This window comes from Kitasatospora sp. NPDC001664 (assembly GCF_053596675.1).
On the sequence record NZ_JBSFGS010000002.1, the window covers coordinates 57,672 to 112,932 of the forward strand.

At 73.5% G+C, this 55,261-nt stretch carries 50 protein-coding genes, 10 tRNA genes and 1 pseudogene (2 of these 61 only partly in view); 36 read left to right on the forward strand and 25 right to left on the reverse strand.

What is annotated here, in order from left to right; translation table 11 throughout:
• Window positions 1-451: the 5' portion of an alpha/beta fold hydrolase gene (locus ACWCYY_RS02605; protein WP_380150354.1), read on the reverse strand. Its footprint begins 392 nt before the window's first position; 451 of the gene's 843 nt are visible here — the first part of the coding sequence; it begins with the start codon at window positions 449-451; its stop codon lies off the left edge, out of view.
• A gap of 89 nt (window positions 452-540) precedes the next feature.
• On the opposite strand from ACWCYY_RS02605, the gene ACWCYY_RS02610 reads away from it, so the two are divergent.
• Complete coding sequence (locus tag ACWCYY_RS02610; protein WP_449794872.1) at window positions 541-1,017, forward strand: MarR family winged helix-turn-helix transcriptional regulator; 477 nt, start codon at window positions 541-543, stop codon at window positions 1,015-1,017.
• Window positions 1,018-1,024: 7 nt separating this feature from the next.
• On the opposite strand, the gene ACWCYY_RS02615 is transcribed toward ACWCYY_RS02610, so the two are convergent.
• The 5 genes from ACWCYY_RS02615 to ACWCYY_RS02635 form a co-directional block, all read right to left on the reverse strand.
• The gene (locus tag ACWCYY_RS02615) at window positions 1,025-1,327 is read right to left on the reverse strand and encodes a hypothetical protein (RefSeq protein WP_380150352.1); all 303 of its coding nucleotides are present in this window, start codon (window positions 1,325-1,327) and stop codon (window positions 1,025-1,027) included.
• 16 nt (window positions 1,328-1,343) lie between these two features.
• Window positions 1,344-2,258 (reverse strand): ATP-grasp domain-containing protein, encoded by a 915-nt coding sequence (locus ACWCYY_RS02620; RefSeq protein ID WP_449794873.1) that lies wholly within the window; start codon window positions 2,256-2,258, stop codon window positions 1,344-1,346.
• Window positions 2,255-3,343: a hypothetical protein gene (locus ACWCYY_RS02625; protein ID WP_449794874.1), complete on the reverse strand. Its 1,089-nt coding sequence runs from the start codon at window positions 3,341-3,343 to the stop codon at window positions 2,255-2,257. Before ACWCYY_RS02625 ends, ACWCYY_RS02620 begins: the two co-directional genes overlap by 4 nt.
• Window positions 3,340-5,289 (reverse strand): M6 family metalloprotease domain-containing protein, encoded by a 1,950-nt coding sequence (locus ACWCYY_RS02630; RefSeq protein WP_449794875.1) that lies wholly within the window; start codon window positions 5,287-5,289, stop codon window positions 3,340-3,342. Before ACWCYY_RS02630 ends, ACWCYY_RS02625 begins: the two co-directional genes overlap by 4 nt.
• A gap of 196 nt (window positions 5,290-5,485) precedes the next feature.
• Window positions 5,486-6,982: an alpha/beta hydrolase gene (locus ACWCYY_RS02635; protein WP_449794876.1), complete on the reverse strand. Its 1,497-nt coding sequence runs from the start codon at window positions 6,980-6,982 to the stop codon at window positions 5,486-5,488.
• Window positions 6,983-7,279: 297 nt separating this feature from the next.
• On the opposite strand from ACWCYY_RS02635, the gene argG reads away from it, so the two are divergent.
• The 19 genes from argG (at window position 7,280) to ACWCYY_RS02730 (ending at window position 28,753) form a co-directional block, all read left to right on the forward strand.
• Window positions 7,280-8,734 carry an argininosuccinate synthase gene (gene argG, locus ACWCYY_RS02640; protein ID WP_449794877.1) on the forward strand — a complete coding sequence of 485 codons (1,455 nt, stop codon included), beginning with the start codon at window positions 7,280-7,282 and terminating at the stop codon, window positions 8,732-8,734.
• Window positions 8,735-8,839: 105 nt separating this feature from the next.
• The gene (locus ACWCYY_RS02645; RefSeq protein ID WP_345283408.1) at window positions 8,840-9,160 is read left to right on the forward strand and encodes a hypothetical protein; all 321 of its coding nucleotides are present in this window, start codon (window positions 8,840-8,842) and stop codon (window positions 9,158-9,160) included.
• Between the two features lie 48 nt (window positions 9,161-9,208).
• On the forward strand, window positions 9,209-10,237 hold the full coding sequence (argC, locus tag ACWCYY_RS02650) for an N-acetyl-gamma-glutamyl-phosphate reductase (protein ID WP_345283409.1): 1,029 nt from the start codon (window positions 9,209-9,211) through the stop codon (window positions 10,235-10,237).
• Window positions 10,234-11,403 carry a bifunctional glutamate N-acetyltransferase/amino-acid acetyltransferase ArgJ gene (gene argJ / locus ACWCYY_RS02655; protein ID WP_449794878.1) on the forward strand — a complete coding sequence of 390 codons (1,170 nt, stop codon included), beginning with the start codon at window positions 10,234-10,236 and terminating at the stop codon, window positions 11,401-11,403. Before argC ends, argJ begins: the two co-directional genes overlap by 4 nt.
• A 76-nt stretch (window positions 11,404-11,479) precedes the next feature.
• Window positions 11,480-12,355, forward strand: coding sequence for an acetylglutamate kinase (gene argB, locus ACWCYY_RS02660; protein WP_345283449.1), 876 nt, complete (start codon window positions 11,480-11,482; stop codon window positions 12,353-12,355).
• Window positions 12,352-13,542 (forward strand): acetylornithine transaminase, encoded by a 1,191-nt coding sequence (locus tag ACWCYY_RS02665; RefSeq protein WP_345283412.1) that lies wholly within the window; start codon window positions 12,352-12,354, stop codon window positions 13,540-13,542. Before argB ends, ACWCYY_RS02665 begins: the two co-directional genes overlap by 4 nt.
• A 24-nt stretch (window positions 13,543-13,566) precedes the next feature.
• The gene (locus ACWCYY_RS02670; protein ID WP_345283413.1) at window positions 13,567-14,115 is read left to right on the forward strand and encodes an arginine repressor; all 549 of its coding nucleotides are present in this window, start codon (window positions 13,567-13,569) and stop codon (window positions 14,113-14,115) included.
• Window positions 14,116-14,170: 55 nt separating this feature from the next.
• Window positions 14,171-14,581 (forward strand): hypothetical protein, encoded by a 411-nt coding sequence (locus ACWCYY_RS02675; protein ID WP_449794879.1) that lies wholly within the window; start codon window positions 14,171-14,173, stop codon window positions 14,579-14,581.
• A gap of 223 nt (window positions 14,582-14,804) precedes the next feature.
• Window positions 14,805-16,229 carry an argininosuccinate lyase gene (argH, locus tag ACWCYY_RS02680; RefSeq protein ID WP_345283416.1) on the forward strand — a complete coding sequence of 475 codons (1,425 nt, stop codon included), beginning with the start codon at window positions 14,805-14,807 and terminating at the stop codon, window positions 16,227-16,229.
• Between the two features lie 29 nt (window positions 16,230-16,258).
• Window positions 16,259-16,579, forward strand: a complete 321-nt coding sequence (locus tag ACWCYY_RS02685; protein WP_345283418.1) for an RNA polymerase sigma factor — start codon at window positions 16,259-16,261, stop codon at window positions 16,577-16,579.
• 256 nt (window positions 16,580-16,835) lie between these two features.
• Window positions 16,836-17,330 (forward strand): GNAT family N-acetyltransferase, encoded by a 495-nt coding sequence (locus ACWCYY_RS02690; RefSeq protein WP_345283419.1) that lies wholly within the window; start codon window positions 16,836-16,838, stop codon window positions 17,328-17,330.
• Between the two features lie 403 nt (window positions 17,331-17,733).
• Window positions 17,734-18,759 (forward strand): methionine ABC transporter ATP-binding protein, encoded by a 1,026-nt coding sequence (locus ACWCYY_RS02695; protein WP_345283420.1) that lies wholly within the window; start codon window positions 17,734-17,736, stop codon window positions 18,757-18,759.
• Window positions 18,756-19,493 (forward strand): methionine ABC transporter permease, encoded by a 738-nt coding sequence (locus ACWCYY_RS02700; protein WP_345283422.1) that lies wholly within the window; start codon window positions 18,756-18,758, stop codon window positions 19,491-19,493. The genes ACWCYY_RS02695 and ACWCYY_RS02700 overlap by 4 nt, the downstream gene beginning before the upstream one ends.
• 46 nt (window positions 19,494-19,539) lie before the next feature.
• On the forward strand, window positions 19,540-20,367 hold the full coding sequence (locus ACWCYY_RS02705; RefSeq protein ID WP_345283423.1) for a MetQ/NlpA family ABC transporter substrate-binding protein: 828 nt from the start codon (window positions 19,540-19,542) through the stop codon (window positions 20,365-20,367).
• Window positions 20,368-20,516: 149 nt separating this feature from the next.
• A complete protein-coding gene (locus ACWCYY_RS02710; protein WP_345283424.1) occupies window positions 20,517-21,137 on the forward strand; it encodes a GNAT family N-acetyltransferase in 621 nt (206 codons plus the stop codon).
• A gap of 156 nt (window positions 21,138-21,293) precedes the next feature.
• Window positions 21,294-22,553 (forward strand): precorrin-6y C5,15-methyltransferase (decarboxylating) subunit CbiE, encoded by a 1,260-nt coding sequence (cbiE, locus tag ACWCYY_RS02715; protein ID WP_449794880.1) that lies wholly within the window; start codon window positions 21,294-21,296, stop codon window positions 22,551-22,553.
• 511 nt (window positions 22,554-23,064) lie between these two features.
• Window positions 23,065-26,886 (forward strand): nicotinate-nucleotide--dimethylbenzimidazole phosphoribosyltransferase, encoded by a 3,822-nt coding sequence (cobT, locus tag ACWCYY_RS02720; protein WP_449794881.1) that lies wholly within the window; start codon window positions 23,065-23,067, stop codon window positions 26,884-26,886.
• 106 nt (window positions 26,887-26,992) lie between these two features.
• Window positions 26,993-28,234: a uroporphyrinogen-III C-methyltransferase gene (cobA, locus tag ACWCYY_RS02725; protein ID WP_449794882.1), complete on the forward strand. Its 1,242-nt coding sequence runs from the start codon at window positions 26,993-26,995 to the stop codon at window positions 28,232-28,234.
• 162 nt (window positions 28,235-28,396) lie between these two features.
• On the forward strand, window positions 28,397-28,753 hold the full coding sequence (locus tag ACWCYY_RS02730) for a hypothetical protein (protein ID WP_345283430.1): 357 nt from the start codon (window positions 28,397-28,399) through the stop codon (window positions 28,751-28,753).
• A gap of 14 nt (window positions 28,754-28,767) precedes the next feature.
• Here the strand turns inward: ACWCYY_RS02730 and ACWCYY_RS02735 are convergent, their stop codons facing one another.
• Together ACWCYY_RS02735 and ACWCYY_RS02740 are read right to left on the reverse strand one after the other, a co-directional pair.
• Window positions 28,768-29,337: a Uma2 family endonuclease gene (locus ACWCYY_RS02735; RefSeq protein ID WP_345283431.1), complete on the reverse strand. Its 570-nt coding sequence runs from the start codon at window positions 29,335-29,337 to the stop codon at window positions 28,768-28,770.
• 30 nt (window positions 29,338-29,367) lie between these two features.
• A complete protein-coding gene (locus ACWCYY_RS02740) occupies window positions 29,368-29,841 on the reverse strand; it encodes a hypothetical protein (RefSeq protein ID WP_345283432.1) in 474 nt (157 codons plus the stop codon).
• Window positions 29,842-30,027: 186 nt separating this feature from the next.
• Between ACWCYY_RS02740 and ACWCYY_RS02745 the strand changes: the two genes are divergently transcribed.
• Window positions 30,028-30,765 (forward strand): VOC family protein, encoded by a 738-nt coding sequence (locus ACWCYY_RS02745; protein ID WP_449794883.1) that lies wholly within the window; start codon window positions 30,028-30,030, stop codon window positions 30,763-30,765.
• 89 nt (window positions 30,766-30,854) lie between these two features.
• Window positions 30,855-31,838, forward strand: coding sequence for an NAD-dependent epimerase/dehydratase family protein (locus ACWCYY_RS02750; RefSeq protein WP_449794884.1), 984 nt, complete (start codon window positions 30,855-30,857; stop codon window positions 31,836-31,838).
• A gap of 7 nt (window positions 31,839-31,845) precedes the next feature.
• Here ACWCYY_RS02750 and ACWCYY_RS02755 read toward each other — a convergent pair whose 3' ends face one another.
• Together ACWCYY_RS02755 and ACWCYY_RS02760 are read right to left on the reverse strand one after the other, a co-directional pair.
• Window positions 31,846-33,183, reverse strand: coding sequence for an LPXTG cell wall anchor domain-containing protein (locus ACWCYY_RS02755; RefSeq protein ID WP_449794885.1), 1,338 nt, complete (start codon window positions 33,181-33,183; stop codon window positions 31,846-31,848).
• Between the two features lie 219 nt (window positions 33,184-33,402).
• The gene (locus ACWCYY_RS02760) at window positions 33,403-33,774 is read right to left on the reverse strand and encodes a hypothetical protein (protein ID WP_449794886.1); all 372 of its coding nucleotides are present in this window, start codon (window positions 33,772-33,774) and stop codon (window positions 33,403-33,405) included.
• Window positions 33,775-33,850: 76 nt separating this feature from the next.
• On the opposite strand from ACWCYY_RS02760, the gene ACWCYY_RS02765 reads away from it, so the two are divergent.
• A complete protein-coding gene (locus tag ACWCYY_RS02765; protein ID WP_449794887.1) occupies window positions 33,851-34,657 on the forward strand; it encodes a TrmH family RNA methyltransferase in 807 nt (268 codons plus the stop codon).
• 18 nt (window positions 34,658-34,675) lie between these two features.
• Here the strand turns inward: ACWCYY_RS02765 and ACWCYY_RS02770 are convergent.
• From ACWCYY_RS02770 to ACWCYY_RS02780, 3 genes are all read right to left on the reverse strand, one after another.
• Window positions 34,676-34,749 (reverse strand) — tRNA-Trp (locus ACWCYY_RS02770).
• A tRNA-Ile gene (locus tag ACWCYY_RS02775) sits at window positions 34,750-34,823 on the reverse strand.
• Complete coding sequence (locus tag ACWCYY_RS02780) at window positions 34,814-35,365, reverse strand: HAD domain-containing protein (protein ID WP_449794888.1); 552 nt, start codon at window positions 35,363-35,365, stop codon at window positions 34,814-34,816. The genes ACWCYY_RS02775 and ACWCYY_RS02780 overlap by 10 nt, the downstream gene beginning before the upstream one ends.
• 285 nt (window positions 35,366-35,650) lie before the next feature.
• On the opposite strand from ACWCYY_RS02780, the gene ACWCYY_RS02785 reads away from it, so the two are divergent.
• The 4 genes from ACWCYY_RS02785 (at window position 35,651) to ACWCYY_RS02800 (ending at window position 41,225) form a co-directional block, all read left to right on the forward strand.
• Window positions 35,651-36,583, forward strand: coding sequence for an ABC transporter permease (locus ACWCYY_RS02785; protein ID WP_449794889.1), 933 nt, complete (start codon window positions 35,651-35,653; stop codon window positions 36,581-36,583).
• A gap of 63 nt (window positions 36,584-36,646) precedes the next feature.
• On the forward strand, window positions 36,647-38,398 hold the full coding sequence (locus tag ACWCYY_RS02790; protein ID WP_449794890.1) for an ABC transporter substrate-binding protein: 1,752 nt from the start codon (window positions 36,647-36,649) through the stop codon (window positions 38,396-38,398).
• A 138-nt stretch (window positions 38,399-38,536) separates the two neighbouring features.
• On the forward strand, window positions 38,537-39,529 hold the full coding sequence (locus ACWCYY_RS02795; RefSeq protein ID WP_449794891.1) for an ABC transporter permease: 993 nt from the start codon (window positions 38,537-38,539) through the stop codon (window positions 39,527-39,529).
• Between the two features lie 22 nt (window positions 39,530-39,551).
• Window positions 39,552-41,225, forward strand: a complete 1,674-nt coding sequence (locus ACWCYY_RS02800; RefSeq protein WP_449794892.1) for a dipeptide ABC transporter ATP-binding protein — start codon at window positions 39,552-39,554, stop codon at window positions 41,223-41,225.
• A gap of 778 nt (window positions 41,226-42,003) precedes the next feature.
• Here ACWCYY_RS02800 and ACWCYY_RS02805 read toward each other — a convergent pair.
• Window positions 42,004-43,278 (reverse strand): annotated as a pseudogene (locus ACWCYY_RS02805) (serine/threonine-protein kinase); the annotation flags it as partial.
• A gap of 410 nt (window positions 43,279-43,688) precedes the next feature.
• On the opposite strand from ACWCYY_RS02805, the gene ACWCYY_RS02810 reads away from it, so the two are divergent.
• Complete coding sequence (locus tag ACWCYY_RS02810; RefSeq protein ID WP_345278959.1) at window positions 43,689-43,892, forward strand: hypothetical protein; 204 nt, start codon at window positions 43,689-43,691, stop codon at window positions 43,890-43,892.
• A 266-nt stretch (window positions 43,893-44,158) separates the two neighbouring features.
• Here ACWCYY_RS02810 and ACWCYY_RS02815 read toward each other — a convergent pair.
• From ACWCYY_RS02815 to ACWCYY_RS02840, 6 genes are all read right to left on the reverse strand, one after another.
• Window positions 44,159-44,233 (reverse strand) — tRNA-Val (locus ACWCYY_RS02815).
• 21 nt (window positions 44,234-44,254) lie between these two features.
• Window positions 44,255-44,326 (reverse strand) — tRNA-Val (locus tag ACWCYY_RS02820).
• Between the two features lie 21 nt (window positions 44,327-44,347).
• Window positions 44,348-44,419: transfer RNA gene (locus ACWCYY_RS02825), tRNA-Val, on the reverse strand.
• Between the two features lie 41 nt (window positions 44,420-44,460).
• Window positions 44,461-44,532 (reverse strand) — tRNA-Val (locus tag ACWCYY_RS02830).
• A gap of 33 nt (window positions 44,533-44,565) precedes the next feature.
• Window positions 44,566-44,639 (reverse strand) — tRNA-Cys (locus ACWCYY_RS02835).
• A gap of 39 nt (window positions 44,640-44,678) precedes the next feature.
• A tRNA-Gly gene (locus ACWCYY_RS02840) sits at window positions 44,679-44,751 on the reverse strand.
• A gap of 291 nt (window positions 44,752-45,042) precedes the next feature.
• Here ACWCYY_RS02840 and ACWCYY_RS02845 point away from each other — a divergent pair.
• From ACWCYY_RS02845 to ACWCYY_RS02855, 3 genes are read left to right on the forward strand one after another with little or no spacing between them, the layout of a single operon-like run.
• Entirely contained in the window at window positions 45,043-46,056 is a 1,014-nt protein-coding gene (locus ACWCYY_RS02845; RefSeq protein WP_345278960.1) for a chorismate-binding protein, read from the forward strand.
• A 28-nt stretch (window positions 46,057-46,084) separates the two neighbouring features.
• A complete protein-coding gene (locus ACWCYY_RS02850; protein ID WP_345278962.1) occupies window positions 46,085-46,900 on the forward strand; it encodes an aminotransferase class IV in 816 nt (271 codons plus the stop codon).
• Between the two features lie 46 nt (window positions 46,901-46,946).
• The gene (locus ACWCYY_RS02855; protein WP_345278964.1) at window positions 46,947-47,789 is read left to right on the forward strand and encodes a GNAT family N-acetyltransferase; all 843 of its coding nucleotides are present in this window, start codon (window positions 46,947-46,949) and stop codon (window positions 47,787-47,789) included.
• Window positions 47,790-47,796: 7 nt separating this feature from the next.
• Here ACWCYY_RS02855 and ACWCYY_RS02860 read toward each other — a convergent pair whose 3' ends face one another.
• From ACWCYY_RS02860 to ACWCYY_RS02870, 3 genes are all read right to left on the reverse strand, one after another.
• Entirely contained in the window at window positions 47,797-48,303 is a 507-nt protein-coding gene (locus ACWCYY_RS02860; RefSeq protein ID WP_345278966.1) for a DsbA family protein, read from the reverse strand.
• A 101-nt stretch (window positions 48,304-48,404) separates the two neighbouring features.
• Window positions 48,405-48,974: a CGNR zinc finger domain-containing protein gene (locus ACWCYY_RS02865; RefSeq protein WP_345278968.1), complete on the reverse strand. Its 570-nt coding sequence runs from the start codon at window positions 48,972-48,974 to the stop codon at window positions 48,405-48,407.
• Between the two features lie 258 nt (window positions 48,975-49,232).
• Window positions 49,233-49,646: an SsgA family sporulation/cell division regulator gene (locus tag ACWCYY_RS02870; protein ID WP_030056266.1), complete on the reverse strand. Its 414-nt coding sequence runs from the start codon at window positions 49,644-49,646 to the stop codon at window positions 49,233-49,235.
• A gap of 195 nt (window positions 49,647-49,841) precedes the next feature.
• On the opposite strand from ACWCYY_RS02870, the gene ACWCYY_RS02875 reads away from it, so the two are divergent.
• The 3 genes from ACWCYY_RS02875 to ACWCYY_RS02885 all read left to right on the forward strand — a co-directional run bounded on the left by ACWCYY_RS02875 (window position 49,842) and on the right by ACWCYY_RS02885 (window position 50,705).
• Entirely contained in the window at window positions 49,842-50,273 is a 432-nt protein-coding gene (locus tag ACWCYY_RS02875; RefSeq protein WP_345278970.1) for a TIGR02611 family protein, read from the forward strand.
• Between the two features lie 96 nt (window positions 50,274-50,369).
• Window positions 50,370-50,441, forward strand: a tRNA-Val gene (locus tag ACWCYY_RS02880).
• Window positions 50,442-50,633: 192 nt separating this feature from the next.
• A tRNA-Val gene (locus ACWCYY_RS02885) sits at window positions 50,634-50,705 on the forward strand.
• A 75-nt stretch (window positions 50,706-50,780) separates the two neighbouring features.
• On the opposite strand, the gene ACWCYY_RS02890 is transcribed toward ACWCYY_RS02885, so the two are convergent.
• Window positions 50,781-51,554 (reverse strand): exonuclease domain-containing protein, encoded by a 774-nt coding sequence (locus tag ACWCYY_RS02890; RefSeq protein ID WP_345278972.1) that lies wholly within the window; start codon window positions 51,552-51,554, stop codon window positions 50,781-50,783.
• A gap of 232 nt (window positions 51,555-51,786) precedes the next feature.
• Between ACWCYY_RS02890 and thrS the strand changes: the two genes are divergently transcribed.
• Both thrS and ACWCYY_RS02900 read left to right on the forward strand, forming a co-directional pair.
• Entirely contained in the window at window positions 51,787-53,766 is a 1,980-nt protein-coding gene (gene thrS / locus ACWCYY_RS02895; RefSeq protein ID WP_345278974.1) for a threonine--tRNA ligase, read from the forward strand.
• Between the two features lie 76 nt (window positions 53,767-53,842).
• The gene (locus ACWCYY_RS02900; protein ID WP_345278976.1) at window positions 53,843-54,403 is read left to right on the forward strand and encodes an HIT family protein; all 561 of its coding nucleotides are present in this window, start codon (window positions 53,843-53,845) and stop codon (window positions 54,401-54,403) included.
• 61 nt (window positions 54,404-54,464) lie between these two features.
• On the opposite strand, the gene ACWCYY_RS02905 is transcribed toward ACWCYY_RS02900, so the two are convergent.
• On the reverse strand, window positions 54,465-55,261 hold the 3' end of the coding sequence (locus tag ACWCYY_RS02905; protein ID WP_345278978.1) for a hypothetical protein. 847 nt of this gene lie beyond the right edge of the window; 797 of the gene's 1,644 nt are visible here — the last part of the coding sequence; the start codon falls outside the window, past its right edge; it ends in the stop codon at window positions 54,465-54,467.

The window sequence follows — 55,261 nt, forward strand, 5'->3', positions numbered from 1 at the left end:
TCAGGGCGGTGCTGTTCACCACGTGGCCCGCCTCGTTCCACGGGTCGGTGACGGTGGGCTCGTGGGTGCCGCCACCGCTGATCAGGATCCCGGCGACCAGCTCGGGGTGCTCCAGCACCGTCTCCACCGCGATCGCCCCGCCCATCGAGAGGCCGACCAGCACGGCGGGGCCCAGGTCGAGGTGGCGCAGCAGGGCGGCCAGGTCGTCGCACTGGCGGAACGGGCCGCCGGCGTTGGCCGAGGCGCCGTGGCCCCGGGCGTCCGGGGCGATCACCCGGTAGCGGGCGGAGAGGGCGTCGACCTGGGCGTCCCACATGGTGAAGTCCATGAATCCGCCGTGCAGCAGCACGACGGGGCGGCCGGAGCCCGCGTCGCGGTAGGCGAGGGGGCCGTCCCCGGACTCGAAGGTGCGGACGGTGTCGGCGTAGGACTGCTCGGTGGCGTTCGTCATGACAACCAAGGTGCCATGTCTGCAGGGGAATGACAACCGGGTTGTCATTCTTCTCGGAAAATTGGCACCTCGGGTGTCATGATGGACGGGTGACCGACACCGACGCTCCCCGTGAACCCGAATCCGATCTCGCCCCCCGGTTGATGGAGGTCTTCGCCCTGGTCGGCCCGCTCTACCGGCGGGTCCAGCGCAAGGTCGAGACGGACGTCCCCGAGCAGGGCCTGTCCGTCGGCGTCCGGGCCGTCCTCGACCTGCTCCGCGAGCACGGGCCGATGACCGTCCCCCAGATGGGCCGGGCCCAGGCGCTCAGCCGTCAGTTCGTCCAGCGGATGGTCAACGACGCGCTCGCGGACGGGTTGGTGGAGGCCATCCCCAACCCGGCCCACCAGCGCTCCTCGCTGATCCGGCTGACCGACGGCGGCCGCGCCGCCATCACCGCCGTGCTGGACCGCGAGCACGGGCTGCTGCGCCAGATCGGCGGGGACGTCACGGCGGCCGACGTCGAGACCACCGTCCGGGTGCTCGGCCGGATGCTGGAACTCTTCGAGGACGTGGACGTGAACTGACGGGCGCTCAGAGCGTCGGCGCGGCCTCCTCGACGAGGAAGTCCCCCGGGCCCGGCTCCTGCTCGGCGAACACCTCGCCGGCCGCCAGCCGGGCCCGCAGCCGCAGCACCGCACCGGGCGCCACCCCCGCCAGCTGCGCCGGGCGGACGGCGATCCCGAAGGCCTGGCCCACCCGGGGCGAGAGCAGGTCGGCGAAGCCCGGCACCGGGGTGGCCGAGAGCAGCTCCACCTGGGCGAGCCGCCAGTCCGGCAGCCGGGGGTGCGGGCCCGCGCTCACCAGGCGGGCCCGCAGCGCGGTCAGGTTCTCCATCGACGCGACCATCGGCTCATGCCTCCACGGTGGTGCGGGCCCCGGCCAGCAGCGCGGCCAGGGCGGCGGCGATCGGCAGGCCGGTGTGCGATTCGTAGTAGCTGTAGGCGGGCATCGGATTCACCTCGAAGCACACCCAAGCACCGTCCGGCCGCCGCCGCAGGTCGATCCCGGCCAGCGGCAGACCCAGTGCGGCGGCCAGTGCCACCGACCGCTCCGCCACCGCCTCCGGCAGCTCGTACGCCGTCAGCTCGGCCCGCCGGCCGTCCCGGTGGGCGTAGCGGTAGTCGACGGCGGTGCTCTCCACCTCGGCGGCGAACACCTCCCGGCCGACCACGTGCACCCGGACGTCCCGGCCCGGCACGTGGGCCTGGAACTGGGTCGGCAGGCCGCGCACCAGGTGCAGGCGTGACTCGTCGTCAGGGGTCAGCTCCCGCACGATCGAGCGGATGCCGCTGACCGACTTGTAGACCACCCGGCCGTGCTCGGCGCGGAACTCCCGCACCTCCTCCGGGTCGTCCGTCACCAGCGTCTCCGGCACCGGGAAGCCGGCGCGGGCGATCAGCTGGGCCTGGTACGGCTTGGACCCGTTGGACTCCATCGCGAGCGGACGGTTCACCACCAGGGCGTCGGCCCAGTCCAGCCAGTCCGTGAACCAGCGGTGGAAGGCCGCCGCCCGGGCCCGCGCCGCAAGGTCGTCTCCCGGGGCGGCCGGCAGCTCCAACGGGCGGGCGTAGACGGCCGAGACCTCGGCCAACGGCACCCGCCGCCCGTCCACGGCCACCAGCCCGGCCAGGCCGGTCCCGCAGACCAAGTCGTACCGGGCCAGCCGGGCCTGATCGATCACCAGGTGCTCGTACCCGGCCGCCCGGGCCGCCTCCACGGCCCGGGTCAGCGGCGGATCGTCGAGCAGCCCGTAGAAGAGGATCACCGCGCCACCTCCCGGGCCGGGCCCAGCAGGCCGGCTGCGCCGGGCGGGGGCTGGGGCAGGGGGCGACGGTCGGCTTTCGGTGCGCCTGCGCCTGCACCTGCGGTTGGGACGGCGACGGCGTCGTGTCCTGGCACCGGGTCGGCGGGAGGGTGGTCCGCAGGCCGGTCGGCCGGCGCCCGCTCCGCGCGCGGCCCTGTCGGGTCCGGTCCGAACGGACCACGGAGCCGCCGGCCCGACGCCACGGCGTCCTCCTGTCGTGTCGTCGGCCCGTCGCAGGCGGTGGCGGCGTCGTGGAGCCAGTCGGCGACGGCGGTGCGGTGGGACCCGGCGGTCAGGGGTGGGTGGAGGTCGACCTCGGTGAGGTGGCCGGTGGGGGTGAAGCGGAGTTCCAGGAGGGTGGTGCCGAGGCGGTCGGCGAGGAGTCTGGCGCGGGGGCCGTAGCGGGCGGCGGCGGGGCCGAGGAGGCGGGGGCCGCAGAGGAGGAGACCGGGCCCGGTGGCCCGGGCGGGGTGGAGCTCGGCCGGGACGGGGGCGCCGGGGCCGCCGGGCCAGTCCAGTTCGCGGACCAGCCGCTCGCCGGGCCCGGCGGCGAGCAGGCCGCCCCGGGTGGCCCGGCCGGTGCGGGCCACCGGCAGGCCGAGGTGCCCGGCCAGCGCGAGGGCGGTGGCGGGGGAGAGCGCGCCCGGGGAGGTGCCGCAGGAGTGGTGCGGGCCGAGCACCCGGGGCCCGAGGCCGAGCAGCCAGCTGGCGAGCAGCGCGTACCGCTCGGCCCGGGCGTAGTCGTGGTCCTTGGCCGAGACGCCGGCCGCCCGGGTCAGCGGAAGGTGCGTCAGGCGGTGCAGCACCGCGCCCACCCCGTCGTCGGCGAGCCGCTCGCCGTCGGGCAGGGTGAGCACGGTGCGGGCGGCCCCGGCGGCGTCCACCCGGTGCGACCACCGGGCCCGGAGCAGCTCTCCGGGCCCGAGCAGCAGCACCCGTCCGCAGCCGGGCCGGCCGGCCAGGGCGCGGGCCACCGAGGCCGCACCCAGGTCGGTCCGGTCGGCCAGCACGAGGACCGTGCGGGGCGCCGCGGGGGCCGGGGTCACTGCGGAGGCAGGTTGTCGAAGGCCCGCTTGGCGGCCGGGTCACCGCCGGCCATGGCCTGCCGGAGACCCTCGGTCTCCGGGTCGTAGACCGGGCCGCCCTGCAGGTCGGGGCGGAGCGAGGACCCGATGAACGGCTCGCCGCCGCCCGCGTCCTGACCGCCGCCCTGGCCACCCTGGCCGTACTGGCCGTACTGCTCGTCCTCGCCGCCCTGACCGCCCGTCAGGGCCTGCTCCACGGCGGCCAGCCGGGCCTGGAGGTCGAGCACCGCCTCGGTCAGCGGGTCGGTGTCCCCGCTGCTGCGCTCGAAGGGGAGCTTGGGCCGCTCGGGCCGCTTGTTCTCGACCCGGTCCTTGATGTCCTTGCGCTCCTTGAAGGGCTCCTTGACCTCCTTCCGGGCGTCCTTGCGCTCCTTGAACGGCTCCTTGAGGTCCTTGAGCCCGTCCTTCAGCTCCTTGCGGGCGTCCTTGAGCTCCTTGCCGCCGTCCTTGAGCTCCTTGACCAGCGGCTTGCCGCAGGAGACGGAGACGGTGGCGGTCATGCTGACCGCCGGGGCGGGGATGCCGGTGACGGAGACGCAGGTGTCGGCGCCCGCGTAGGACTTGGAGCTTGGCGTGCTGCCGGAGCTGAACTCCGTCCGCCCCGCGCTGCCCGGGTACGGGTCGCCGCCGTCGCCGCGGTTGCGGGCCAGCTCCAGGTCGCGGCGGTCGTCGGCCTGGACGAGGCCGACCTTGTAGTGGTTCTCGTCGGTGTTGCCCGGCTTGCTCTCGTCCACGTGCCAGATCAGCAGGCCGGCGCCGGGCAGCGAGACGTCGTAGCCGCTCTGCTGCCGGTTCTCCACCAGGAAGTACTCGTTGCCCCCGGCGCCGTCCTTCCAGAGCCGGTGGACGGTGTGGCTGGACTTGACGTCCTCGAAGGTGACCGGGCCGCCGGAGGTGACCACGGTGGCGCTGGCCCAGCCCTGGTTGACCTTGCACCAGGCGGACGGGTGGGTCGGCACGTCGCCCCCGCCGCCCCAGGAACCGCCGCCCATCAGGCACCAGTTGCCCACGCCCTCGGAGGTGCCGTCGGTGTCGTAGAGGTCGGGGAAACCGAACAGCAGGTGGCCCAGCTCGTGCGCGCAGACGCCGATCTTGGCGTCCTCGGGGATGGTGAGGTAGGCGAACACCTTGGTGCCGTCCACGTTCTGCACGTCGGGCAGGGTCCACTTGTGGGACCAGATGTCGCCAGGGGCGCCGGTGGCCTCCCCGCCGGAGCCGGCGTGCACCACGATGAAGGCGTCCACGAAGCCGTTGCCGTCGTTGTCGTACGGGGTGAAGTCCACCGTCGGGTCGGCGGCCAGCAGCGCGTCACGGGCCATCAGGTGGGCGCGGGGCTCCCCGGTGGGCCGGCCGATGCCGAAGTTCCCGTTGGCGTACCAGGCCAGCGTCTGCGGCAGCCGGAGCGGGCCGACCACCTCGCCGACGATGTCGACCAGACCGTGCGTCACCTCGCGGTAGTACTCCCGGACGGAGCCGTGCGGCAGCTCGCCGAGCGAGAAGAACAGCTTCTCGAAGTGCGCCTGATCGGCCGTCATGTGCTTGTCGGAGAAGTCCGCCAGGACGACCACGACCCGTACCGCGCCGCGCAGCGGGGCCCGCTCGGCCGCCGCCTGCTTGATCGTGGTGTACGGGGTGCCGAGCGGGAACTCCTCGGGCGGGAAGATGGCGCCGTCGTCGAAGCCGAGCCGGTGCGGCGTGCGCCCCACGGTGAACTGGCCGGCCAGTTCGTCCGGGCCGGAGCGCAGCCGGGCCAGCTCCTGCTGGAGCCGGTCGCGGAGCTCCGGGCTGGGTGCCACGGCGCAGAAGTCGGACCAGACGGCCCGGGCCGCCGGCGCGGCCTCGGCTCCGGCTCCGGTACCGACTCCGGCTCTGGCGGCGGGGGTGGAGGGGGAAGGGGACTGGGGCATGGCGGCTCCCTCGGCAGCGGGCTGCGATCTGCTGACTACGCATGGTAGTGAGCCGAGCGCACGTGCGATACCGCCGTCCGGGGGAGCCGCCACGGTGCGCCCCTTGGTGCGCCAGTGCTGTTCGATGACGAATCGTTCCACCGGGCCGTGCGGTGCGAGGTGCCGGGTGCGAGGTGCCGGGTGCCGCCCGCAGGGGTCAGCCGCGGGCCGGCGTCTCCTCGGAGGGGCAGAGCACGTCGCCTGCCGGGCGGCGGCCGGTGGTGAGAAAGGCGGTCACCAGCCGGTCGCCGCAGGCGTTGCCGTTGGCGGCGTAGACGTCGTGGCCGCCGGAGTCGACCGCGACCATCCGGGCCCGGTGGCCGAAGGCCTGACGGAGCTTCAGGGCGCCCGCGTACGGGGTGGCGGGGTCGCGCAGGTTCTGCGCCAGCAGGACGTTGGGCGGGCCGTCCGGGGTGATGCGGACGGGCGGCTCGGCGGGGGCGGGCCAGAACGCGCAGGGCATCACGTTCACCGGCATGCCTGCCGTGAGCGGGTGCTTCGCGCGGGACTCCGCGACGTCCCCGGCGATCGCGGCCGGGTCGCGCGGCCAGGCCACGTCGTTGCAGAGCACGCCGACCGAGACCGCCACGGTGTTCTGCAGCGCCCGGTCCGGCGGCAGCTGCGGCGCGGGCGGGGTGCGGCGCTCCAGCCCGGCCCGCATCAGCTGCGCCAGGGAGGGGAAGCGCTCGTCGTCGTAGAGGGTGTTGAGCAGCGCCTCGCGGAGCGCGTTCCCGTCCAGGGCCTCCGGGTTGGCGCCAGGCCAGGGCAGCGGCTCGCGGTCCAGCCGGGCGGCCAGCTCCAGGAAGAGCGGCCGGACCTGCTCGGGGCGCTCGGCCAGCCGCAGCGGGTTGTCCGGCGCGGCGGCCCAGCGGGCGAAGTCCGGGAACCGGTCCTCGGTGCCCGGCCCGAACGCGGCCAGCCAGCCCCGGCCGACCTTCGCCGGGTCCGGGTCGTCGTTGCTGTCCAGCACCACCCGGTCGGTGCGGTTCGGGAACATCGTGGTGTACACCGCCCCGGCGTAGGTGCCGTAGGAGATGCCCCAGAGCGAGAGCCTGCGCTCCCCGAGGGCCTCCCGGATCCGGTCGATGTCCCGGGCCTCGTTGGCGGTGGAGAGGGTGCGCAGCACCGGGCCGCCGTTGCGCAGGCAGGTCTCCGCGACCCGCCGGGCGGTGTCGGCGTTGGCGGTGGTCGAGCCGTCGGCGGCCGGCCAGGGGCGCAGCTTCGTCATCGACAGGTCCTCGTGCGCCAGCCCGCAGTCCACCGGCGTGCTCCGGCCGACCCCGCGCGGGTCGAAGCCGACCAGGTCGTACATCTCCCGCACCTCGGGCGGCAGTTGCTTCGCGGCCTTGGTCGGCCAGTCGACCGCCCCGCCGCCCGGGCCGCCGGGCACCATCAGCAGCACGCCGCGGCGCCGCTCCGGCCGCTCGGCCGGGATCCGCGAGACGGCCAGGGTGATCCGCTGCCCGCCGGGATCGGCGTGGTCCAGCGGCACCTCGACGGTGGCGCACCGCTGGCGGGGGTCGAGGTCCTTGCCGGGGCAGCTGGTCCAGCTCGGGCGCTGCGGGGCCGCGTCGGCCCGGGGGACGGCGAGTCCGAGGAGCGAGGCGGCCACGGCGGTCGCGGCGGCGAGGGCGGCGATTCGATGCGTTGTCATGCCCCGAAGTCTTCTCCGAACGCCCCGCCCGCCCCATGCGGCCACCAGGCCACTCCGGGGTGGGGTTCTCCCCACCCCAGAACGGGAGTTGACCTCCCGTCAGGCGCTGCCGGAGGAGTCGGCCGGGGGTGCGCGGGGCAGCCGGTGCACGGTGCGCCGCGCGACGGGCGGGGCGCTGCGGCAGTTCGTGACTGTCGGGGTGTCGGGCCGACTGGCAGGATGACGGCTCGGAGACGGTTTCGCGGGGGGCGGCGGAACCGCTTTGCATGGCCATGCATGATGATGCATACTCTTCCCATGTCCAAGGTCCTCACCTCCCTCCCCACCGGCGAGCGCGTCGGTATCGCCTTCTCCGGCGGCCTCGACACCTCGGTGGCCGTCGCCTGGATGCGTGACAAGGGCGCCGTCCCCTGCACGTACACGGCCGACATCGGCCAGTACGACGAGCCCGACATCGCCTCGGTGCCCGGCCGTGCCAACGCCTACGGGGCGGAGATCGCACGCCTGGTGGACTGCAAGGCGGCCCTGGTCGAGGAGGGGCTGGCGGCGCTGGCCTGCGGTGCGTTCCACATCCGCTCCGGCGGCCGGGCGTACTTCAACACCACCCCGCTGGGCCGGGCCGTGACGGGCACCCTGCTGGTCCGGGCGATGCTCGAGGACGGCGTGCAGATCTGGGGCGACGGCTCCACCTACAAGGGCAACGACATCGAGCGGTTCTACCGCTACGGCCTGCTGGCCAACCCGCACCTGCGGATCTACAAGCCCTGGCTGGACGCGGACTTCGTGACCGAGCTGGGCGGCCGCAAGGAGATGTCCGAGTGGCTGGTCGCCCACGGCCTGCCCTACCGGGACTCCACCGAGAAGGCCTACTCCACCGACGCCAACATCTGGGGTGCCACCCACGAGGCCAAGACCCTCGAGCACCTCGACACCGGCATCGAGACCGTCGACCCGATCATGGGCGTCCGGTTCTGGGACCCGTCGGTGGAGATCGCCACCGAGGACGTCACCGTCGCCTTCGAGCAGGGCCGGCCGGTCTCCATCAACGGCAAGACCTTCGCCACCCCGGTCGACCTGGTCATGGAGTCCAACGCGATCGGCGGCCGCCACGGGCTCGGCATGTCCGACCAGATCGAGAACCGGATCATCGAGGCGAAGAGCCGCGGCATCTACGAGGCCCCCGGCCTCGCCCTGCTGCACATCGTCTACGAGCGCCTGGTGAACGCGATCCACAACGAGGACACCATCGCCGCGTACCACAACGAGGGCCGCCGCCTCGGCCGGCTGCTCTACGAGGGCCGCTGGCTGGACCCGCAGGCCCTGATGGTCCGTGAGTCGCTGCAGCGCTGGGTCGGCGCCGCGATCACCGGCGAGGTCACCCTGCGGCTGCGCCGCGGCGAGGACTACTCGATCCTCGACACCAAGGGCCCGGCCCTCAGCTACCACCCGGACAAGCTCTCCATGGAGCGCACCGAGGACGCCGCCTTCGGCCCGGTCGACCGGATCGGCCAGCTGACCATGCGCAACCTCGACATCGCCGACTCCCGCTCCCGCCTGGAGCAGTACGCCGCCCTCGGCCTGGTCGGCGAGGGCCCCGGCGGCCAGAGCTCGATCGGCGCCGCCCAGGCGGCCTCGACCGGCCTGATCGGCGCGATGGACCAGGGCGGAGCCAAGGCCATCGCCTCCACCGTCGAGCCCACCGCCGAGGAGGCGGCCCTCGACCGCGCGGCCATGGAGTCCGGCACCGACTGACCGTCAGCCGCCGCACCCCGTACGGAGCCCGGGCCCCGACAGGCATGACGCCCTGTCGGGGCCCGGTGTGTTCTGCGCACCCCTCCGGCCGTGGAAAACTTAGGTATGCCTAAGTTGCTGCGCTTCTTCTTCGAGTACGGCGTCTCCACCCCGCTCTGGCCCGAGTCCGGCACGCCGGAGGCCCTCGACGGCCCGGTCGAGCCCGAGGAGCTCCCGGTGGAGGACGGGCTGCGGGCGGAGCTGTCGGAGCTGTCAGAGCTCTACCAGTCCTCGCTGGACTGGAACGACCCCGGTGGCCCGTCGCTCTGGAGCGAGGAGCAGTGGGCCGCCTTCCATCCCCGGGCCACCGCGGCCCTGGCGGAGCTGCGCCGGCAGCTCGGCGACGGCTTCGCCGTCCGGGACTGCCGGCTCGACCTTCTTGCATGAATGTTCCGTGCTGCGTATATTCATGCCTAGTCCTAGAGAGGAATCGTCATGGCATTGCGTGTGGCCGTCGCCGGAGCGAGCGGATATGCGGGCGGCGAGGCGCTGCGCCTGCTGCTCGGCCACCCCGAGGTCGAGATCGGCGCACTGACCGGCGGGTCCAACGCCGGGGCGCGGTTCGGTGAGCTGCAGCCGCACCTGCTGCCACTGGCCGACCGGGTGCTGGAGCCGACCACCCCCGAGACGCTGGCCGGGCACGACGTGGTCTTCCTCGGGCTGCCGCACGGCCAGTCCGCCGCCGTCGCCGAGGCGCTCGGCGAGGACGTGCTGGTGGTGGACTGCGGGGCCGACTTCCGGCTCAAGGACGCCGCGGTCTGGGAGAAGTTCTACGGCTCCCCGCACGCCGGTACCTGGCCCTACGGTCTGCCCGAACTCCCCGGCCACCGGGCCGCGTTGAAGGGCACCAAGCGGATCGCCGTGCCGGGCTGCTACCCGACCGCCGTGTCCCTGGCGCTGTTCCCGGCCTACGCCGCCCGCCTCGCCGAGCCGGAGGCGGTGATCACCGCCGCCTCGGGCACCTCCGGCGCCGGCAAGGCGGCCAAGCCGCACCTGCTGGGCAGTGAGGTGATGGGCTCGATGAGCCCGTACGGCGTCGGCGGCGGCCACCGGCACACCCCGGAGATGGCGCAGAACCTCGGCCCCGTCGCGGGGGAGGACGTCACCGTCTCCTTCACCCCCACCCTGGCCCCGATGCCGCGCGGCATCCTGGCCACCTGCAGCGCCAAGGCGAAGCCCGGCACCACAGCCGAGGGCCTGCGCCGCGCGTACGCCGAGGCCTTCGCGGGCGAGCCCTTCGTCCGCCTGCTGCCCGAGGGGCAGTGGCCGCAGACCAGTTCGGTCTACGGCTCCAACGCCGCGCTGGTCCAGGTCGCCCTGGACGAGCACGCCGGGCGGATCGTCGCGATCAGCGCGATCGACAACCTGGTGAAGGGCACCGCCGGCGGCGCGGTGCAGAGCATGAACATCGCCCTCGGCCTCCCCGAGGAGCTCGGCCTCCCCTTGATCGGAGTCGCACCGTGACCACCAGTCAGAACCTCGGCGTCACGGCGGCCAAGGGCTTCCGCGCCGCCGGCGTCACCGCCGGCATCAAGGCCAGCGGCACCCCGGACCTCGCGCTGGTGGTCAACGACGGCCCGCAGCTGGCCGCGGCCGGCGTCTTCACCTCGAACCGGGTCAAGGCCGCCCCCGTGCTCTGGAGCGAGCAGGTGGTGAAGGGCGGTCAGATCTCCGCCGTCGTGCTCAACTCCGGCGGCGCCAACGCCTGCACCGGCCCGGCCGGCTTCCAGGACACCCACGCCACCGCCGAGAAGGTCGCGGCCGAGCTGGGGCTGAACGCGGGCGAGGTGGCGGTCGCCTCCACGGGCCTGATCGGCGTCCGGCTGCCGATGGACATCCTGCTGCCCGGCGTCGAGCGGGCCGCCAAGGCGCTCAGCGAGGACGGCGGCGAGGCCGCCGCGATCGCCATCAAGACCACCGACACCGTGCACAAGACCGCCCAGGTCAGCCAGGGCGGCTGGACGGTCGGCGGGATGGCCAAGGGCGCGGGCATGCTCGCCCCGAGCCTGGCCACCATGCTGGTCGTCATCACCACCGACGCGGTGGTGGACGCCCCCGGCCTGGACGCCGCGCTCCGCTCGGCGACGAACGTCACCTTCGACCGGATCGACTCCGACGGCTGCATGTCGACCAACGACACCGTGCTGCTGCTCGCCTCGGGCGCCTCCGGCGTCACCCCGGACGCGGCGGAGTTCGCCGCCGCGGTGGCCACCGTCAGCGCCGACCTGGCCCGCCAGCTGATCGGCGACGCCGAGGGCGCCTCCAAGGACATCCGGATCGACGTGGTGAACGCGGCCACCGAGGCCGAGGCCGTCGAGGTGGCCCGGACCATCTCCCGGAACAACCTGCTCAAGTGCGCCCTGCACGGCGAGGACCCGAACTGGGGCCGGGTGCTGGCCGCGATCGGCACCACCGCGGCCGCCTTCGACCCGAACCAGCTGAACGTCGCGATCAACGGCGTCTGGGTCTGCAAGGACGGTGGCGTGGGGGAGGACCGCGACCTGGTCGACATGACGGGCCGTGAGATCGTCATCACCGCCGACCTGCGGGCCGGGGAGGCCAAGGCCAGCGTGTGGACCAACGACCTCACCGCGGACTACGTCCACGAGAACAGCGCCTACTCCACCTGAGCCGGGGGACACCCACACCGTGAAGATCGCACCCAAGGGCGAACAGGCCCGGAACAACACCGCGTTGCCCAAGGCGATGACCCTGATCGAGGCGCTGCCCTGGCTGGAGCGCTTCCACGGCAAGACCGTGGTCATCAAGTTCGGCGGCAACGCCATGGTCGACGACTCGCTGAAGTCGGCCTTCGCCCAGGACGTGGTCTTCCTGCGCTACGCCGGGCTGCACCCCGTCGTGGTGCACGGCGGCGGCCCGCAGATCAGCTCGCAGCTGGAGAAGCTGGGCCTGGAGTCCAGCTTCACCGCGGGCCTGCGGGTCACCACCCCCGAGACCATGGACGTGGTCCGGATGGTGCTGGCCGGCCAGGTCCAGCGCGAGCTGGTCGGGCTGCTGAACGAGCACGGCCCGTTCGCGGTCGGCATGACCGGCGAGGACGCCCACACCATGACCGCCGTGAAGCGGTACGCGGTGGTGGACGGCGAGCAGGTCGACATCGGCCTGGTCGGAGACATCGTCAACGTCGAGGCGGGCGCCGTGAAGGCGCTCATCGCCGACGGCCGGATCCCGGTGATCTCCTCGATCGCCCGCGGCACCGACGGCCACGTCTACAACATCAACGCCGACACCGCCGCCTCCGCGATGGCCGTCGCGCTGGGCGCCGAGATGCTGGTGGTGCTCACCGACGTCGAGGGCCTGTACGCCAACTGGCCCGACTCCGACGACGTGATCAGCCAGCTGACGGCCGGTGAGCTGGAGAAGCTGCTGCCCACGCTGGCCAGCGGCATGCTGCCGAAGATGGAGGGCTGTCTGCGCGCCGTCCGCTCCGGCGTCGGCACCGCGCGCGTGCTGGACGGCCGCGTGCAGCACAGCCTGCTGCTGGAGATCTTCACCGACGAGGGCATCGGCACCATGGTGGTGCCGGACGACGACGACACGGTCCTGGGGGGCCTCGCATGACGAACGACCAACTCACCCAGCGGTGGCAGCACTCGCTGATGGACAACTACGGCACCCCCCGGCTCCCGCTGGTCCGCGGCGAGGGCTCGACCTTCTGGGACGCCGACGGCACGGCGTACCTGGACCTGGTCGGCGGCATCGCGGTGAACGCGCTGGGCACCGCCCACCCCGCCATCGTGGAGGCGGTCACCCGGCAGGTCTCCACCCTCGGCCACGTCTCCAACCTCTTCATGGCCGAGCCCACCATCACGCTGGCGGAGAAGCTGCTGGAGCTGGACGGCCGCCCCGGCCGGGTCTTCTTCTGCAACTCCGGCGCCGAGGCCAACGAGGCCGCCTTCAAGATGGGCCGGCTCACCGGCCGCACCCACGTGGTCTCGCTCCAGGGCGCCTTCCACGGCCGCACCATGGGCGCCCTGGCGCTCACCGCCCAGCCCGCCAAGCAGACCCCCTTCCTGCCGCTGCCGGGTGACGTCACCTACGTCCCGTTCGGCGACATCGAGGCGCTGCGGGCGGCCGTCACGGAGGAGACCGCCGCCGTCTTCCTGGAGCCGATCCAGGGCGAGAACGGCGCGATCCCGCTGCCCGAGGGCTACCTGACGGAGGCTCGGGCGATCACCCGGGCCACCGGGACGCTGCTGGTCCTGGACGAGGTGCAGACCGGCATCGGCCGGACCGGCCACTGGTTCGCCCACCAGGCGTACGAGGGCGTCGAGCCGGACGTGGTCACCCTGGCCAAGGGCCTCGGCGGCGGGCTGCCGATCGGCGCCGTGCTGGCCTTCGGCGACGCCGCGGAGCTGCTCCACCCGGGCCACCACGGCACCACCTTCGGGGGGAACCCGGTGGTCGCCGCCGCCGGGCTCGCGGTGCTCGACACCATCGCCTCGCAGGGCCTGCTGGAGCACGTCCAGAAGGTCGGCGAGCAGCTGCGCACCGGCATCGAGGCGCTCGGCCACCCGCTGGTCAGCCACGTCCGGGGCGCCGGGCTGCTGCTCGGCATCGTGCTCAACTCGCCGGTCTCGGCGCAGATCCAGGCCGCCGCCCAGGCCGCGGGCTTCCTGGTGAACGCGGCCGTGCCGGACGCGGTGCGGCTCGTCCCGCCGCTCGTGCTCACCGAGGCGGAGGCCGCCTCGTTCCTGGCCGCCCTGCCGGAGATCCTGAACAGCGTCACCCCTGACGCGAACGTCTGAGCGGACTCCGGGAGAATCTTCGCCATGACCGCATCCAGCTCCGACCAGTCCGCCGCCGGGCCGACGCCGCAGGTCCCGCAGACCCGCACGGCCCGGCACCGGAGGATCGTCGACCTGTTGACCCGTCAGCCCGTCCGCTCGCAGAGCCAGTTGGCCAAGCTGCTCGCCGACGACGGCCTGGTGGTCACCCAGGCGACCCTCTCGCGGGACCTGGACGAGCTGGGTGCGGTGAAGATCCGCAACCGCGACGGCGCCCTGATCTACGCCGTCCCCGCCGAGGGCGGCGACCGCACCCCCCGCGCCCCCATGGGCGAATCCGCCACCGAGGGCCGGATGGCCCGCCTGGCCGGCGAGCTCATGGTCTCCGCCACCGCCTCCGGCAACCTCGTCGTCCTGCGCACCCCGCCCGGCGCCGCCCAGTTCCTCGCCTCCGCCATCGACCAGGCCGAGGTCTTCGAGATCATCGGCACCATCGCCGGCGACGACACCGTCCTCCTCATCAGCCGCGACCCCTTCGGCGGCCAGGCCCTCGCCGACCACCTCATGCAACTCGCCCAGGCCAAGGCCCAGTGACCCCCACGCCCGTCCCGCCACCGCAGCGGGGCGGGCGCCGCCACGAGGAGCCCCGATGACCGGCCAGACGGTACGCATCCCCGCACCGTGCGACTGCGGCGCCCTGGCGGAGCGTCAGGTGAACCAGTTCGTCCACTGCGGCGAACTGTGGTGGGACGCCGAGTTCCGCTGCGCCGCCTGCGACGCCTACCTGTGCGAGCACGCCGGCCCCGGCGACCCGCCCTCCGCCGGCTGGCGCCCCGCCCTGCTCGCCGCCAACGGCCCCACCCACCTGCGCCTGGGCCCGGTGCCGAGCCTCGTCCCGGTCCTCAAGACCTTCCGCGAGCTCACGGGCGCGCCGCTCGGGGAGGCCCGCCGGCTCGCCGAGGAACTGACCGGCGGCGGCACGACGGGCACCCTGGCCGAGATGGAGCTCCTCCGTGCCCGGCTGCAGCACCACGGCCTCCACGCCGACCTGACCCCATAGCGAACCCCCGCCCCGCCACGGGCTCCCCTCCCCACGGCCCGCCCCCGCCGCAGGCGATGACCACCCCGCCCTTCCTCCGCCCTCCGAGCCCGCCGCAGGCGATGACCACCCCGCCCTTCCTCCGCCCTCCGAGCCCGCCGCAGGCGACACCCGTTTGGTGTTTCATGCGATGCAGTGCATACTTATGCCAATCCTCGTACAGTCACCCGAAGGAGCCCACGCGATGACCGCCGACCAGAATGCCGACGTCCGCCTCTGGGGCGCCCGCTTCGCCGACGGCCCCTCGGAGGCGCTGGCCAAGCTGTCCGCCTCGGTGCACTTCGACTGGCGGCTCGCGCCGTACGACATCGCCGGGTCGAAGGCCCACGCCCGGGTGCTGCACAAGGCGGGGCTGCTGACCGAGGAGGAGCTGGGCGGGATGCTGGCCGGCCTCGACCAGCTGCTCGCCGACGTCCAGGCCGGCACCTTCACCGGGACCGTCGCCGACGAGGACGTGCACACCGCGCTGGAGCGGGGCCTGCTGGAGCGCCTCGGCCCGGACCTCGGCGGCAAGCTGCGGGCCGGCCGGTCGCGGAACGACCAGATCGCCACCCTGTTCCGGATGTACCTGCGGGACCACGCGAAGATCATCGGCGGTCTGCTGCTGGACCTGCAGCACGCCCTGGTCGGCCTGGCCGAGGCGCACCCCGCCACCGCGATGCCCGGCCGCACCCACCTGCAGCACGCGCAGCCGGTGCTCTTCGCCCACCACGTCCTCGCGCACGTGCAGGCCCTCGGCCGGGACGCCGAGCGGCTGCGCCAGTGGGACGCCCGCACCGCCGTCTCGCCGTACGGCTCCGGTGCCCTGGCCGGGTCCTCGCTCGGGCTGGACCCGGAGCAGGTCGCGGCCGAGCTCGGCTTCGAGGGCGGTTCGGTGGGCAACTCGATCGACGGGACCGCCTCGCGGGACTTCGTCGCGGAGTTCGCCTTCGTGACCGCGATGATCGGGATCAACCTCTCCCGGATCGCCGAGGAGGTGATCATCTGGAACACCAAGGAGTTCGGCTTCATCACGCTGCACGACGCCTTCTCCACGGGCTCCTCGATCATGCCGCAGAAGAAGAACCCGGACATCGCCGAGCTGGCCCGGGGCAAGTCCGGCCGCCTGATCGGCAACCTGACCGGCCTGCTGGCCACCCTCAAGGCGCTGCCGCTGGCCTACAACCGGGACCTCCAGGAGGACAAGGAGCCGGTCTTCGACTCCTGCGACACCCTCGAGGTCCTGCTCCCGGCGTTCACCGGCATGATGGCGACCCTGACGGTGCACCGGGAGCGGCTGGAGGAGCTGGCCCCGGCCGGCTTCTCGCTCGCCACCGACATCGCCGAGTGGCTGGTGAAGCAGGGCGTGCCGTTCCGGGTGGCGCACGAGGTCGCGGGTGCCTGCGTCAAGGTCTGCGAGGGCCAGGGGATCGAGCTCTCGGACCTGACGGACCAGCAGTTCGCGGAGATCAGCGGGCACCTGACGCCGGAGGTCCGCTCGGTGCTCAGCGTGCACGGCGCGATCGCCTCCCGCAGCGGGCGGGGCGGCACCGCCCCGTCGGCGGTGGCGGTCCAGCTGGCCGAGCTCAAGGCCGACCTGGCCGCCCAGCAGGAGTGGGTCCAGGGCTGACGTTCACTCGCGGAGGGGCACCCCCAGGGGTGCCCCTCCGTCGTTTCCCGGGTGTGATCCGCTACGCCGAACTCCACCCGGAGAACCCCGCCGTCACCCGGACGGAGTGGACCGTGCCCTCCGCCGAGGACCAGGCGCTCGCCGCCGCCAGGGCGCGCGCGGTGCGCCGCGCGCTGGCCGTCCTGCCCGGGCGCTGCCCCGAACTGATGACCGCGCTGGCCGAGTCGCCCGAACTGACGTACCGCCAACTCGCCGCGCGGCTGGGCCTCCCGCGCGGCAGTATCGGACCGACCCGCTCGCGCTGTCTGGCCTGCCTGCGCGCCCTCCTGCACAACGAGCGGCCGGAGTGACCCTCGCCACGTCCAGGCCACGGGAGGGTTGCCGCCGGCGGGCCGGTGGGTAGAGCGGTGGCGAACGCGTCCTTGACGCCTCCTCACCCGGCCCGATACTGGGCGTGCGCGCAGAGCCGGTTCCGGAGGACAGCCGGGACGCGTCTGCGCGACCCCCGGTCAGGGCGGATCCCCGGCCGGGCAATCCTTCGGCAGGGCGACCGGTGCGGAACCCTCACCGCGCGCACCGGAACCAACGATGGGGAGGCCCCCGCACATGGGCATGAGCGTGAACATCTCGGTGGCGAGCGTGGAGGACGCGGAGGCGATCCTCAAGCTCCAGTACCTCGGCTACCAGTCCGAGGCCGAACTGTACGGAGACTGGGCGATCGAACCGCTGACCCAGACCCTGGAGAGTCTGCGCGCGGAGCTGACGGAGCGCCACGTCCTGGTGGCCCGCCTCGGCGACGAGATCGTCGGCACCGTCCGCGGCTCGGTGGACGAGGACGGCACGGCGCACATCGGCCGTCTGGTGGTGCACCCCCGGATGCAGCGGCACGGCCTCGGCGGCCGGCTCCTGGAGGCGGTGGAGCGCCGTCTGCACGAGCAGCACACCGTCGGCTCGTACCAGCTCTTCACCGGCCACCGCAGCCTGGGCAACCTCCGCCTCTACGCCCGCCACGGCTACCGGCAGACCACCGTCCGCGAGGTCTCCGGCCGGCTGAGCGTGGTCACCCTGGAGAAGCACCCGCCGGTCGCCGCCGCTGCCTGAACCACCCCTCACGACACCCACGGCGCCCTGACCGAACCCTCGGTCGGGGCGCCGTCACCCTTGAGGTGACAGTGTCGTGTCCGAAGTGCGGACATCGGCTCCTGATAATTGGGACCGTGTCCATATGTCTGATTTACTTTCACCCATGACCACGACGACGACGCGCACCGCCATCGGCACCATGCCGACGGGTGAGAGCTGCATGTGTCGCTGTCGAATGTGTCGCTTCTGAGGGCTGCTCAACTCCCTCTTCCCCCCGCGCCGCGAGCCCTGACACGTAAGGGCCACGCCCACGCGCGCCCCGGCCGCCCAGCGGCCACGATCGAAGCATGGCCGGACCTGACCCACCCTCAGAGGTGTGCCCCCGCACGCCCTCGTCCGCCCCCGAACAACGGAAGCAGCCGTGATCACCACCAAGGACCTGACCAAGGTCTACCGAAGCCGAGGCCGCGAGACCACCGCGCTCGCCGGAGTCGACCTGCACGTCCGCGAGGGCGAGGTGTACGGGGTCGTCGGCACCAGCGGTGCCGGGAAGTCGACCCTGATCCGCTGCGTCAACATGCTGGAGCGCCCCAGCTCGGGGACGGTCACCGTGGACGGCGTGGAGCTGACCGCGCTGCCCGGCACCGAGCACCGGGCCGGCAAGGAGCTGCGGGCCGCCCGGCAGAAGATCGGCATGGTCTTCCAGCACTTCAACCTGCTCTCCTCGCGCACCGTGCAGGAGAACGTCGAACTCCCGCTGGAGATCATCGGCCTGGACCGCGCCCAGCGCCGCCGCAAGGCGGCCGAGCTGCTGGAGCTGGTCGGCCTCGCCGACAAGGCCCGCAACTACCCGGGCCAGCTCTCCGGCGGCCAGAAGCAGCGGGTGGGCATCGCCCGCGCGCTGGCCGGCGACCCCAAGGTGCTGCTCTCCGACGAGGCCACCTCGGCCCTCGATCCGGAGACCACCCGCTCGATCCTGGCGCTGCTGCGCGACCTCAACCAACAGCTTGGCCTCACCGTGCTGCTGATCACCCATGAGATGGACGTCATCAAGTCCGTCTGCGACTCCGCCGCCCTGATGCGCGACGGCCGGGTGGTGGAGTCCGGCAAGCTCACCGACCTGCTCGCGACCGAGGGGTCGGAGGTGGCCCGGGAGCTGTTCCCGCTCGGCGAGTTCGGCCAGGGGCACCCCGGCAACACCGTGCTGGAGATCACCTTCCAGGGCGACAGCTCGGCCCGGCCGTTCGTTTCCCAGCTGGCCCGGACCTACCAGATCGACATCAACATCCTGGGCGCCGCGGTCGAGACCGTCTCCGGCCGGATGGTCGGCCGGATGCGGGTCGAACTGCCCGGCGGCCACCAGGACAACGTGGTGCCGATCGGCTTCCTGCGCGAGCAGGGCCTGCAGGTGGACGTGCTGGACCAGAAGGACGGAGCGGCGGCATGACCTGGGACCAGATGCAGGAGCTCATGTGGCCCGCCACCTGGGAGACCTTCCAGATGGTCGGCGTCTCCACCGTCGTCACCGTGCTGCTCGGGCTCCCGCTCGGCCTGCTGCTGGTGCTCACCGACAAGGGCGGCGCACTGCAGAACGCCCCGGTGAACCGGGTCATCGGAGCCGTCGTCAACCTCGGCCGCTCGATGCCGTTCATCATCATCATGGTCGCGCTGCAGACCTTCACCCGGGCGATCGCCGGCACCACCATCGGCTGGGAGGCGGCCACCGTGCCGCTGACGGTCGGCGCCATCCCGTTCTTCGCCCGGCTGGTGGAGACCTCCGTCCGCGAGGTCGACGGCGGGCTGCTGGAGGCCGTCCACGCGATGGGCGGCGGCACCTGGACCTCGGTCCGCAAGGTGCTGCTCCCCGAGTCGCTGCCCTCGCTGGTCTCCTCCGTGGTGACCACGATCATCGCGCTGATCGGCTTCTCCGCGATGGCCGGCACCGTCGGCGGCGGCGGCCTCGGCTTCCTCGCCGTCAACTACGGCTACCTGCGCTTCGAGACCGGCTTCATGTGGGTCATCGTCGCCGAGCTGGCCGTCATCGTGACCGTCATCCAGCTGATCGGCGATCTGATCGTCCGTCGGCTGACCGACCGCGGCTCCTCCGGTGGCACCACCCGCCTGCTGCGCTCCCGCACCACCACCTCGGAGAAGGACGAAGAGCTCGTCCTCCCGCACTGACCACACCCCGTCCCACCCGCATCACCCATGGAGAAAGGCACTTTTCGTGCGTAACGTCCTGAAGTCCGTCAGCATCCTCGCCACCGCCGGGCTCGCCCTGTCCCTGACCGCCTGCGGCAGCGACTCCTCGTCCTCGGGCTCCAGCCCCGACGCACCGCTGAAGGTCGTCGCCAGCCCCACCCCGCACGCCCAGATCCTGGAGTACGTCCAGAAGAACCTGGCCGACGCGGCCGGGCTCAAGCTCGACGTCAAGGTGGTCACCGACTACGTGACCCCCAACACCTCGGTCCAGGACGGCTCGGCCGACGCCAACTACTTCCAGCACGTGCCGTACCTGAAGGACTTCAACCAGAAGAAGGGCACCGACATCGTCTCGGTCGAGACGGTGCACCTGGAGCCCCTCGGCCTGTACTCCAAGAAGGTGAAGTCGGCCGCCGAGCTGCCCGACGGCGCCACCGTCGGCCTGCCCAACGACACCACCAACGAGGGCCGGGCGCTCAAGCTGCTCGCCGACAACAACGTCATCACCCTCAAGGAGGGCGTGGGCACCGCCGCCACCCCGGCCGACGTGACGGGCAACCCGAAGCACCTGAAGTGGAAGGAGCTGGAGGCCGCCCAGCTGCCCCGCTCGCTGCCCGACCTGGACGCCGCGGTGATCAACGGCAACTACGCGATCGAGGCCAACCTCAAGCCCGCCACCGACGCGATCCTGCTGGAGAAGGCCGAGGGCAACCCGTACGCCAACATCCTGGCCGTCAAGAAGGGCAAGGAGAACGACCCGCGGGTGAAGAAGCTCGCCGAGCTGCTGCACTCCGACAAGGTCAAGCAGTACATCGACGACACCTTCAAGGGCTCGGTCATCCCGGCGTTCTGAACCGCCGGCAGCGGCTCCTGACGGCCGCTCAGAACGGCACCCCCATCCGTGTGGTGGGGGTGCCGTCGGCGTTCCACCCGGTACCGTGTCACGGCCCGGGCAGGGCGGGGCGTACCGTGTGTCCACGACCCGGCGAGGAGAGAGACGGCATGCCTGCGAGCTTCCCCGAGACCGCGATCAGCACCGAGCGGCTGCTGCTGCGACCCCTCGCGGGCGGGGACGTCCCCGGCCTGGTGGCGATGATGGACGACGAGCTGGTGCACGCCTGGACCGACGTCGTGCAGCCCTTCACCGAGGAGCACGCGCGGGAGTGGACCAGGATGCTGGCGCCCGCCCGCCGCATCGAGGGGCGCGGAATCGTTTTCGCCGTCACCGAGCACCTCACCCAGCGGATGGTGGGCGTGGTCGAACTGCGCTCCACCGACTGGCGGCTGCTCTCCACCGAGGTCGTCTTCGTCACCGCCTCCTGGGCCCGCGGCGAGGGCTACGCGCCCGAGGCCGTCAACGGGGTGGCCCAGTGGCTCTTCGAGGACCGCGGCTTCCTCCGCCTGGAGCTGCGCACCGCCGCCGGGAACACGGCCGCCCAGCAGGTGGCCCAGAAGCTCGGCTGCATCAGCGAGGGCGTGCTGCGCAGCGCCTGGATAGTCCGCGGTGGTGAGGGGGACGGCACCGCGGAGGAGAGCCGCAGCGACCTGATCCTGTGGAGCCTGCTGCCGGAGGACATGGAGCCATTGGCGCCGCGCGAGGCCGACCACGCGGGGCAGCGCTGACCGCCGGCGACGGGCCGCGCTGACGTGTCGTCGGGAGTTCACGCACTGCTGTGCGAGTTTCCCGCCGCGCTTTCCCGTCCCGGGCCGGTCCCACCGGGTAGCCTCGGACCGGGCGGGCGGACGGACCGTCACGGGGCCTAAGGGGAGCAGCGGTAGATGGCGGACCGGATCACGGTCATCGGGTGGGACGGTACTCCGCTGACCGAGGCGGCCGCCTCGGCACTCGCGGGCGCGACCCTGGTGGCGGGCGCCCCGTACCAGCTGTCCGCGCTGCCGGTGCCGGCCGGCGCGGAGCGGCTCACCCTGGGCAGCGTCCAGCAGGCGGCCCGCCGGATCGCCGCCCACCGGGGTGCCGCCGTGGTGGTCGCCGAGGGCGACCCCGGCTTCTTCGGGGTGGTGCGCGAACTCCGCCGCCCCGAGTACGGACTCGAACTCGAGGTGCTGCCCGCCGTATCCTCGGTGGCCGCCGCCTTCGCCCGGGCCGGGATGCCCTGGGAGGACGCCCAGGTGGTCAGCGCCCACGGCGGTCGGCTGCGCCGGGCGGCCAACGTCTGCCGCGCCCACCCGAAGGTCGCGGTGCTCACCACCCCCGGCGCCGGGCCCAGCGAGCTCGCCCTGATGCTCCGCGGGGTGCACCGCACCTTCGTGGTCTGCGAGGCGCTCGGCACCCCGGAGGAGGACGTCACCGTCCTCACCTCCGAGCGGGTGCCCGACCACGACTGGCGCGATCCGGCCGTGGTCCTGGTGATCGGCGGCGCCGGGCCCAACCACGCTCCCGGCGAGCCCTCCGGCTGGCTGGCCGGACGCCCCCTCGGCTTCCCCGGCCCGGACCGGGGCTGGGCCCTCGACGGCCGGGCGTACGCGGGGGCGGAGCAGCTCGCCGGGACGGCGGGCGGCGCCGGGGCCGCGCTGCCGCCGCACGTCCGCGCGCTGGCACTCGCCCGGCTCGGCCCGGTGCCTGGCGAGCTGGTCTGGGCGGTCGGCGCGGGCAGCGGGGCGCTGGCGGTGGAGATCGGACGCTTCGGCGCGGCAGTGGTCGCGGTGGAGGCCTCCCGGTCGGCCTGCGCCCAGATCACCGTGAACGCCCGCCGCTACGGCGTGGAGGTCGAGGTGGTGCACGGGGTGGGCCCCGAGGTGCTCGGCGGCCTGCCCGAGCCGGACGCGGTGATGGTCGAGGCGGGCGGCGCCGAGGTGGTCGGTGCGGTGCTCGCGCGGCGACCGGAGCGGCTGGTCGCCATCGCCCGCACGCTGGCCGAGGCGGAGGCGGTCCGGACCGCGATCACCGCCGCCGGCTACCGCGCGGACGGCGCGCTGCTGCAGTCCGCGCCACTGGCCCCGGCCCCGGGCGGCGTGCCCGGGCTGGCCCTCGGCGCGGGGCAGCAGAGTCTGGTGCTCTGGGGAGAGCTGGCCTTCTGACGGGCCGTCGGACCGTCCGTCGGTCCGCCCCTCGCTCGGCGCCGGCCGGGGCTGTCGGGGCTCCGTCAACGGCCCCCGGCCAAACTGCCGCAGTGTGATCAGGATTCGGACAGGGATTCGGTATCCGTTCGGGGCGGGCCGGTAGGGTGAAGCCTCCCGCCTGCGCGGCGGTCGTCGGTTCGTGTCCAGTTCGGCCTGTTTGCCACCTTTCTGACGTGGCGGAACTTACAGCCCGGAGGGGCCGTGGACATTCGACGCGGCGCGGGTCGGGCCGGAAGAATGCCGTTGGGTCCGGCGCGGTCGTGCCGGTTGTCCCCAGCTGTCGTTGTTTCTGATGGTGCGCCACCCCTCCCACGGGAGGCGCCCGGTCCGGAAGCGCGGCACGGCGGACGCCGGGCAGCTGGACGGACGGATGGACGGGCGGGAGCACGGCCCGCCCCGAGCGGAGTTGGGCGCGGCGGTCGGCGACCGTCGCGCCAAGGGTGCGGCAGCGCCCGGAAGGAGCTTTGACATGACCGATGGCGGCCACGTTCCCAGCGAGGGCCTGCCCGAGCACCTGCTCGGCGGCGCCGACCCGCTCGGCCGCCCGGAGGGCGTCCCGCTGCCCGGCCAGGCCCCGGCCCGGCACGCCGCGTACACCTTCCTCGACGACGAGGAGGAGGACCTGCTGCTGATGCCCGGCCCGCAGGCCTCCTGGGGCGACGTCCCGGTGCACGGCGCGGTGGAGACCGTGATGGTCGGCGAGACCGCGATCCCGGCGGCCGCCCCCGCGGCGCCCTCGGCACCCGGCCTCGGGTCGCCCCTGGTCGACACGGTGACGCTCCGTCCGGTCGACGAGCTCGGCGGCACCCCCGCGCACGGCGTGCCGCTGCACGGGACCCCGGCGCACGGCACTCCGCTCCAGGACCCCCTGCTGCACGGCACCCCGGCGCACGGCACCCCGGTCCAGGACGCCGTGGCCCAGGACGGCGTGGCCCAGGGCACGCCCGCCCACGGCACCCCGGTCGAGCCGTCCTGGCCGCCGCTGGCCCCGCCGGTGCCGGGCGTCGACCCCGCCGTCGCGCCCCTCGCCGACCCGCTCACCGATCCGCTCGCCGTCGCGCCGTTCCCGGGCGCCCCGGCGGCCGGGAACGGCGCGGGCCAGTTCACCCCGCCCGGCGTGGTGCCGGACGCGCTGGCGAACACCGTCCAGGCGACCGCGCCGGTGGCGGCCGCAGAACCGGTTGTGCAGACGGTCCCGGTGACGCCCCCTCAGCCGCAGCGCCGCCCGCTGCACGCCGGGCCGCCCATCCCGGACCCGTCCCTGATGACCGGTCACGTCCCGGTCCGCTCGCTGGCCGACCGCGGCCCGTCCGGGGGCACCCCCGCGTACGGCGTGCCGATCGTCCCCGCTCCTCCGCTGGCCGCGCCCGTGCCGACCGCCGCGGTGCCGGTGCAGGCCGTTCCGGTGCCCGCACAGCTCCAGCCGGAGGCCGGCGCGCCGGTCCAGCCGGAGGACGTGCAGGCCGTCGGAGCCCCGATCGCCGTCGAGCCCGTCGTGGTGGCCGAGGCCGCCCCGGCGGAGGTCGTGGCGGTGGCCGTCGAGCAGGTCGCGGTGGAGGCGGTCGAGACCGCCGTCGAGTCCGTGGCCGTCGAGTCCGTGGCCGTGGAGTCGGTTGCGGTCGAGTCCGTCGCGGTGGAGCCCGTCGCGGTGGTCGAGGCCGGGCCGGCCGCCGCTGAGGCCCCGGTCGTGGAGACCGTGGTCAACGAGGCCCCGGTCACCGTCCCCGCCGAGGCCGTCCAGACCGCCGGGACCGCCGTCGAGGAGCAGCAGCCGCCGCAGGCCCCGGCCGAGGCGCTCGCGGAGGTTCCGGTCGAGCCGGCCCAGCCGGTCGCGGTCGAGCAGCCGGTCGAGCACCCGTCCGCCGAGCCGGTCGCGGAGGCCGCTGCGGCGCAGGCCGGGCCGATCTCGCTGGAACCCGTCTTCGTGGAGCCGGTTGCCGTCCCGCAGCCGGAGGCCGTCCCGGCCGCCCAGCCCGAGGCGGCCCCGGAGGCCGAGGCGCTCGCCGCCACCGCCGAGCAGACCGAGCAGACCGAACGGACCGTCAGCGAGTCGACCGCGCCCGAGCTGCCGCTCGCCGAGGCCGTGCTCGCCGAGCCCGGGGCCGCCCCGGCCGTCGAGGACCTGGCGGTCGCGGCCGCCGTGGCCGTCGCGGTGGAGCCCACCGCCGAGCAGCCGGAGACCGTCGCCATTCCGGCGCAGGCCGCCGCGCCCGCCCGTCAGCCCGGCCGGATCTCCGCCTTCCTGGCCGCCCCGGCCCCGGACGGTCTGCCGGCCGTCGAGGCCGAGCCGCAGCCGGGCCGGGCCACCGTCCCGGGGGACGCCGCCGCTGAGGTGCCCGCCGCCGAGCAGCCCGCCGAGACCGGGCCGGCCGCCGTCGCCGCCCCTGCCGAGGAGTCGGCCCCCGAGGCCGAGCCGTCCGCGGAGGCCGTGGCGACCGAGCCCGTGGCGACCGAGGCCGCGGAGGTCCCCACCGACGCCGCCGTCGCCGAGGCCGAGGAGCAGGCCGGGACCGGTGCCGTCGCCGAGGAGGAGCGCCCGCCCGCGGCCGCCGGCTTCGACGAGGCCGCCCGCGAGGCCGTCCACCAGGTGATCCGGGAGCGCCGCGACATCCGTAACGGCTTCCGCCCGGACCCGATCCCGCACGAGGTGCTGATCCGGGTCCTGGAGGCCGCCCACACCGCGCCCAGCGTCGGCTACTCGCAGCCCTGGGACTTCGTGGTGATCCGCTCCGCCAAGACCCGCCGCAAGATGCACGAGCTGGCGGAGCGTCAGCGCGAGGCGTACGCCGACTCGCTGCCCAAGGCCCGGGCGAAGCAGTTCAAGGAAATCAAGATCGAGGCCATCCTCGAGACCCCGGTCAACATCGTGGTCACCGCCGACCGCACCCGCGGCGGCCGCCACACCCTGGGCCGCCACACCCAGCCGCAGATGGCCCCGTACTCGGCCGCCCTGGCGGTCGAGAACCTCTGGCTGGCCGCCCGCGCCGAGGGCCTGGGCGTCGGCTGGGTGAGCTTCTTCGACGAGGAGGAGATGGTCCGCGAGCTCGGCCTGCCGGACCACCTCGACGTGGTCGCGTACCTCTGCGTCGGCTACGTGGACTCCTTCCCGGACGAGCCCGAGCTCCAGCAGCAGGGCTGGGCCAAGAAGCGCCCGCTCTCCTGGGTGGTGCACGAGGAGCAGTACGGCAACCGCGCCCTGCCGGGCGAGGAGCCGTCGGACCTCCTCGCCGAGACCCTGCGCGGCATCCGCCCGCTGGACGCCAAGGCGCTCGGCGACGCCTGGGACCGGCAGAAGCGGATGACCAAGCCGGCCGGTTCGCTGGGCGTGTTGGAGATCATCGGTGCCCAGCTCAGCGGCCTGTCCCGCAAGTGCCCGCCGCCGATCCCGGAGCCCGGCTGCGTCGCGGTGTTCGCCGGTGACCACGGCGTGCACGCCCAGGGCGTCACCCCCTGGCCGCAGGAGGTCACCGCCCAGATGGTGGCCAACTTCCTGGCCGGGGGAGCGGTGGTCAACGCCTTCGCCGCCCAGGTCGGCGCCGAGGTCTGCGTGGTCGACGTCGGCGTGGCCTCCGAGCTGCCCGGCCCGGTCCAGAACGGCCGCACCACCGGCCTGCTCCCGCGCAAGGTCAAGCCCGGCACGGACGACATGACCCAGGGCCCGGCGATGAGCCGGGAGGAGGCGCTCAAGGCGATCGAGGTCGGCATCGAGACCGCCCGTGACCTGGTCTCGGCGGGCAACAAGGTGCTGGTCACCGGCGACATGGGCATCGCCAACACCACCGCCTCCGCCGCCCTGATCTCGGTCTTCGCCGGTCTCGACCCGGCCGAGGTGACCGGGCGCGGCACCGGCATCGACGACGAGACGCACGCCCGCAAGATCGAGGTCATCCGGACCGCGCTGGCCCTCCACCAGCCCGACCCGGCCGACCCGATCGGCGTACTGGCCGCCGTCGGCGGTCTGGAGCACGCGGCCATCGCCGGCTTCCTGCTCGGCGCCGCCTCGCTGCGCACCCCGGTGATCCTGGACGGCGTCATCGCCGGTTCGGCCGCACTGGTCGCCAAGGCCATCGCCCCCGAGGTGCTGGCCGCCTGCATCGCCGGCCACCGCTCCGCCGAGCCCGGCCACAAGGCCGCGCTGGAGAAGCTCGGACTGCGCCCGCTGATCGAGCTCGACCTGCGCCTCGGCGAGGGGACCGGCGCCCTGCTGGCCCTCCCGCTGGTGCAGAGTGCGGCCCGCGCGATGCACGATGTAGCCACCTTCGACTCCGCCGGCGTCACCGAGAAGAACTAGTTCCACCTCAGCACTCCTCCCCACCGGCCCGAGGGCGCGCCGGTGCGGGGGAGTGCTGTCGTCCCACGCAAAACCCTCTCCCCAGCCAGCCCCAGGAGCACCGCCGATGACCACCCCCGCGCCCAACCCCCACCCCAGCACCGAGGGCCGCACCCCCTACCCCGTCGGACTGCTGCTCACCGGCCGCCGCGTCGTCGTGATCGGCGGCGGCCAGGTCGCCCAGCGCCGGCTCCCGGCACTGCTCGCCGCCGGGGCGGACGTGCACCTGATATCGCCCTGCACCACCCCCGCCGTCCAGGCGATGGCCGACGCCGGCGAGCTCACCTGGCACCGGCGCGGGTACGCCGACGGCGACCTCGCCGACTCCTGGTACGCCCTGGTCGCCACCGACGACCCGGCCGTCAACACCGCCGTCTCCGCCGAGGCCGAGCGCCTGCGGGTGTTCTGCGCCCGCAGCGACGACGCCGCCGCGGCCACCGCCTGGACCGCCGCCACCGGCCGCGACTCCGGCACCACCGTCTCCGTCCTGACCGGCGACCCGCGGCACTCCGCCGCCCTGCGCGACACCATCGTGGACGCCCTGCGGGACGGCTCCCTGGCGGCCCGTCAGTTCCGCACCCGCGAGCCAGGCGTGGCCCTGGTCGGCGGCGGCCCCGGCGACCCCGACCTGATCACCGTGCGCGGCCGCCGCCTGCTGGCCGACGCCGACGTGGTGGTCGCCGACCGGCTCGCCCCGCGCGAGCTGCTGGACGAGCTGCCGCCGCACGTCGAGGTGATCGACGCCTCCAAGATCCCCTACGGCCGCTACATGGCCCAGGAGGCGATCAACCAGACCCTGATCGACCACGCCAAGGACGGCAAGTTCGTGGTCCGCCTCAAGGGCGGCGACCCGTACGTCTTCGGGCGCGGCGGCGAGGAGCTGCTGGCCTGCCTGGAGGCCGGCGTCCCGGTCACGGTGGTCCCCGGCATCTCCAGCTCCATCTCCGTCCCGGCGGCGGTCGGCATCCCGGTCACCCACCGCGGCATGACCCACGAGTTCACCGTCATCTCCGGCCACGTCGGCCCCGACGAGCGCTCCCTCACCAACTGGGACGCCGCCGCCCGGATGACCGGCACCCTGGTCCTCCTGATGGCCGTCGACAAGATCGGCGCGATCGCCGCCAAGCTGATCGAGCACGGCCGCCCCGCCACCACCCCCGTCGCCGTCGTCCAGGAGGGCACCACCGCCGCCCAGCGCCGCGTCGACGCCACCCTCGCCACCGTCGCCGAGGTCGTCACGGCGGAGGGCATCAAGCCCCCGGCCGTCATCGTCATCGGCGACGTGGTCAACGTCCTCGGCCAGCACTGACCCCTCGTCAGGCCCCGCCCCTCCCGGGCGGGGCCTCCCCGGCGGTACCGTTCCCGTGCCGTTCCGTCATGACCGCCCGAGGGAGGGTCGCCACGGTGTCCGACACCGCGCACCCGCCGTAGGTACCTCCGGAGATCCCGGAGGGCCCTACGGAGGTCCTCGATGTCCCGCACGGTCCGCACCACCCCGTACCGGCTCCGCAGCACCGGGCCCGGACCGGTCTCCCTCGCCCGCCTCGACCTCCGCTACCCGCACGCCGAACTGGCCCGCGCCGCAAGCGAAGGCCGCCGCCCCGTCCCGGCCCCGACCCTGCGCCGGCTCCGCAGCTGGCATCCGTACCGCCTCGACGGCAGGACGGACAGCTGCACCACCATGATCGCCACGTCCAACGCCCGTGCCCGGCTCCGGGCCCGCCTCGCCGCCGACCGCATCCGCGGCCTCCACCGAGCCGGCCACTCCGTCGACGGCGCGGACGTCCCCCCGGCCCGCCACCGCCGCGACGCCCTCTGGCACGCCTGACCGGTGCCGCCCCGTCAGCTCGGGTAGCGGATCAGCTCCGCGGTGCCCAACTCGAACCCGAACGGCTCCGGGACGGGCACCGCGTCGCCGAACTTCCCGGTCCACCTGCGGTGGTACACCCCGCCGCCGGGCTCGGAGTACAGCGCCACCGTCCCCTCCCGGGGGTCGATCAGCAGGTAGACCCGGATGCCCATCAACGGGTAGTCGCGGACCTTGCCCACCAGGTCGTTCTCGGGGTTGGACGGCGAGACGATCTCCACCGCGATCGCGGCCAGCTCCGCCGGGACGTCGTTGCCACCCAGCTCGACGACGGAGACCGGGATGTAGGTCAGGTCCGGATTGCGGAGCTTGCCGACGTTCGGCGAGGCCAGGTCGGTGTTCTCACTGGGCATCAGATCGGCGGGCCGGTGCGCGTCGAACTGCTCCCGCACCAGCAGCAGGTTGCGTTGGTGGATCACCGACGGGCCGGCTGCGATGATGATCGCGTCCCCCGACACCTCCGTCTTCCAACCCGCTGGTGGTGCCAGGCTCCGTGCGTACTTCAGCAGTTGGGCGTGACGCTCGGGGATCCGGTGCTCGGCCATGCCGCCATCCTTCCGCTCCCGTCCGGAGGGCTACCGGACCGGGCCGCGTTCGTCGACGGACACGGTCGGCTCGGTCAGGAACGTCCCGAGGGCCACCGGGCCGTAGGCGATGTTGAAGGTGTCGAGCCAGTACGACCAGTCACGGACCCCCGCCGCGCTGCTGAAGCGGTAGTTGAGCTGCCACCGCACCCACTGGCCCGGCCGCAGCCGTACGGCCGGTGGCCGGCGGTGCCGGGGCGGCAGCCCGAACAGCGGGTCCACCCGGGGCAGCACCCGCAGCGTGCCGTCCGTCTCCCGCAGGCTGACCGCGACCTCGCGCCGCTCCACCCGGGACTCCCGGGGCTCGAAGCCGTGGCGCTCGTCCATCCTGACGTGGTGCGCGAGCGGGCCGAGGCCGGTCGGCAGGACGAAGCCCGTCGCGGCGGCGTTCCGCCGGGCGGCGGCCTCACCGCCCCGCGACTCCTTCGTCCAGAACGTCCTGACCCACTGCACCGTGATCTCCACCGCACCCGCCTCTCTCGGCACAGCACACGCAGACCGGCCGCCGGCCGCGTGGACGACATCCTCCTCGCCGACGCGCACGCAGAAGCCACCGCTCCCCGAGCGGCGGCACCAGAAACCCTTCGTGCGCGCGGCGTAGCGTTGCGAGGCCGCTCGGCGCCGGGCTCATCGGTGCTTATGATCATCCGCATGGCGACACGACTCGTGCAGATCAACATGAAGGCCCGGGACGACGCCGCGCTCGGCCGGTTCTGGGCGGCGGCACTCGGCTGGGGCATCGACAGCGAGGCGCCCGGCGTGACCAACCTCGAGCCGGTCGGCTTCGCCTACCCCGACCCCTCGGCGGTCTGCATCGACATCATCGCCCGTCCGGAGCCCAAGACGGGGAAGAACCGGGTGCACCTCGACCTGGCCACCACCTCGACGGCCCATCAGGCGGAGCTGGTCGCGCGTCTGATCGAGCTCGGCGCCACGCTCGCCGACGTCGGACAGGGCGAGGTCCCCTGGACGGTCATGGCCGACCCCGAGGGCAACGAGTTCTGCGTCCTGGAGCCCCGGGAGGTCTACGGGGACACCGGGCCGGTCGCCGCGGTGGTGGTCGACTGCGCCGACCCGCGGGAGATGGCGCGCTTCTGGGGCGAGGCGATGGACTGGACGGTGCACGAGGTCGCCGACGGGCACGCGAGCATGCGCTCGGCCCAGGGCGTCGGCCCCTACCTGGAGTTCATCCGCACCCCCGACCCCAAGCTCGGCTGGAACCGCGTCCACCTGGACGTCAGCCCGTACCGCGGTGGGGACCCGGAGGCGGAGGAGGCCCGTCTGCGCGCCCTGGGCGCCTCCGACCCGGGCATCGACCAGTCCTCCATCCACTGGCGAATCCTGACCGACCCGGAGGGCAACGAGTTCTGCCTCCTCAGCCCTCGCTGAGGCCCGGTACCGGCGCTCGGGCCGCCCGCCTGATCCGCCGTCAGCGAAGCTTCTGGCGGGTCTCGGTGGGGAGTGCTTGGGTGGGTGGCATGGATCTCCTCGTACTCGGCGGCACCGCCTGGCTCGGCCGGGAAGTCTCCCGGCAGGCACTCGCACTCGGCCACCGCGTCACCTGCCTCGCCCGGGGCGAGAGCGGCGGGGTGGCGGAGGGCGCCACCCTCGTCGCGGCGGACCGTTCGCAGCCCGGTGCGTACCGGGAACTGACGGGGCGTGACTGGGACGCGGTGGTGGAGGTGAGCTGGCAGCCCGGCTACGTCCGGGACGCGCTGGACGCCCTCGCGCCCCGCGCCCGGCACTGGAGCTACGTCTCCTCGGTGAGCGCCTACGCCGAACACCCCGTCGGCGCCGACGAGTCGGCCGCACTGCTGCCCGCGCTCGAAGGCCGCGAGGCGGCCCGGGAGACGTACGGCGAAGCCAAGGTCGCTTGCGAGCAGGCCTCGGCCGCCGCCCTCGGCGACCGTCTGCTGATCGCCCGCGCCGGGCTGATCGGCGGCCCCGGCGACCGCACCGGCCGCACCGCCTACTGGGTGGCCCGCGCCGCCCGCGACCCCGAGGCGCCGCTACTGGTCCCCGATGCCCCGGACCTGCCCACCCAGGCCATCGACGTCCGCGACCTCGCCGCCTGGCTGCTGCACTCCGCCGAGCGGGGCACGTCCGGCACCTTCGACGCGGTCGGCCCCGTCCTCTCCTTCGGCGAGTGGGTGGAGCTCTCCCGCACCGTCGGCGGCCACACCGGCCCGGTGGTCCCGGCCCCGTCCGACTGGCTGCTGGAGCAGGGCGTCCAGCAGTGGATGGGCCCGGACTCCCTCCCGATGTGGCTGGCCGACCCCGACCTGCAGAGCCACTCCACCCGCCCGGGCGCCGCGGCCCTCGCCGCCGGCCTGACCCACCGCCCCCGCACCGAGGTCCTCGCCGACCTGCTCCACTGGGTCCGCACCGACTCCCCGTCCCTGGCCGCCGGTCTGACGCCGGAGCGGGAGCGCGAGCTGCTCGCCCTGCTCGACGTCGCCTGACGGGCCGTCACCGCCGCGGGCGGCGGGCACCGGCCAGCAGCAACCCGCCGAGGGCGGACAGCCCGCCCGCCACGGTGAGCAGCACCGGGGCCTCCCCGGTCCCGGTCTCCGGCAGGCTGCCCTCGATGACGCGCAGCTCGGGTGTGGGCGTCCAGGCCTCGGCGGGCGGCAGCGGCGCCGGCGGGTGGGCCGGCCGGGCGGGCGCGGATGGTGGGGCGGCCAAGGTCTCCGGTGCCGCCGGGGTCTGCGGGCCGCCCGGCGAGGCCTGGACCTCGGGTGTCCTCGGCGGCGCCGGGGCCGCCGCGCCGGGTGATACGGGCGCCATCGACGGCAGAGGGGCCTGGACCACCGGGGGCGTCGTCGCCGGGCGCCAGTTCGCCGTGCCGGAGGCGGTCAGCGTCCGCCGCGAGCCCACCGTGTCCACGTACCCCTGACAGCGTTCCGGGGTCTCGGTGGGGATCAGGAACTGAGGGTCCGTCACCGTCTCCGCCCCTTCCACCCGCACCGCACCGCTGCCGCCGTCCGCGCGCCGGGCGCAGAGCCTGGTCGCGGTCGTCCCGGCCGGCAGCTCCAGCAGCCCGTCCGTCAGGGTTCCCGGCGCGCCTTGGCAGAGCGTCAGCCCGTCCGTCCCGGTGGCCGTCACCCGCACCCGGCCGGCCGTGCTGGTCAGCTCGAACGGGATCTCCGCACCGGCCTCGGCGTCCGGCCCGGCGGTCAGGGTGAGGGCGGGCTCGGCGGGCAGCGTCGGGTCGATCGTGCCCCAGTCCGGGCAGGTGACGCCGGGGTAGCGGTCCGGGTCGGGCAGTGGCGCTCCGGCGGGCAGGTTCTCGGTCACGCACCAGATCCGCTGGGCCATCAGGCCCCGGGTGGAGGAGGTCGAGTAGTCGGCCACCCCGGGGGAGAGCAGGTGGGCCACCCGGGCCCGTTGCAGCGCGGTCAGCGGCTCCTTCGCACCTTCGGTGCCGCCCCGGACGAACGGCGCCTCGCCGCAGGCGGCCAGCGGGTGGTTCAGACAGAACACCCAACGTGCCGCCTGCGGCACGCCGTTCACCAGGGGCCCGACCACGCAGAGCGGAGTGCCGTAGAAGATCCCGGGGGTGGGCGGCGGCGCACCCAGCCCCGGATTGACCGTGCCCGGGTTGTTCATCACCGCCACCATCCGGCCGCCCTCCAACCAGGCCGGGTCCACCTGCACCTGCTGCGGGCTGCCGGGCCGGGTGGTGTTCGGATCGCACGCGGTCACGGTGTACGAGGTCCCGGCCCGGGGGAGCACGGCCCCGACGGGCGGAGCGGCACCGAGGACGAGCAACACGGCCGCGACGGCCACCCCGGACGATCGGCGCACGGGCGGACTCCACTCTTCCGGGAACATCGGTCCGGCCAGTCTCGGCTCGGCGATCACACCCACGGCGCCGCCGGGCTGACGCACCGTCCGCCACCACCCGATGGGCCGAGCCCCGCCCGACCGTCGCCGCGCTACGGGCGGGTGGGGCAGGGTGGTGCGATGGACTCAGGAGGGCCTCGGCCCGGCCTCCTGAGACGCTCGGGCCCGGCCGACCCGCCGTCAGACCCCCACGCGGAGCCGCTCCACGGCCGGCAGTACGGTCGGCATCTCGTCCGTCACCCAGGCGTACTCCAGCGCGGACAGGTACTCGCCGCCCTCGGCCCAAACCAGCAGCTCGCCGACGTACCCGCCGTCCTCGTCGTACACCTCGGCGCCGACCGGCAGCAGCACGGACCTCCGGCCGGACTCCGCCACCCCGCGCACCCGCAGGTCGACACTGACCGACCCCTCGAACCAGGCGGCCACCACCTCGACCCGGTCGAGCTGCGCGCGCAGCTCCGGGGCGCCGGGGAAGTCGGCGGCGAGCAGGTGCTCCAGGACGGCGCGCTCGGCGGCGTTCAGCGGACGGGGTGCGATCGGGACGACGGCCATGTGCCCATCATCGTCTCCGCGCCCGGTCGCTTCCTCGCCGAACGCCACCCCTCCCCACCTGTGCCAAGATCGACGGGTGGCAGAACCGAGCACCATCACCGACCCGACCGACCCCCGCCTGGCCGACTACACCGGCCTGACCGACGTGGAGCTGCGCCGCCGGCGCGAGCCCGAGGAGGGCCTCTTCATCGCCGAGGGCGAGAAGGTGATCCGCCGGGCGGTGGCGGCGGGGTTCCGGATGCGGTCGATGCTGCTCACCCCGAAGTGGCTGGACGTGATGGCCGACGTGATCGCCGAGACCCCGGCGCCGGTCCACGTGGTGGAGCCCGGGCTGGCCGAGGAGGTCACCGGCTACCACGTGCACCGCGGCGCGCTCGCCTCGATGGAGCGCAAGCCGCTCCCGGAGGCCGCCGAACTTCTCACCGGCGCCCGCCGGGTGGCCGTCCTGGAGGGCCTGGTCGACCACACCAACATCGGCGCCATCTTCCGCAGCGCCGCCGCCCTCGGGATGGACGCCGTGCTGCTCTCCCCGGACTGCGCCGACCCGCTCTACCGACGGGCCGTCAAGGTCTCGATGGGCGCGGTCTTCTCCGTCCCGTACGCCCGCCTCGACCCCTGGCCGTCCGCCCTGGCCACCGTCCGCGAGGCCGGCTTCGAACTCCTCGCCCTGACGCCCTCGGGCGCGGACGACCTCAACGCCACCGCCCCGCACACCCTCCCCAAGGCCGCCGTCATGCTCGGCGCCGAGGGCGACGGCCTCACCCCGAAGGCCCTGGCCGCCGCCACCCGCCGGGTCCGCATCCCGATGTCCCACGGCGTCGACTCCCTCAACGTGGGAGCCGCCGCCGCGGTCACCTTCTACGCCGTCAACACCGGGATCTGACGGCGGTCCTGCTCACTGCACGGGCGGAGGGACTCGAACCCCCAGCCTGCCGCTTTGGAGGCGGCTGCTCTGGCCAATTGAGCTACACCCGCTCAGCCCGGCTGGAGTTGAACCAGCGACCCCCGCCTTATCAGGGCGGTGCTCTGACCGACTGAGCTACGGGCTGTCGGCCTCGCGGCCGGTGCCCTGATTCTGCTGCCCCGCCCGCCCCGAGGTCACCTGGTTTTCCAGCAACCAGGACCGGAGCGCCGCGAAGTCACCCTCCGTCAGACCACGGCGGGGGTCGACGCGGTGGAGCAGCGCGGGGCCCGGGTGGCGGGCGGCGACCCACCTCCGGTCGGCGTCGGTGAGCTCGTCGTCCACCCAGGCGAACGGGCGCCCGGCGGCGAGCGAGACGAGGGTCCGGGTCTTCCAGTGCAGCCCGTGCCGCTCGTCGTTCTCCTCGTCCGCTCGGGTCGGCTCCGGCCAGACCACCACCGGGAGTCGCGGCAGGTGCAGGCGCGGGGCGACGTACTCGTTCGCCTCCTCCTCCCAGGTCGTCGCCCAGACGAGTTCGCACGGGAGCGCCGCCAGCCGTGGCCCGTGCGCGGGGTCGATCCGGCGCAGGAGGGGGTTCGCGTCGTCGGCCCCGTGGGCGGGGTACTCCTCGGGTGCTCCGCCGAACGGGATGAGCGGGCCGTCGACATCGAGGAAGAGCAGTGGAGGCATGGCGGCACCTTACGTGTGGCGGAGGTCTCAGTCGGGCCGCCGTCGAACCGTTGTGTAGGTATTTGCCCGTTTTCCTGTGTCGGCAACATTGCAGTGGAATGAAGCCGTCGTCCTGTGCGAAACAGTGTGCAATCAGCGCCGGAGAATGATTTGCGAAAGGCGCATCGCATCCGATCTGATGGCATTCGACGGGCCGCCGGGAAACCCCTGGAAGGCCGTCCCTTCATGCACATCAGCGCACCCTCACCCACGGGGCGGCGGAGAATTTCGGGGAGTACGCCTCTCATGCCCGCAGTACGCAACACGCCGCTCTCCCGGCTGCTCCGCGACCGCACCGGCGCCACCGCCCTCGCGGTGGTGACGCTCTTCCTCCTCCTCGCCCTCGCCGCCCCGCTGATCGCCGCCGCCTACGGCAAGAACCCCACCGAGCACTACGGCCAGAACACGCCTGGCCTGCTCAGCGACTCGGGCCTGCCGATGCTCCCCAACGGCGGGATCTCGGCCGACTTCTGGTTCGGCCTGGAGCCGGGCCTCGGGCGGGACGTGTTCACCCAGCTGCTCTTCGGCATCCGCACCTCCCTCCTGATCGCCTTCGCGGCAGCCGCCGTCACCACCCTGCTCGGCGTCCTGGCCGGCGTCGCGGTCGGCTACCTGGGCGGTCTGACGGACCGGATCTTCGGCTTCCTCTCGAACGTCCTGCTCGCCTTCCCGACCCTGCTCCTGCTCCTCGCGCTCAGCCCCGTGGTGCAGTCCCGGCTGGTCGATCCGAGCGAGGCAGAGCCGGAGTGGATGCAATTCCTGGTGCTGATCCTGGTGTTCTCCGCATTCGGCTGGATTCCGCTCGCGCTCTCCCTCCGCTCGTCGGTGCGTTCCCTCCGGGAAAGGGATTTCGTGCAGTCGGCGAAGGCCCAGGGGGCCGGCGGATTCCACATCGTCCTCCGGGAACTGCTGCCGAACGTCCGGGCCCAGCTGCTGGTGCACGCGACGATGGCGGTGCCGGGCTTCGTGGCCTCCGAGGCGGTGCTCTCCTTCCTCGGGGTCGGCATCACCGAGCCCGTCCCGGACTGGGGCCGGATGATCTCGCGCGGTTCCGAGGTCTTCCAGGCCGATCCGACCTACATGGTCTTCCCCGGCGTGGCGCTGCTGGTCTTCGTGCTCGCCTTCAACCTGCTCGGCGACGCGGTCCGCGACGCGCTGGATCCCCGCTCCGCCCGCTGAGCCACCGTCAGAACGACAACCACCCCTACCGCCCCGCACGTCGGGGCAAGGAGTCACTCCGCCATGCGCCTGACCAAAGCGACCCTCGCCGTCCTCGCCACCGCGCTGCTCGCCACCGCCTGCTCGGCGGGAGCCGGTGCGGGCGGCGGTGGCGCGGCCCCGGGAGCGAAGGACACCTCCCCGCTCACCGCCGCCCTCGGCACCGAGCAGGAGAGCGCCGGCCCGGCGCCCGCCGTCCCCGGTGCGAAGCCCGGCGGCACGGTGAACGTCTACAACACCACCGACTTCCGCCACCTCGACCCGCAGAAGGTCTACGCGGGCGCCGCCTACAACACCTCGCTGCTGTGGGGCCGTCAGCTGACCCAGTACCAGGTGGTGGACGGCAAGGCGAAGCTGGTCGGCGACCTCGCCACCGACACCGGCACCGCCACCGACGGCGGCCGCACCTGGACGTACCGGCTGAAGGCGGGCGTGGCCTGGGAGGACGGGCAGCCGATCACCTCCCACCAGGTGAAGTACGGCATCGAGCGCTCCTTCGGGAAGGGTTTCGAGGTCGGCCCGCCGTACTGGGCGCAGTGGCTGACCGGCGAGGCCAGTTACGAGGACGCCCGGAAGAAGTACGCCGGCCCGCAGGACGGAGACCTGGCCGCGATCGAGACCCCGGACGAGCGCACCCTGGTCCTCCGCTTCCCGCAGCCGCAGGCCGACGTGCCGTACATGGCGGCGCAGTCCTCGTCCTCCCCCGTCCGCAAGGACAAGGACACCGGCACCGACTACGACCGCCTGCCCTTCGCCAGCGGCCCGTACCGGATCGCCGAGCACGTCCAGAACACCCGCCTGGTGCTGGAGCGCAACCCGCACTGGAAGCCGGAGACCGACCCGATCCGCAGCCAGTACCCGGAGAAGTTCGTCTTCAGCTTCGGCAAGGAGGCGCTCAACATCAACCAGGAGATCCTCTCCGGCCGGGACGGCGGCGCCAACGCCACCACCGTGGCGACCCAGCTCTCGCCCGAGCTGTACCAGACCACCGACACCGACCCGAAGGCCAAGGAGCTGGTGGTGACCGGCCGTCAGGGCGCCTTCGTCACCCAGCTGGTGGTGAACAACGAGCGGGTCGCCGACCCCGAGGTCCGCAAGGCCCTGCACCTGGCCTACCCGCGCCAGCAGGCCCGCCAGGTGCTCGGCGGCTCCCGGGTCGGCGAGCTGGCCACCACGCTCAGCTCCCCGGCGCTGCTCGACTGGCAGAAGTACGACCTCTACCCGGCCAAGCCCGAGGGCGACCCGGAGGCCGCCAAGCAGGCCCTGGCCAAGGCCAAGCAGGCGCCCACCAGCCTCACCTACGCGTACGCCAACACCCCGAACGGGCAGCGGGTCGCCCAGGTGCTGGTGGACGGCTTCGCCAAGGCGGGGATCACCATCGTGCCCAAGCCGGTGGACGCCAAGGCGCTGCTGGACGAGGCGCACCGGGCCGACTCCCCGTACGACCTGTTCGAGGAGACCAGCTCGGTGGACTGGCCGACGCCGTCCACGCTGGTCCCGTTCTCCTTCGACGGCCGGGCGAACAGCGACCTCAACTCGGCCCGCTACCGCAACCCGGCGGTGGACAAGGAGATCGACCGGATCAACCAGATCGGCGAGCCCCGGCAGAAGGCCAAGGAGCTGTACGCGCTGGAGCAGACCGTGATGAAGGACGTCCCGGTGCTGCCCTTCGCCTACCCCAACGCCACCCAGCTGCGCGGCGCCAACGTCGGCGGCGCCTTCATCCACCCGATCTACGGGTCCGTCAGCCTCGCGTGGGTCTTCCTCAAGGCCTGACGCCTCCGCACGGCCCCGCCTCCGCCGGGGCGGGGCCGTACCCCCACCCGCACCCGCCGGGGCGGTACCCCAGCCGCATCCGCCGGGCCGGGGCCGCACCCGCCTCGTACCACCCGCATCCACGAAACCGGACCGGCCATGCTCTCCTTCGCCCTGCGGCGGGCCCTCCAGGCCCTCGCCGTGCTGGCCGCGGTCTCCGCCGCCGCCTTCGTGCTCTTCCACGCCGCCCCCGCCGACCCGGCCCGGGCCGCCTGCGGCCCGCGCTGCGACTCCGGGCAGGTGGCGGCGGTCCGTCAGAGCATGGGCCTGGACCAGCCGTTGCTCACCCAGTACACCGACTACCTCGCCGGGGTCGTCGCCGGACGCGGGATCAGCGACGTGGACGGCTCGGTCATCGACTGCGCCGCCCCCTGCCTGGGCTACTCCTACCGGCTCCACCAGCCCGTCACCCAGGCCCTGACCGAGCACCTGCCGGTCACCTTCTCGCTCACCGCCGGGGCCCTGGCCGTGCTGCTGGTCCTCGGCCTGGGCACCGGCTTCGTCTCCGCGCTGCGCCACGGCACCCGCACCGACCGGCTGCTCTCCGGCTTCACCCTGCTCGGCGCCAGCGTGCAGATCTACTTCCTCGGCTACCTCGCCCAGTGGGCCCTGGTCCACTCGACCGGCCTGCTGCCGCTGCCCGCCTACACCCCGCCCGCCACCGACCCCGCCGCCTGGGCGGGCGGGATGCTGCTGCCCTGGCTGGTGCTCGGCTTCGTCAACTCCGCCGTCTTCGCCCGGCTCTCCCGCGCCCAGCTGCTGGAGACCATGGACGAGGAGTACGTCCGGACCGCGCGCGGCAAGGGCCTGAGCCGGCTGCGGGCCCACCTGAAGTACACGGCGCGCGGCGCGGCCGGGCCGCTGGTCCAGCTGCTCGGATTGGAGGCGGGCGCCCTGCTCGGCGGGGCCGTGATCACCGAGACCGTCTTCGGCCTGAACGGCGTCGGCACCTTCGCCGCCGAGGCGGTGGCGGGCCAGGACCTGCCCGCCGTGGTCGGCACCGTGCTGCTCGCCGCCTGCTTCGTGGTCCTCTTCGTGGCCCTGGCCGACCTGGTGGTGGCCTGGCTCGACCCGCGCATCCGCCTCAGCTGACCCCGCCTCAGGAGCTTTCCCGATGACCACGAACACCTCGACCGCGCCGGTGCTCAGCGTCCGCGACCTCTCCGTCGGCTTCGCCGCCCGCGACGGGGCCGAACCCGTACGGGCCGTGCGCGGCCTCTCCTTCGACCTCGCCCCGGGCGAAGTCCTGGGCCTGGTCGGTGAGTCCGGCTCCGGCAAGTCCGCCACCGGGCTGGCCCTGCTCGGCCTGCACGACCCCCGCACCACCACCGTCACCGGCTCCGCCCGGCTCGGCGGACAGGAGCTGGTCGGCGCGGGGGAGCAGGAGCTGCGCCGGGTGCGCGGGGGCAGGATCGCCCTGGTCTTCCAGGACGCGCTGACCTCGCTCAGCCCGTTCCACACCGTCGGCGCCCAGCTCTCCGAGATGTACCGGCTGCACCACCCCGGCGCGGGACGGGCGGAGGCCCGCCGCCGGGCGGCCGAGATGCTCGACCGGGTCGGCATCCCGGCGGCCCGGACCGGCGACCATCCGCACCGGTTCTCCGGCGGGATGCGCCAGCGGGTGATGATCGCGATGGCCCTGATGAACGGGCCCGACGTCCTGGTCGCCGACGAACCCACCACCGCCCTGGACGCCCGGGTGCAGAGCCAAGTGCTGGATCTGCTGGGCGAGTTGCGGCGCGAGCACGGCACCGCCGTCCTGCTGATCAGTCACGACCTCGGGGTGGTGGCCCGGCACACCGACCGCACTCTGGTGCTCCGCCACGGCGAGACGGTGGAGACCGCCCCGACCGCCGAGCTGCTGGCCGCCCCGCAGCAGCCGTACACCCGCGCCCTGGTCGGGGCCGCGCTCACCCTGGACACCGTCCCGGGCTCGGTGCTGCCCACGGTCGACGACCCGTCACCCGCCCCGGCCCGTACGGCACCCAGGGCGGCCCACCGTCCCGACACCTCCTGGCTGGTCGAGGTCGAGGACCTGTCCGTGCACTTCCCGGGCCGCCGCCGTCACCCCTTCCGCACGGCCGAGCCCTTCCGCGCCGTCGAGGGGTTGAGCCTGCGGATCGCCCCGGGCGAGAGCCTCGGCCTGGTCGGCGAGTCCGGCTCGGGCAAGTCCACCACCTCCCGGGTGCTGGCCGGCCTCCAACGCCCCACCGGCGGCACGATCCGCTACGACGGACAGGACGCCACCCGCCCCGACCGCGCCCTGCGCCGCCGCCTGGCCCGCGAGGTCCAGCTGGTCTTCCAGGACCCGTACGCCTCCCTCAACCCCCGCCGCACGGTCGCCCAGACCCTGGACACCCCGCTGCGCCTGCACACCACCCTCACCGCCCCCGAACGCCGCGAGCGCGCCGCCGAACTCCTCGAACACGTCGGCCTCTCCGCCGCCCATCTGGACCGCCACCCGCACGAGTTCTCCGGCGGCCAGCGCCAACGCATCGGCATCGCCCGGGCCCTGGCCCCCGGCCCGCGCCTGATCATCGCCGACGAACCGGTCTCCGCCCTCGACGTCTCCGTCCAGGCCCAGGTCCTCAACCTGCTCGCCGAACTGCGCGAGCGCCTCGGCGTCGCCTTCCTCTTCGTCTCCCACGACCTCGCCGTGGTCCGCCACTTCTGCGACCGCATCGCCGTCATGCACCACGGCCGCCTGGTCGAACAGTCTCCGCGCGACGAGCTCTTCGCCGCCCCGCACACCGACTACACCCGCTCCCTCCTGGCGGCCGCCCACTGACAGTGGACGGACCGTCCCGGACCCTGCCCCGTGCCGGACGAAGGACCGGGCCCGAGGCCGGCGCGCGTCAGCTGCCGCTGGGCGTCGCGGTGGGGGAGATCGCCGACGGCGGGGCGCCGGCCGCGGCCGGGGCGGGGCCGGCGGGGGTGCCGGTGACGCCGGAGCCGGGCCAGGACTCCTCCAACTGCCCGTCGCCGCGCACCGTGTAACGGGTCGTCGACCCGGCCCCCGTCGCGGAGACCCGCTCCTCCCGGATCAGGGCGCCCGGCTCGACCCGCCAGGTGGCGGCGGCCTGCGGGTCGGCCACCGAGGTGCGGGCGGCGAGCAGGACGGGGGTGTCCGCGCTGAAGCCGTAGAGCTGGACCAGGTCGGCCGGGGCCGAGCCCTCCGCCCGGCGCAGCACCACCAGGGCCGCCGGGGCTCCGTGGTAGCGGGCCGGGACGACGGCGCTCAGCGAGACCTGCGGGCCGCCCTCGGTGGCCGAACGGCCGTCCCGCAGGCGGATGGCGGCCCCGCCGGAGGGGTCGGCGTAGCTGCGGTTGGCCCAGTCCACGGCGGGCAGGGCTCCGCCCGCGGGCGCCAGCCCGGCGTCGCCGGAGGGGCCCTTGGCCACCGCCGCGAACGGCGCGGAGGGCTGCACCCCGTCGATGGAGACGGAGACCGGCGTGCCGGAGGCCCCGGAGGCGGGAGCGGAGGCGGCCGGCGAGTGCGGGGAGCGCAGGCCCTGGTCGGAACGGTTCTCGCAGCCCTGGGCGGCGGCGATGGCCAGCGCCACCCCCACGGTGACGGTCACGAAGACCACCAGCCGCTGCCGCATCAGCCGCCGCCGCGCCTCCCCGGGGCCGCCGGGACGGCCGGGCACGGGGGTGTGCTGCCGGTCGCGCCGGGGCTGGCCGGAGCGCGGGCCGGGCGGGACCGGACGGCCGCCGGGCGGCGTGGTCCGCTCCCGGGCCGCTGCGGGCCTGGCACCGGCGGGCCGCGAGCCCGGCTGCTCGCCGTGCCGCACGGTGGTCCGGTCGGCGGCGTGCACCGACCCCGACGGGTGGACGCCCGCCCGCTCGCCCTGACGCTCCCTCAGCGCCTCGGCCGTCATGCCGGGCGGCATCGGCAGGGTGGCGGGCTGGTGCGTCCCGGGCTGGTACGCGGCGGGCCGTGCCGGGGCCGCAGGCCGCTGCTGGACGGGGGCCCGCCCGGGCGGCGGCGGGGGAGCGACGGCCCGGCGGCCGGCCGCGGCGCCCCGGGCGGCCAGCTCGGTGAGCCGCTCGTGCAGCGCGGCCGCGCCGGGCCGCTCGGCCGGCTCCTTGGCCAGGCAGGCCCGCACCAGCGGCGCCAACTGCGGCGGCACGGCGGACAGGTCGGGCTCCTCGTGCACCACCCGGTAGAGCATCACCTCGGAGGAGGCGCCGGAGCCGAACGGCGAGTCCCCGGTGAGCGCGTAGGCCAGCGTGGCCCCGAAGGCGAACACGTCGGTGGCCGGCGTCACCGCGGCGCCGCGGACCTGCTCGGGTGCCAGGAAGCCGGGGGAGCCGACGGCGGTGCCGACGTGGGTGAGCGTGGAGGCGCCGCGCGACCAGGCGATGCCGAAGTCGATGATCCTCGGACCCTTGGGCGAGAGCAGGATGTTGGAGGGCTTGAGGTCGCGGTGCACCACCCCGGCCTCGTGCACCTTCACCAGCCCGTCGGCCAGCGCGGCCCCGATCCGGGCCACCTCCGGCCAGGGCAGCGGTCCCTCCTCGCCGACCCGCTTGTACAGCGAGGGCCCCGGCACGTACGCGGTCGCCAGCCAGGGCCGGTCGGCCTCGATGTCGGAGCCGACCACCCGGGCCGTGCAGGTGCCGCGGATCTTCGAGGCGGCCGCGATCTCCCGGGCGAAGCGGGTGCGGAACTCGGAGTCCTCGGCCAGCTCGGCCCGGATCAGCTTGAGCGCGACCCGCTGCCCCTTGCGGTCCGAACCGAGGTAGACCACGCCCATCCCGCCGGCCCCGAGCCGACGGTGCAGGCGGTACGGGCCGACGATGCGGGGGTCCTCACGCCTCAGCCGCATCATCGCCATCGTCAGTTCTTCCCGTCAGTCCGGTGGTTGAGACCCCGTCGGGTGGGGCACCGTCAGAATCCTGCTCCGGCACAGCTTACGGACTCCGCGCTGCGGTGTGCTGATACGCAACACCAGCCGGCCGGTCGGATTGTCCGATCTCCCCCGGACGCCCCTCTCGGGGGTGCCCCTCAGGGTTCCCCCGGGGTTCGGCCGGGCCCCTTCTCCGCCTCCAGTAGTACCTGAGGGGGAGGGGCGTCATCCTCCGGGAGGCCCACCGAACGGTACGCGGGCATGACGTCCGCGTCGGTGCCGCGCCATACCTTTGAGTCAGCGGTGGGCGGCCCGGCTCGTCCCCCGAGGTGAACCGCCCACCGCGACCGACTTTCCAGCAGACCAGCGACTTCACGAAGAAGGCAGGAGCACCCACCATGGCCGTCCAGCTCAACGAGGCGGGCCGTCGTCGCCTCGGGCTCCGCCCGGCTTCCGCCCGCTCCTCCGAGCAGGCCACCCGGCACCCGCTGGTGGCCGTGGCGATGGTGCTCCCCGTCGCGGTCGCCCTGCTGGTGCTCTTCGGCGGCTGGGACCAACTGGCGACCCAGACCAGGGCCGTCGCCGAACTGATCGGGCGCTGACCTTCTGGGGAGAGGGCAGGCGCCACAGCCGGAGCCGGCACCGCCGGGCGCACGCGGACGGGCGGGCGGGCGGTGCGGGCAGCAACTCCGGCGCACGGAGCAGGGGCCGGGTACGAGTCGTCGGTGAGGGCGGCACGTACCCGGCCCCTGCCGCATCCGTGCCGCCGCCCGCGCGCATCCGTGCCGGCGCCCACGCCCTGACGGTCCGTCAACCCCCGGCAACGCCAAGGGCCGTGATCCTGTCCGGATCACGGCCCTTGGCTGTGTGGTGCGCGATACTGGGATTGAACCAGTGACCCCTACCGTGTCAAGGTAGTGCTCTCCCGCTGAGCTAATCGCGCCTGATGGGGCGGTACTGCAAGTGCGCGATACTGGGATTGAACCAGTGACCCCTACCGTGTCAAGGTAGTGCTCTCCCGCTGAGCTAATCGCGCCTGGTGAGGCGGTACTGCAAGTGCGCGATACTGGGATTGAACCAGTGACCCCTACCGTGTCAAGGTAGTGCTCTCCCGCTGAGCTAATCGCGCCTGATGGGGCGTCCTACGGGCAGGTCCCGAGGGGACCGACGTGCGCGATACTGGGATTGAACCAGTGACCCCTACCGTGTCAAGGTAGTGCTCTCCCGCTGAGCTAATCGCGCGGGGAGGGCCCCCGGCGAACCAGGGGCACCTCATGGAGGTGGAGACGGGATTTGAACCCGTGTACACGGCTTTGCAGGCCGTTGCCTCGCCTCTCGGCCACTCCACCAGGCAACAACAGGGAACGATCTTACACCGTTCTCCGTCGAGCGGACGACGAGATTCGAACTCGCGACCCTCACCTTGGCAAGGTGATGCTCTACCAACTGAGCCACGTCCGCCTGTCTTCGAGGCCCTTCACCGCTTTCCTGCGGCTCCGTTTCCCGGCGACGTGTTGAACTTTAGCGGATTCCTGGGCCAGCTCAAATTCCGTTCCCGCAGCGTGCCGACGGGGTGCCCTCCGCGACCCCCGCGAGCTGGCACCTCGTCAGGTCACCGGGCCCGCCTGCGGGCCCTCGCGACCCGACGCCGGGCACCCCCTCCGACCTACACTTCGAAGCACCCCCGCACCACCCTCACCGCGCAGGAGCACCGTGTCCGGCCGCACCACCCCCCGCATCAGCCCGACCCCCATGGCGAGGTTCGCCGGCCGGCTGGCGACCGGCCTGCGCGACGTCACCTCCGACCCGGCCGCCCTCGAGAGCGAGGGGTACTGGGCGGTGGCGTACGACTTCGAGGGGCGCCTCACCTGCGCGCGCTTCGACTCCGTCCGTCCCGACCCGGCCCCGCCGCGCACCGACGGCTGGCTCGGGCCCGACCCCGGCAGCTGGCACAGCTCGCTCGACCGGGACGCCTACACCGCGGGCGTGCGCCGGATCCGCGAGCACATCGCGGCCGGCGAGGTCTACCAGGCCAACCTCTGCCGGGTGATGACCGCGCCGCTGCCCGACCCGGAGCGCAGCGACATCGACGCGCTCACCGGACTGCTCGCGCACGGCAACCCCGCGCCCCATGCCGGAACGATCCGCCTGCCCGGCCACGGGGTCGAGATCGCCACCGCCTCGCCCGAGCTCTACCTGCGCCGCCGGGGCCGCACCGTCTCCTCCGGCCCGATCAAGGGCACCGGCCGCACCGAGCACGACCTGCTGGAGAAGGACCACGCCGAGAACGTGATGATCGTGGACCTGGTCCGCAACGACCTCGGCCGGGTCTGCGCCACCGGCAGCGTCACCGTGCCCGACCTCTGCGTGGTGGAGAAGCACCCCGGCCTGGTGCACCTGGTCTCCACCGTGGAGGGCGAGCTGCGCGAAGGGGCCGGCTGGGCCGAGCTGTTCGGGGCCACCTTCCCGCCCGGCTCCGTCACCGGGGCTCCCAAGAGCAGTGCGCTGCGGATCATCGAGGCCCTGGAGACCGCCCCGCGCGGCCCCTACTGCGGCGCCGTCGGCTGGGTGGACGCCGACCGGGGCGAGGCCGAACTCGCCGTCGGCATCCGGACGTTCTGGATCGACCGGAGCGAGGCGGACCGCCCGGTGCTGCACTTCGGCACCGGCGCCGGCATCACCTGGGGCTCCGACCCGGAGCGGGAGTGGGACGAGACCGAGCTCAAGGCGGCCCGCCTGGTCGCGATAGCCTCGGGCACCGAGTAGCAGTGCGGGCCCCTAGGAGCGACACCTGATGATCTGGGTCAACGACCGCCTGGTCGACGAGAGCAGCGCCACCGTCTCCGTGCTCGACCACGGGCTGACCGTGGGCGACGGCGTCTTCGAGACGGCCAAGGCGGTGGACGGCGCGGCCTTCGCGCTCACTCGCCACCTCGACCGGCTCAGCCGCTCCGCCGAGGGCCTCGGCCTGCCCGCCCCGGACCACGCGGTGGTCCGCGAGGGCGTGCGCCAGGTGCTGGCCGCCAACCCGATGGAGCTCGGCCGGCTGCGGATCACCTACACCGGCGGCACGGCTCCGCTCGGCTCCGAGCGCGGCGATGCCCCGCCCACCCTGGTGATCGCGGTCGGCACCGCCAAGCCCCGCCCGGACACCACCGCGGTGAAGACCGTCCCGTGGCGGCGCAACGAGCACGGCGCGCTCACCGGTCTCAAGACCACCTCCTACGGCGAGAACGTGGTCGCCCTGGCCGCCGCCCACCGGGCCGGCGCCTCCGAGGCGATCTTCGCCAACACCGCCGGCCGGCTCTGCGAGGGCACCGGCTCCAACATCTTCGTGGTGCTCGGCGGCCGACTGCTCACCCCGCCGCTCGCCTCCGGCTGCCTGGCCGGCATCACCCGGCAGCTGGTCGTCGACTGGGCCGGCGCCGAGGAGGCCGACCTCCCGTTCGAGGTGCTGGCTGAGGCCGAGGAGGTCTTCCTCACCTCCACCCTGCGCGACGTGCAGGCCGTCACCCGGATCGACGACCGCGAGCTGGCCGGGCCCGGACCGGTCACCCTCAAGGCCATGCGCCAGTTCACCGAGCGCGCCGCGGACGACCTCGACCCGTGATTCCCCGGCGCGGATCAGCCGGGGCGGGACGGGGAATGCACACCCCATGACCACCACCCTGCGCCCCGAGCACCCCGAGGAAATCCGTCCCGACGGCGGCCGCACCCGGCGCTGGCTGATCTGCGTCAACGGTCGCCCGGTCGGTTCGCTGCGCACCACGGCCACCCCGTACGGCGAGCAACGCTGGGGCACCGTCTCGGAGTTGGAGGTCACCGAGGGTCTGCGGCGGGGCCGGGCCACGGTGGGTTCGCTGGCCGCCGAGGAGGTGCTGCGCGGCTGGGGCTGCAGCCGGGTGGATGTCACCGTCCCGGCCGGCAACGAGGCCGCCCTCGGGCTGGCCCGGCTGCTCGGGTACACCGAGCGGATGCGGAACATGGCCAAGCACCTCGGCCGCGCCCCGGAGCTCCCGGCGGGCCTGACGGTCCGTCCGATCGGCCCGGACCGCTTCGAGGCCTGGCTCACCCAGGCCAAGGAGGGCTACGTCAGCCACCTCACCGGCTCCGGCCTGGCCGAGCCGCAGGCCCGGGAGAAGGCCGACACCGACCACCGGCGACTGCTCCTCCAGGGCCACGCCACCCCCGGCACGGCCCTGCGCGAACTGCTGGACGCGCAGGGCACCGTGCTGGGCTCGCTCTGGGTGACGCTGCGCCAGAGCACCCTGCCGGACGGTTCGCCGCTGGCCTGGGTGATGACGGTGGAGGTGGACGAGGGGCGCCGCGGCGAGGGCCATGGCCGCACCCTGATGCGGCTCGCCGAGCGGGAGTGCCTGGCGGCCGGAGTGGCCGACCTCGGGCTCAACGTGTTCAGCTCCAACGCGGTGGCCATCCGGCTCTACGAGTCGCTGGGCTACCGGCTCACCCGCCGGGTGTTCGGCAAGCCGCTGCTCTGAGGGAGGGTCAGCCCTTCGCCGCCGCGTCCAGGATCTCGACGATCCGCTCGCGCAGCCCCTCCTGGCTCTTGCCGCCGTCCAGGCGCTGACCGGCGATCAGGTACGTCGGGGTACCGGTCACGCCGATCGCCTTGCCCTCGGCCTGGTCGGCGTCCACCACCAGGGTGTGCCGCCCGTCGATCAGCGCCACGTCCATCTCCTCGGCGTCCAGCCCGAGTTCACCGGCCAGTGCGACCAGGAACGCCTCGCCGTTCTTGGCCTTGGCCAGCTCCTCGCAGCGCTCCAGCAGCGCCTCGGTGAACTCCCGGCCCCGGCCCTGGGCGAGCGCCTCCTCGGCGGCCTGGGCGGCGGCGTAGGCGTGCTTGTTCTTCTCCAGCGGGAAGTGCCGGAGCTCGACGGTGAGGGCCTCGCCGTACTGCTCGCGCAGGGCGTCGAGGTCGGTCAGGGCGGTGCGGCAGTCGGGGCACTGGAGGTCGGCCCAGAACTCGAGCCGCGGGAGGGGAGCATCGGTCATGGGGCCAAGTCTTCCACCCTTCGCCCGCCGACCCCCTCACCGCCCGCCTGACCGTGGCTCGCGGAGCGGGTCGGAGCAGGAGGACCGGGAGGGCGGGGCCGTCAGCCGGCGGGGACCGCCTCGGCGGAGCGCTGGCGGGCGCGGTAGGCGGCGACGTGCAGGCGGTTGCCGCAGGTGCGGCTGTCACAGTAGCGGCGGGAGCGGTTGCGGGAGAGGTCGACGAAGACCCGGGCGCAGTCCGGCGCCTCGCAGCGGCGCAGCCGCTCGCGCTCGCCGGCCATCACGATGAAGGCGAGCGCCATCCCGAGCTCGGCCGCCAGGTGGTCGCCGATCGCGGCGTGCGGGGCGAAGTAGTGGATGTGCCAGCCGTGGTGGTCGTGGTTGACCAGCCGGGGGGTGGTGCCGGCGGCCGCGACCACCGCGTTGACCAGCTCGGCGGCCTCGTCGGTGGAGCCGGCCGAGAAGACCTCGCGCAGCCGGCCGCGGAGCGAGCGCACCGCGGTGAGGTCGTCCGGGGTGAGCGAGTCGACCTCGCTGATCTCCCGGCGGGCCACGAACGAGTGCAGCGCCGCCAGGTCGGGGAGCTGTTCGCTGCCGCAGGCGTCGGGGGAGGTGTTGAGCAGCTCGACCAGAATGCCCAGCGCGCATTCGGTGTCATGGGTGATCAGCACGTGAGGCTCCTCGCGCGGCGGGGGCTTCGTGGGCCCCGCGTCGGTCGTTCCCGCGACTCTACCGGCACGGGCCGTCACCACGGGCCTCGCCGGCCGGTCCCGCCCGGTCCCGCCGGGAAAGGGCGAGGGCCCCGGCGCGCTCCGGTGGGAGCGTGCCGGGGCCCGGCCCTGACGGACCGCCCGTGGGCGGTTGAGCGTGCGACCGTGCCCCCGAGTAGGACGGACGCGGTGGCGGGAGCGGACCTGCCGGTGCGGCGGTCAGCTCTCGGCGAGGATGTGGGACAGCTCCCGGTCGAGGTCGAAGTGACGGTGTTCGGTGCCGGGTGGCACGGCGGCGTCGGTGCGCTTGAGGAAGGACTCGAGCGCTCGAGCCGGGGCTTCCAGCAGGGCTTCTCCTTCCGGAGAACTCAGGGCGATGCAGACCACCCCCTGACCGTGGCTCCGCGAGGGCCACACCCGGACGTCGCCGGTGCCCGTGGGTCGGTGCAGCCCCTCCGCGAGGAGGTCGCGGGCGAACACCCACTCCACGGTCTCGTCGGCACCCGTGTGGAAGGTCGCGTGCACGGCATAGGGGTCGGCAGTGTCGTAGCGCAGGCCCGCGGGGACGGGCAGTGACGACTCGCTGGACACGATGAGGCGCAGGTGCAGCTCGCAGCTGACCGTGGTGTTCATAAGCGCCAGGGCCTTTCGCTCAGTGTGCGCTCGGGGAATCGCACGTCGGCGAACGGACCATCCCACCTGAAAGCCCGGTGTAAACCCGTCTGTCCCGATTCCGGTCCGAGTCGTACCCCTTCCGGCGCATTGCGGAATCGCTACGGAGCCTCCGGGGCCCGGGAACCGGGCGGGCGCTCCGGTAGTTTTCGCGGCATGGCTGTACGAAACGACAATCCCGAGCCCGAGGGCTCGAAGGCCGGCCCGGCGGCCGACGAGGGCCTCGGGTCCAAGGCGCCGCACTTCATCCGGCGCTCCAGACCGCTCCACCTCAGCTGGCAGGTGGCGGTCTTCCTGGTCGGCCTCGCGGTGGTCGCGCTCGGTGTGGTGATGCTGCCGCTGCCCGGGCCGGGCTGGGTGGTCATCTTCCTGGGCATGGGCATCTGGGCGACCGAGTTCGTCTGGGCGCAGCTGGTGCTGCGCTGGACCAAGCGCAAGGTCACCGAGGCGGCGCAGAAGGCACTGGACCCGAAGGTCCGGCGCCGCAACATCATCCTGACGAGCATCGGCCTGGTGATCATCGCCGGGCTGGGCGGCTGGTACCTGTGGCGGTACGGGCTGGTCATGCCGTGGAAGATCAACGACTGACCGGAGCGCCGGCCGCGGGGGAGCGGGGGTCGCGGGGGGAGCGCGGAGGGGTGTTCGGAGCACCCCTCCGGATGCGGTAATGTTTTCCCTGCACCCGGGCGATTAGCTCAGCGGGAGAGCACTTCGTTCACACCGAAGGGGTCACTGGTTCGATCCCAGTATCGCCCACCGGAATGCGGGAAGACCCCGGCCAATTAATTGGCCGGGGTCTTCCGTCGTTTCCGGGGAGTTCCACCGCGCGGTCTGATTCCGCGTCAGTCTCCGTGCCGGGGACGGGAACTGGGGGACCGTCCGCTCGGGCCCCGCGGAAGGGAATTGGCCAGTCGGGCCCGAGGGGTGCTACTGTTCATCTCGTTGCCCGGGCGATTAGCTCAGCGGGAGAGCACTTCGTTCACACCGAAGGGGTCACTGGTTCGATCCCAGTATCGCCCACCGAGTAACACAGAGGCCCTGACCGGCAGTTCGCCGGTCAGGGCCTCTGCCGTTGCCGTCGTTGCGGGGGCCGGCTCAGGCCGCGACGCCGCAGTCGTGCTCGGGGTAGGGCCGGCCGCCGCAGGCGCAGCGGGCCGGGCGGAGCGGCCAGGAGAAGTCGACCTGCTCCGCGGCACCGGAGCGGTCGAACCAGTTCTGCAGGCCCCGGGCCTGGGCCGCGTGCCAGACCGCCTGGCGCAGGTGCAGCTCGGCCGGGGTGAGCGAACCCAGCGGCACCCGGAAGCGCAGGCCCAGGGCGCGGGTCAGGTCCATCGCGGCGGTGGCGTCGGCCGCCGCGTCGTGGGCGCCGGTGAGGCTGACCCCGTAGTGCGCGCACAGGTCGGTGAGGGTGCGGCGGCCCTTGCGGTAGCGGTCGGCGTACTTGTCCATCACCCGCGGGTCCAGCACCAGCAGTTCGTTCCCGCCCAGGCTGTCGGCGAGCGTGCTGGCCCGGTGCCGGCGCAGCTCGCGGTCGAGCAGGGTGAGGTCGTAGGGCGCGTTCATCACCACCAAGGGCACGTGGCGGTGGGCCTGTTCGGCCAGCGCGCGGGCGATCTCGGCGACCACCACCCGGGGCGGGCGGCCGAAGTCGCGGGCCCGCTGGTCGGTGATGCCGTGCACGGCCTGCGCGCCCTCGGGGATGGGCACCCCCGGGTCGGCCAGCCAGGAGAGCGTCCGGACGGGAGCGCCGGGCGCGGTCTGGAGCACCAGCGCCGCCGAGACGATGCGGTCGGTCTCGACGTCCACGCCGGTGGTCTCGGTGTCGAAAGAGGCGAGCGGGCCCTGGTACCAGGGCTGGGTGTGCGGCATGACGAGCCCCCGATCCCCACCGGGCGGCGCCCGGCGCGCCACCGAGGACCAGTGGCGCGCCGGGCACGGCCGCGTTCTGCCCAGGTGATACCGCAGTTGACGCCCCCTCAATCCAGCGAGGGGCGCACACCTGTCCGGAGAGGGGGCAGCGGTGCGCGGCGCGGCTCGTGATCTCGGTACCATCGGACTCGCGCAGCACGGTGCTGCGGTACACAGAGGTCAGGAGAGACCGGTGACCGACGTCCGGATCATCATCAACCGCGAACCCGATCGGGAAGAGCGCGTGGTGACCACGGGCACCACGGCCGCCGAGCTCTTCGCCGACGACCGCGCCGTGATCGCCGCCCGGGTGGCCGGTGCGCTCAAGGACCTGGCCTACCAGGTCCAGGAGGGCGACGAGGTCGAGCCCGTCGTCATCTCCAGCAAGGACGGCCTGGACATCCTGCGGCACTCCACCGCGCACGTGATGGCGCAGGCCGTGCAGCAGCTCTTCCCGGAGGCCAAGCTCGGGATCGGCCCGCCGGTCAAGGACGGCTTCTACTACGACTTCGACGTCGAGAAGCCGTTCACCCCCGACGACCTGAAGGCCGTCGAGAAGAAGATGCAGGAGATCATCAAGCGCGGGCAGAAGTTCTCCCGCCGGGTGGTCACCGACGAGGCCGCCACCGAGGAGCTGGCCAAGGAGCCCTACAAGCTGGAGCTGATCGGGCTCAAGGGCTCGGCCGCGACGGCCGGCGAGGGCGCCGACGTCGAGGTGGGCGGCGCCGAGCTGACCATCTACGACAACGTGGACGCCAAGACCGGCGACCTCTGCTGGGGCGACCTCTGCCGCGGCCCGCACCTGCCGAGCACCCGTCACATCCCGGCCTTCAAGCTGATGCGCAACGCGGCCGCCTACTGGCGCGGCAGCGAGAAGAACCCGATGCTGCAGCGCATCTACGGCACCGCCTGGCCGACCAAGGACGAGCTCAAGGCGCACCTCGACTTCCTCGAGGAGGCCGCCAAGCGCGACCACCGCAAGCTCGGCGCCGAGCTGGACCTCTTCTCCATCCCGGAGGAGATCGGCTCCGGCCTGGCCGTCTTCCACCCCAAGGGCGGCATCATGCGCCGGGTCATGGAGGACTACTCGCGCAAGCGCCACGAGGAGGCGGACTACGAGTTCGTCTACTCCCCGCACGCCACCAAGGGCACGCTCTTCGAGCTCTCCGGTCACCTCGACTGGTACGCGGACGGGATGTACCCGCCCATGAAGCTCGACGGCGACATCGACTACTACCTGAAGCCGATGAACTGCCCGATGCACAACCTGATCTACCGCTCGCGCGGCCGCTCCTACCGCGAACTGCCGCTGCGGCTCTTCGAGTTCGGCACCGTCTACCGCTACGAGAAGTCCGGCGTGGTGCACGGCCTGACCCGGGCCCGCGGCTTCACCCAGGACGACGCGCACATCTACTGCACCCGCGAGCAGATGGCGGACGAGCTCGACTCGCTGCTGACCTTCGTGCTCGACCTGCTGCGCGACTACGGCCTGAACGACTTCTACCTGGAGCTCTCCACCAAGGACCCGGAGAAGTTCATCGGCTCGGACGAGGACTGGGAGGAGGCCACCGAGACCCTGCGGGCCGCCGCCGAGAAGCAGGGCCTGGAGCTCGTCCTCGACCCGGCCGGCGCCGCGTTCTACGGCCCGAAGATCTCGGTGCAGGCCCGGGACGCGATCGGTCGCACCTGGCAGATGTCCACCATCCAGGTCGACTTCCAGCTGCCGCAGCGCTTCGAGCTGGAGTTCCAGGGCTCGGACGGCAACCGCCAGCGCCCGGTCATGATCCACCGTGCGCTGTTCGGCTCGATCGAGCGCTTCTTCGCGGTGCTGCTGGAGCACTACGCCGGCGCCATGCCGCCGTGGCTGGCCCCGGTCACCGTGGTCGGCATCCCGATCACCGACGAGCACATCCCGTACCTGCGCGAGGTGGCCGCCGAGCTGAAGAAGCAGGGCATCCGGGTCGAGGTCGACGCCTCGGACGACCGGATGCAGAAGAAGATCCGCACCGCCCAGAAGTCGAAGGTCCCGTTCATGCTGATCGCGGGCAACGACGACGTCGAGGCCGGCGCGGTCTCCTTCCGCTACCGCAACGGCGAGCAGAAGAACGGCGTCCCGGTCGCCGAGGCGGTGGCCGAGATCGTCGAGGCGGTCCGCAGCCGGGTCCAGGTCTGACGGTTCGTACGCTCCGGGGCGGGCCCTCTTCGAGAGAGTCCGCCCCGGACTGCTTTCCCCGGGCGTCCTGGCGAATATGCTGATCAGCATGACGAGTGAGCCGGAACTGCAGCGGGGTGTGGGCGAACCGGATGGATTCCGGCGCCTGTGGACGCCTCATCGGATGGCGTACATCCAGGGAGAGAACAAGCCGACCGGGCCCGCACCGGACGACGGTTGCCCGTTCTGCTCGATCCCCTCGCTCAGCGACGAGGACGGGCTGGTGATCGCCCGGGGGAGCGCGGTCTTCGCGGTGCTCAACCTGTACCCGTACAACGGCGGGCACCTGATGGTGGTGCCGTACCGGCACGTGGCCGACTACACCGACCTGGACGCGGAGGAGACGGCCGAGCTGGCCGACTACACCAAGCGCGCCATGACGGCCCTGCGCACCGCCTCCGGCGCGCACGGCTTCAACATCGGGATGAACCAGGGCGCCGCGGCCGGTGCCGGCATCGCCGCCCACCTGCACCAGCACGTGGTGCCGCGCTGGGGCGGGGACACCAACTTCATGCCGGTGGTGGGGCACACCAAGGTGCTGCCCCAACTGCTCGCCGACACCCGGAAGATGCTCGCCGAGGTGTGGCCGCAGGACTGAGCGCACGTCGGAGGGGCGGTACCCGGAACCACCGGGTACCGCCCCTCCGACGTGCGGTGGATCAGCCCGCGTCGTAGCGGTCGGCCTTGAACGGGCGGCTGCCCTGCATCTCGGACTTGAGGATCCCGCCGCGGTTGGCGAGGCGGCTGGAGTCCACGTCGTGCTCGTCCAGGAACTCGACGGTGGCGGCCAGCACCGCGTTGACCACCGGGGCGATGCTGAAGATGACGTCGTCCGCCTTGTAGCGGCTGGTCCAGGTCTGGTCGGCCCAGGCCCCGCGGAGCGAGAAGGGCTCGGGCAGGCCGATCCCGCCGCCCAGCCAGGCCAGCAGCGAGGGGATCTTCACGAAGGGGGCGCGGACCGCCTGGCGGACCACCTCGTCGTTGTCGACCAGCGGGAGGACGACGGTGCGCTCCTCCCAGAACTTGCCGGTCTTCGGGACCTTGATCTCCTTGGGCTTCGGCTTGGCGCCGAACAGCCCGTTCAGCGGCCCGAGCGCGTGGCCGGAGACGGAGACCCGCAGGGTGTTGCTCATCACCGTCACGCCGATCACCACGGTGGTGACCAACTGACCCTTGTGGAGCACCAGTTGGACGGTGGTGCGGTGTCGGCTGTCGGTGCCGAGGCTCTGCCGGTTGGCGATCGTCTGGAGCGCGAAGTCGCGCATCCGGTACCCGTCCATGTCCGGACCGGACGGGCGGCCGATCTCGTCGGCGCCCTCGGGCACGTCCACCACCAGCCACTGCTGGACGGCCATGTGCGGCATCGCCCCGCCGCCGACCTCGCTCTGGGTCAGGGTGCTCATCCGGGCCGTGATCTTCCGGCTGAGGTCCCACGGGTGGAAGGCCCGGAAGTCCG

Excerpts from the sequence above, each read along its gene's own strand:
- argG (WP_449794877.1), top strand. The coding sequence starts at position 7,280 with ATGTCCAAGGTCCTCACCTCCCTCCCCACCGGCGAGCGCGTCGGTATC.
- ACWCYY_RS02800 (WP_449794892.1), top strand. The coding sequence starts at position 39,552 with ATGACCACGAACACCTCGACCGCGCCGGTGCTCAGCGTCCGCGACCTC.
- ACWCYY_RS02875 (WP_345278970.1), top strand. The coding sequence starts at position 49,842 with ATGGCTGTACGAAACGACAATCCCGAGCCCGAGGGCTCGAAGGCCGGC.
- cbiE (WP_449794880.1), top strand. The coding sequence starts at position 21,294 with ATGGCGGACCGGATCACGGTCATCGGGTGGGACGGTACTCCGCTGACC.
- ACWCYY_RS02790 (WP_449794890.1), top strand. The coding sequence starts at position 36,647 with ATGCGCCTGACCAAAGCGACCCTCGCCGTCCTCGCCACCGCGCTGCTC.
- ACWCYY_RS02690 (WP_345283419.1), top strand. The coding sequence starts at position 16,836 with ATGGGCATGAGCGTGAACATCTCGGTGGCGAGCGTGGAGGACGCGGAG.
- ACWCYY_RS02710 (WP_345283424.1), top strand. The coding sequence starts at position 20,517 with ATGCCTGCGAGCTTCCCCGAGACCGCGATCAGCACCGAGCGGCTGCTG.
- ACWCYY_RS02845 (WP_345278960.1), top strand. The coding sequence starts at position 45,043 with ATGGCGAGGTTCGCCGGCCGGCTGGCGACCGGCCTGCGCGACGTCACC.
- ACWCYY_RS02900 (WP_345278976.1), top strand. The coding sequence starts at position 53,843 with ATGCTGATCAGCATGACGAGTGAGCCGGAACTGCAGCGGGGTGTGGGC.
- ACWCYY_RS02615 (WP_380150352.1), bottom strand. The coding sequence starts at position 1,327 with ATGGAGAACCTGACCGCGCTGCGGGCCCGCCTGGTGAGCGCGGGCCCG.
- ACWCYY_RS02855 (WP_345278964.1), top strand. The coding sequence starts at position 46,947 with ATGACCACCACCCTGCGCCCCGAGCACCCCGAGGAAATCCGTCCCGAC.
- ACWCYY_RS02890 (WP_345278972.1), bottom strand. The coding sequence starts at position 51,554 with ATGCCGCACACCCAGCCCTGGTACCAGGGCCCGCTCGCCTCTTTCGAC.
- ACWCYY_RS02795 (WP_449794891.1), top strand. The coding sequence starts at position 38,537 with ATGCTCTCCTTCGCCCTGCGGCGGGCCCTCCAGGCCCTCGCCGTGCTG.
- ACWCYY_RS02750 (WP_449794884.1), top strand. The coding sequence starts at position 30,855 with ATGGATCTCCTCGTACTCGGCGGCACCGCCTGGCTCGGCCGGGAAGTC.
- ACWCYY_RS02730 (WP_345283430.1), top strand. The coding sequence starts at position 28,397 with ATGTCCCGCACGGTCCGCACCACCCCGTACCGGCTCCGCAGCACCGGG.
- argC (WP_345283409.1), top strand. The coding sequence starts at position 9,209 with ATGGCATTGCGTGTGGCCGTCGCCGGAGCGAGCGGATATGCGGGCGGC.
- ACWCYY_RS02850 (WP_345278962.1), top strand. The coding sequence starts at position 46,085 with ATGATCTGGGTCAACGACCGCCTGGTCGACGAGAGCAGCGCCACCGTC.
- cobA (WP_449794882.1), top strand. The coding sequence starts at position 26,993 with ATGACCACCCCCGCGCCCAACCCCCACCCCAGCACCGAGGGCCGCACC.
- ACWCYY_RS02760 (WP_449794886.1), bottom strand. The coding sequence starts at position 33,774 with ATGGCCGTCGTCCCGATCGCACCCCGTCCGCTGAACGCCGCCGAGCGC.
- cobT (WP_449794881.1), top strand. The coding sequence starts at position 23,065 with ATGACCGATGGCGGCCACGTTCCCAGCGAGGGCCTGCCCGAGCACCTG.
- ACWCYY_RS02745 (WP_449794883.1), top strand. The coding sequence starts at position 30,028 with ATGGCGACACGACTCGTGCAGATCAACATGAAGGCCCGGGACGACGCC.
- ACWCYY_RS02645 (WP_345283408.1), top strand. The coding sequence starts at position 8,840 with ATGCCTAAGTTGCTGCGCTTCTTCTTCGAGTACGGCGTCTCCACCCCG.
- ACWCYY_RS02635 (WP_449794876.1), bottom strand. The coding sequence starts at position 6,982 with ATGACAACGCATCGAATCGCCGCCCTCGCCGCCGCGACCGCCGTGGCC.
- ACWCYY_RS02860 (WP_345278966.1), bottom strand. The coding sequence starts at position 48,303 with ATGACCGATGCTCCCCTCCCGCGGCTCGAGTTCTGGGCCGACCTCCAG.
- ACWCYY_RS02630 (WP_449794875.1), bottom strand. The coding sequence starts at position 5,289 with ATGCCCCAGTCCCCTTCCCCCTCCACCCCCGCCGCCAGAGCCGGAGTC.
- ACWCYY_RS02735 (WP_345283431.1), bottom strand. The coding sequence starts at position 29,337 with ATGGCCGAGCACCGGATCCCCGAGCGTCACGCCCAACTGCTGAAGTAC.
- ACWCYY_RS02675 (WP_449794879.1), top strand. The coding sequence starts at position 14,171 with ATGACCGGCCAGACGGTACGCATCCCCGCACCGTGCGACTGCGGCGCC.
- ACWCYY_RS02870 (WP_030056266.1), bottom strand. The coding sequence starts at position 49,646 with ATGAACACCACGGTCAGCTGCGAGCTGCACCTGCGCCTCATCGTGTCC.
- ACWCYY_RS02780 (WP_449794888.1), bottom strand. The coding sequence starts at position 35,365 with ATGCCTCCACTGCTCTTCCTCGATGTCGACGGCCCGCTCATCCCGTTC.
- ACWCYY_RS02700 (WP_345283422.1), top strand. The coding sequence starts at position 18,756 with ATGACCTGGGACCAGATGCAGGAGCTCATGTGGCCCGCCACCTGGGAG.
- ACWCYY_RS02810 (WP_345278959.1), top strand. The coding sequence starts at position 43,689 with ATGGCCGTCCAGCTCAACGAGGCGGGCCGTCGTCGCCTCGGGCTCCGC.
- argH (WP_345283416.1), top strand. The coding sequence starts at position 14,805 with ATGACCGCCGACCAGAATGCCGACGTCCGCCTCTGGGGCGCCCGCTTC.
- ACWCYY_RS02670 (WP_345283413.1), top strand. The coding sequence starts at position 13,567 with ATGACCGCATCCAGCTCCGACCAGTCCGCCGCCGGGCCGACGCCGCAG.
- ACWCYY_RS02785 (WP_449794889.1), top strand. The coding sequence starts at position 35,651 with ATGCCCGCAGTACGCAACACGCCGCTCTCCCGGCTGCTCCGCGACCGC.
- ACWCYY_RS02665 (WP_345283412.1), top strand. The coding sequence starts at position 12,352 with ATGACGAACGACCAACTCACCCAGCGGTGGCAGCACTCGCTGATGGAC.
- argB (WP_345283449.1), top strand. The coding sequence starts at position 11,480 with ATGACCCTGATCGAGGCGCTGCCCTGGCTGGAGCGCTTCCACGGCAAG.